The organism is Pseudomonas sp. P7779 (assembly GCF_013386315.1).
GTDB lineage: Bacteria > Pseudomonadota > Gammaproteobacteria > Pseudomonadales > Pseudomonadaceae > Aquipseudomonas.
Genome location: NZ_JACARZ010000062.1, coordinates 1 through 41,166, shown reverse-complemented (window position 1 = coordinate 41,166; position 41,166 = coordinate 1). Strand labels below are relative to the sequence as shown.

Below are 41,166 nucleotides of genomic sequence, written 5' to 3'. Positions count from 1 at the left end.
GCCCAATCCCCGCCCCCGATAATCAAGTATCCCCTTACCACCGCCGAGGCCTTCCCCCATGACGAGCCCATCCACCGACCAGGTCAGCCCCCAAACCCTGCGCAGAGTGATCATCGCCGCCGGCATCGGTAACTTCGTGGAGTGGTTCGACTTCGCCGTCTACGGTTTTCTCGCCACCACCATCGCCCAGCAATTCTTCCCCAGCGGTGACGCCAGCGCGGCGTTGCTGAAGACCTTTGCGGTGTTCGCGGTGGCCTTCGCCTTCCGGCCCCTGGGCGGGATTTTCTTTGGCATGCTCGGCGACCGGATCGGGCGCAAACGCACGCTGGCCATGACGATTTTGCTGATGGCGGGCGCCACCACGCTGATCGGCCTGCTGCCCACCTATGCCGCCATCGGTGTAGCGGCACCGATTCTGTTGTCGTTGATTCGCTGCGCCCAGGGTTTTTCCGCCGGGGGCGAATACGCCGGGGCCTGTGCCTATTTGATGGAGCACGCGCCCAGTGACAAGCGCGCCTGGTATGGCAGTTTTGTGCCGGTGTCGACGTTTTCTGCGTTCGCTGCGGCGGCCGTGGTGGCGTACGCCCTGGAGGCTTCGCTGTCCGCCGAGGCGATGGGCAGCTGGGGCTGGCGCTTGCCGTTCCTGATCGCGGCACCGCTGGGGCTGGTGGGGCTTTACCTGCGCTGGAAGCTGGATGAGACGCCGGCCTTCCAGGCGGTGAAGCAGGAGCACGCGGTAGCGCACTCTCCCCTCAAGGAAACGTTGCGCAACCATGGTGCGGCGATCTGTTGCCTGGGCGCTTTTGTGTCGCTCACGGCGTTGTCGTTCTATATGTTCACCACCTACTTCGCGACGTATCTGCAGGTGGCGGGTGGCTTGAGTCGGGCGGTGGCGTTGCTGGTGTCGCTGATTGCGCTGATTTTCGCGGCGGCGATCTGCCCGCTGGCGGGGTTGTATTCGGATCGGGTGGGGCGTCGGGTCACGGTGATGACGGCGTGTGTGTTGTTGATTGTGGTGGTGTACCCGTCGTTCCTGATGGCCAGTTCCGGGTCGTTCGCGGCATCGGTGGTAGGGGTGATGTTGCTGGCGGTAGGCGCGGTGTTGTGTGGGGTGGTGACGGCGGCGTTGTTGTCGGAGACCTTTCCGACACGCACGCGGTATACGGCTTCGGCGATTACCTACAACATGGCGTACACGATCTTTGGCGGTACGGCGCCGTTGGTGGCGACGTGGTTGATCAGTACCACCGGCAGCAACCTGTCGCCGGCGTTTTATCTGATTGCGGTGGCGGTGCTGGCGTTGGCGGGCGGGTTGGCGTTGCCGGAGACGTCGCGGATCTCGCTGCATGAGGTGGGCGCGGAGGAAAAAGGCGCAGCGCCGGTGTTGTCGCGCTAGGTTCGGCTGGTGTGAACGCAATGCCCAATCCAACAAAGATCAACTGTGGGAACGGGCTTGCTCGCGAATGCGGTCTGTCAGTGAAAAATGTGCTGACTGGCCCACCGCATTCGCGAGCAAGCCCGCTCCCACATTGGTTTTTCTTTGCTTGTTAGATCTCCACTTCCGGACTGAACAGTGTGGGCGTCAGCCGGCGTAACTATTTAGCCACTTCCCCAATCGCCCGCGCCGCCTGAGCCAAGCGCTGCGTGGCGACGCGGATTTCCTCCGAATTGAGCGAGGCGAAGCCCAGGCGCAAGGCATTTTCAGGATGATCAAACGGTGAAAACAGGCGACCGCTGCGCACCACCAGGTCCAGCTCCAGCGCTTTTTCAGCCAGTCGGTCGACGTCGATTGAGTCGGCGAACCTTACCCATAACGCCAGCCCGCCTTCGGGTTCCTGCACAGAGATCTGCTCGCCAAAAGCTTCCAGCAAACAACTGAGCAGGGTCTCCCGACGCCGACGGTATTCCCTGGAAACCCGCCGCAGGTGCTTCTTCAATTCGCCATCGTTGATCAGGTCCGCGAGCATCCGCTGCATCACGGCATCGCCCTGGCCCAGGCTCACCGCCGCCGTACGTTCGAGCACTTCGATGAGGTTCGACGGTGCAACGATGTAGCTGCAACGGAAGGTGCTGCCCAGGGACTTGGACAGCGAGCCGATGTAGATCACATGACGCTGCGCGCTGTCACTGGCCAGAGGCAAATAGGGCCGTCCGGCAAAGTGATACTCGTGGTCGTAGTCTTCCTCGATGATGCAGAAGTCATGCAGCCGGGCCAGTTCCAGGAGCTGCTGGCGACGTCCGGCACGCAGGCTGACGGTGGTAGGAAACTGGTGATGGGGGGTGACGTACATCATCCGTACGTCATGCAGGCGGCACAGCTCGGCGAGTTGGTCGACCCGGCAACCTTCGTCGTCGAGGTCCACGGTGACCAGTTGCGCACCCAACTGGCGGAAAATCTCCCAGGCCGGTGGGTAACTCAGGCGTTCGACCACCACCACATCACCGGGTTTGAGCAGCGCGCTGGCGGTCAGGTACAGCGACATCTGCACGCCTTGGGTCAGGCAAATCTGCGGCGCGCCGACCGTCAAGCCGCGATTGTGGCGCAACATTTCGGCCAGGGCATTGCGCAGGTACTGGCCGCTGCCTTCGCTGCCATGGCGCACGGTGTTGGTGGTAAAGCTGTTGCGCAAGGCATTGCGGTAATAGCGGTGCAGCACGGCTTGCGGCAGCAAGCGATGGTCACAGGCACCATTGTCGAAAAACAGCGCGCCGGGCCGGTGTTGCAGGGCTGTCACCTGTTCGCCCGGGGTGAAATAGGCCGCCGCAGGCACCTCCCGCAATGCCGGGGCGAACGACTTCGGGGCGCGGGTGGCCGGCACCGCGCCTGTCGCCAGCTGCGAACTGACGAAGGTGCCGCGACGTTGAAGGCTGACCAGCCAGCCCTTGGTCACCGCCTCCTCGTAGGCAAGGATCACCGTCTTGCGGTTGACGTCCAGCAGTTGCGCCATCTCCCGCGTGCCGGGCAACAGCGCTCCGGGGCGCAGGCGGCCCTCGACAATCGCGCTCACCAGGCCCTCGACGATCTTTCTGTAGGATGCCTGCGGCTGCTCCCCATCGAGTTTGAGCAAGGGGCGCCATTTGCGAAGCTGGACCATATGAATTATCCAAAACTGGAGGTTCTCCTGGTCCTAGTCTACCGCAACAATCGAGCCTCAATTGCCCCGAGGTGTTTATGCAAAACCGCCATGTCGTTGAATTGTTGCCCTCGGGCAAATCCTTCGAAGCTGCCGATCAATTGCTGCTCGACGCCATGCTGGCCAGCGGTCTCGCCGTACCCTTTTCCTGCCGGCGCGGCGCCTGCGGATCGTGCAAGGTCAAGGTGGTGTCGGGCCAGCACCGGGAAAAGCTGCGCGCACCCGACACCCCTGCCCCTTCTTATCCGCTCGCGGCTGACGAGATGTTGCTGTGCCAGAGCCATGCCTGCAGCGACATGCGCCTGGAAATCCCCGGCTGGTCACTGGACACGCCCGCGCTGGAAGCCAGCGCACAGGTGATCAGCAAACGCGCGTTGAGCGCCGACATCGTCGAGCTGGTGTTGCTGACTGCCCAGCCACTCGAAGTCCGGGCCGGCCAGTACCTCAGGTTTCGCCTCGACGATGGCGACAGCCGCTGTTTCTCCGTGGCCAATCTGCCCGCGCAGGACCAAGGCCGGTTGGTGTTTCATATTCGCCAGGTCAGCGGTGGCCTGTTTTCCGAACGCATCCTGCCGAGCCTGCAAGTGGGCGATGCCGTGAACCTCGAAGGCCCTGTGGGCGCCTGCACCTGGCAACACGACGATGAACGCCCTGTTGTGCTGTTCGCTACCGGGACCGGTTATGCCGGTATCAAGCCCTTGTTGCTGACGGCCCTGGCCCGCCAGGCCGAGGTCACCCTGTATTGGGGTAACTCGGCACCGGCGGACTTCTACGACGTCGAGTTTCTCGAACGGGCCAGCCAGGCCCATCCACGCTTTCTCTGGCATCGGGTTTTGTCGGCAGACGCCCGCGTACAGCAGGTCGCGTTGACACAGCCCCATGACTGGGCCGATAGCCAAATCTACGCCTGCGGCAATAGCACGATGATCAACCAGGCCCGCGAAGCCTGCCTGGCGGCAGGTGCGCAGGCGCATCGTTTTGTCGCCGAAGCCTTCGTCCCCAGCGGTGCATTGACGCCAGCGGAGTCGCTCAACACGCGACACCCGGTGCTGGAAAAAGTCGGCCCGCGCTACTCGCTGGACGGCATGCTCGCCGCCCGCGAGCAAACGGTCAGGGCCCTGGCCGCCATCGCCGATCAATTGAAAGTCGGCATGACCACGGCGCAAGCCCTCGCAATGGCCAGTGAGACATTGCAGGCCATGGGCGCGTCTCACACCTGGCATCCCACCTATATTCGCTTTGGCGAAGACACCGTCCGCACACCCCGCCAAGGCATCGACCTGCTGCGCAAGCTGCGGCCCACCGATATCGCCGTGGTCGACCTTGGCCCGGTGTGGGATGGCTATGAAGGCGACTATGGCGACACCTTCGTATTCGGCGAGCACCCATTGCATGACGCTTGCACGAAGGCCCTGCATGAAGTGTTCGACGAGACCCGCGATGCCTGGCACCGCGGGCTGACCGGGCGCGAGCTGTACGACTTCGCTGAGGGTAGCGCCCTCTCCAAGGGCTGGCGCCTTGAGCGCAACCTGGCCGGACACCGCATCGCCGACTTCCCCCATGCCCTGTTCGGGCAGGACAAGCTGGCTGAAGTCGAGATCGTACCGAGCGAGATGGTCTGGGTGCTGGAGATACAGATCTGCCATCCCACACAACCGGTCGGGGCGTTCTTCGAGGATATTCTGATTGGCGAGGCCAACGGGGGCGTGTAGGGACGGGCCGTACGGTGGACCCGGTGAGTCCAGAGCGGTAACGTTATTCGGGCATTATCACCTCAGCAAAAAGGGAGTTTGCATCATGACCGACGACACAAAAACAAAAGGGCCAGCGTCGTACTTCCCCTCCATCGAAAAAAACTATGGGCAACCCATTAGCCACTGGCTGGATCTGCTCAAGGCCGCCAGTTCCAGGAAGCATATGGAGCTTGTGGCCTTGCTCAAGACTGAACACGGCATGGGCCATGGTCACGCCAATGCGTTGGTTGCGTACTTCTTGGCGGCTGAAAAAGGCAATTGATCCACCTCCCGGCGGGCGGTGAACGTGCCTACCCGCCGGGCGTTGCGGCTGTCTCTTGAAGCGTTCGTTCAAGTCGTCGTAGGTGAGCATTCACAATGAGTTTGTGCGCTGGCCCCACTGGCAGCATGTAGAGGCGCCCATAGGTGTTATGGGTGACAACCGACGAGGTGATCGTGAGTACACGGTCAGCGATTGAAAGGCAGATCATCACATCCAGGTGCCGGTCACGCTCGGTCAGCACCAGCATGTCGGGCGCGCTGCGTTCCACCAGGAAGAAGTCCAGCCGGTCGCCGACCTGCACAGCCTCTCGCAAGGTGCCGGAGAACCCACCGATGCGCTTCACACCAAACAACGAGGAAATGGCATCCCTGATTCGGAAAGCCACCTGCATCAACGGCCCCGGTTCGCCGGTCATGATGTTCCAGGCATCCAGCGCGGTGATTTCAGTAGGCAGCGGGGCTGAACGGGTGTCGTAGTAATCAAGCTCTGACGGTGCACGCAGCGTGTGAACAACATCGGTAGTCGTCAACATTATCTTCCCTGATTGCTCGGTTAGAGCGGCTGACCTACATCAATACGATTCCCGTCCGGGTCTTCGAACACAAACGCCCGCAACCCGTAATCCTGATCCTTGAGGCGCTTGATGATCCTCGCCCCATGCTGCACGCAAGCGGCGTGCAGCCTGTCGACATCGTCCACCATCAGGTGGGCAATCGTGAACGCGGCAGCTGGATGGTTGGGTTGCAAGGTCAAATGCAGCTCGCCCTGGTCGCGCTGCAGAATCATGAAGCCGATCGGGTTTCCATTTTCGAAGGCTTTCGTAAACCCCAGGACCCTGGTGTAAAAATCATGGGCCCTGCCCATGTCCTTTACGGGAAGCGTTACTGCAATTCGTCCGAAACGGACGCCATGATCAACGACTGCGCTCATCGCAGAACCCCAACGTGCAAGCACCATGACACCTGCCAGGCGGTGCTGGTGAGTGTGAAGCGCCTTGCCAAACCTGAAGGAGCAGGACGGTGCCTGCGAGGCAGAGGTTATTTTGCGCAGCTACTGAAGTAAAGAGAGATACGAGGATCGCTGCAGGTCAATGATCAGCAGGCGGTCGTTCACCTACGATTGCTCGGAGTCGGACCTGAGCCCAAAACCAGCAGGATTGATCAAGCGAACTGAAAGGGGGCGAAGCGCATGCGTTTATTTTCGCCCCCTGCCTCTAACACGGTTTCAGAGATGAAACGCCGGCCCCGCCTCTGCACCTTGTGGAGGCGCTTCAACCTTCACCTTCAGCGCAATCAACAGTGCCGCCAACAGCATCAAGATACCTGCCGCGACAAAGACCCCGCCGATACCATTGAAACTGAACATCGCGCCGCCTGCCGCCGCCCCGGCTGCAATCGCCGACTGCACTGAAGCCACCACCATGCCCCCGGCGCTTTCGGCCTGGTCAGGCACTGCCCGCGCCACCCAGTTCGACCAGGCCACCGGCACCCCGCCAAACGCCAGGCCCCAGAGCATCAACAACCACACCTGCCCGGTCACGGTTGCCGGCAACAGCGCCAGAGCGAGCGCCGCAACGCCCACCAGCGCGGGCATCAGCACCAATGTTCCACGCGGCAGACGCACCAGCAGCCAACCAGCCAGCAGCGTGCCGGCAAAGTTCGCAACGCCAAACCCCAGCAACATCAACGCCAGCCCCTCGGCACCCACGCCAGTGGTGCTTTCCAGGAATGGCCGGATATAGGTGAACAGCGCAAAGTGCCCGGTGTGCACCAGCACGCACCCCAACATGCCCACGGCAATGCCCGGGCGCAGCAGCACTTCCAGCACCGTCCTCAAGCGGGCGGTCCTGCAGGGTGCGAGCGGCGGCAGGGTGAACAGCTGGAACACCAGGGTCACGCCGCCCACTGCGGCGGCGGCGAGAAACGCGCTGCGCCAGCCGTACAGCCCACCCAAAAAGCTGCCCAGCGGCACCGCCACGACAGTGCCCACCGCGATGCCGCTGAAGATGATCGACAAGGCACGCGGCAGCAGGGCCGCCGGTACAAGCCGCATCGCCACCGCCGCCGCCATGCTCCAGAAGCCACCCAGGGCGATGCCCAGCAGGACGCGCATCAGCAGCAACACCGTGAGGCTCGACGAGACCGCCACCAGCAGGTTGGAGCAGATCATCAGTGCGCTGAAGCACAACAGCACCACGCGCCGGTCGATCCCGCGGGTCAGGCCCGGTACCAGCAACCCGGCGAACAACGCCACCACCGCCGTGACGGTCACCGCCTGCCCTGCCAAGGCTTCCGAGACGCCGAGTTCGGCCGCCATCGGCGTCAACAAACTGGCCGGCAGGTACTCCGCCGTGAGTAATCCGAACACGCCCATCGCCAACGAAAACACCGCCATCCAGGCCGGTGTCGCGGGCGCTGCATCTGCACCGGTTACGGCGTCACACACACAACTGCTCATCACTGGTCACCCTCCAAAAGTTATCGCGACCGCCAGTCTAGGTACGCAGGGCAGGATGATCTATGATGCAAAATCTTGAATCCTTTACCGAAACCCCGAAAATGATGCCTCCAGAACCGTTCGACGTGTCCTCTGACCTCATCAACGAGCTGTTGCGCGGCATGCGCCTGCGGGGCGTCGAGTACCGCCGTATCCAGGCCGGGCCGGCGTTTGGCCTGGGCTTTGCGGCCAAACCCGGGCATGCGTACTTCCACCTTGTCGCCGCCGGCGGCGTCACCCTGCGTACCGAGGACGGCACGCAGTACGAACTGACGCCGGGCAACGCCGTGTTCATCTCCCACGGGGGCGCCCATCAGTTGCTCTCCAGCCCGGAGGTGCCGGTGCAGGACATCGACAGCTTCAACGCCGCAGCCCTCGGCGATGCGGTGTGTGCCGTGGATGCCCGCGCCGATGCAGGCGTGGCTCAAAGCACCCTGCTCTTCAGCGGCTGCATGGAGTTTGAACTGGGGAGTTTGCACGGCCTTGGCCGCCTGATGCCGGACCTGATGCTGATCGACGCCAAGGGCCAACGTTATCCGGGGCTGATGCCGATCCTGGCGGCCATGGAGCGTGAAGTCAGCAGCGCCCGCATCGGCTTCGCCGGCATTCTGGCGCGCCTGGCGGACGTGGTGGCGGCCATGGTTGTTCGGGGCTGGGTCGAATGTGCCTGCGGGAATGCGTCCGGCCTGGTGGCCGCGCTACGCGACCCGCGCCTGGCCAAGGCCCTGCTGGCGTTGCATCAACAGCCTGGGCGCGACTGGACGGTGGAAGAGCTGGCGGCGCAGTGTCATACCTCGCGCTCGGTGTTCGCCCAACACTTTCAAACCACGATCGGCACGCCACCGTTGCGCTACGCCACCGAACTGCGGATGCGCCTGGCCAGCCAGTGGCTGACGCTGGAGCGGCTGCCCATTGAAACCGTGGCGCAACGCCTTGGCTATAACTCCCAGGCCGCGTTCAGCCGGGCATTCAAGCGCGTCACCGGGCAGCCGCCGGGGGCCAGCCGGCGATCTTGAGCCGCTAGGAAAAGTGCGTGATCAACATTTCTCGCACTGCACTGACCAGCGAAGCCTCGCCCGGACGCGGCGGTAACAGGCTGAACTCGACATCGGGCAACGCCGGAAGCGTTTGAATCGTCCGGCATGCCTCGGCCCCGGCAGGCACGGCCGAGCTGTTCAGGCACGCCACGCCCAGCCCCGCCAGCAGTGCCGATTGCAGGCCCGCCACCCCGGACGCGGAATGCGCAATGACATACGGCACCCCGCGCGCATCCAGCAGGTCGATGGTGAACCGCTGCAAGCTGCAATCCTGGGGAAGTACCACCAACGGCAGCGGCGCCGCGAGTTGGTGCTGTGCGTCGAACCCACTGAGTGCCACCCACCGCAGGGCCTCTCGTCGTACGGGAATGCCTTCGGGAAGGCTGCGACCATCGAGGATGCGCATCGACAGGCCAATGTCGAATTCGCCGCTGTTGGCGCCCTTTTCGATTTGCAGGCTCTTGCGCACCGAAACATGCAACCGAAGCTGCGGATATCGCGTGCGCAAACCCTTCAACATGCCCGCGATGGCGCTCGGCAAAAAATAGTCGGTGATGGCCAGGCGCAGTTCGCCGCTCAAGGTCACGCCGCGCATGTCCTCAAGCACGCAGTCACTCAGCGCGAGCAATTCACGCGCATGTGCCAGCAGGCGCTCTCCGGCAGGTGTGGGGCTCACGCCTTTTTTGCCCCGCTCCAGCAGCGTCACGCCGGTGAAGGTTTCCAGCTTGCGAAGTTGCTCACTGAGCGCGGACTGGGAACGGCACAGCTTGGGCGCGGCCGCCGAAAGGCTGCCGGATTCCAGGATGGTGACGAAGGAGCGCAGTTGCTCAAGGTCAAAGGGGCGCATGTCTAACCTGCGTTTTTTCCGATAGATATCATTATATCTTCCCGTTTTTCAGATCCGAATAATTTTCTTAATCTGGCACCTCACCCTACCCTTACGAGGAATTCGCCATGCCAGGCATCACCCTGAAAATATCCGGAGAACGCAATCCCGAACTGGTCCGCCAGCTCGTCCCGCAGCTCACTGCACTGACCTGTGAAGTGCTCGAGAAACGCCCGGAGCAGACCTTGCTGATTCTCGATTTTGTACCGCATGACCAGTGGTTCATTCATAACCGCTCGCTGGCCGAACATGGGCGCAACGCATTCCGCCTGGAAGTCACCGTGACCGATGAGACCAACACCAAGGCGCAAAAGGCGCGTTTTCATCGTGAGGCCTACACGCTGTTGGCGGAGTTGATCGGCAACCTGCACCCGCACTCCAATGTGCACATCATCGACTGCCGGGCCAGTGCCTACGGCTATGAAGGGGTGACTCAGGAGTACCGCTATCAACACACTTGATAGGCCGGGAAAAAGCCGCGCATGCATGTCGATCAGGTCAATGCGCGGCTCATCAAGTCCGTGAACAGTTGCAGAACCCGTTCATCATCCACGCCCAACAATCGGTCACCCACATAGCATTCGGTCTTGCACCATCCCGGTCCATGAACGACAGCACGCCCAGCCGCGACACCAGGTAACGCCCCGGCAAAAGGACCGTCGACGCGGGCTTTTATGACAAAAATTTCATACAGCTAAACTGTACAGTTTTTCTGCACGCATGCTAACGTCCGGGCATGAACAAACCTTCCATCACCTCCGAAACCCAATCCGCCGCCCTGGCTGCCGAGCTGCGCATCTCCCTGGGCAAGCTGATACGCCGGCTGCGGGAACAAACCCATCCGAACGATTTCACTTCCGCCCAGAAGTCGGTGCTGCTGCGCCTGGACCGAGACGGGCCCAGCACCGTCTCGGCCCTGGCCCGGGCGGAGAGCGTGCGGCCGCAGTCCATGCGCATCACCGTGGCCGGGCTGGAAACGATGAAAGCGATCAGGGGCAAACCCGACCCCAGCGATGGGCGCCAAACCCTGATCGAGCTGACTCCCGGCTTTCGTAAGCACCTGATCGCCAGCCGGGCGGCCAAGGACGATTGGCTGCTGCGGGCGCTGCAGGAGCAACTGTCTGCCGAAGAACAAGCTGAACTCGCGGCAGCGGTAAAGCTGCTGGAGCGCCTCGCCGACTTTTGAGCCACTTCTATCCGTTCGAGGACCTCCCATGGCCGTCACCTTGCTGGATCCCAACACCGCGCTGATCATCGTGGACTTGCAGAAAGGCATCGCCGAATACCCGTTCATCCACCCCATCGGCGGCGTGGTGGAACGCTCCCGTGCACTGCTCGACGCGTTCCGCGAGCGCGGCATGCCGGTGGTGCTGGTCAACGTCACAGGCTTCGCCCCCGGGCGCACCGAGCGGCCACGGCGCAGCGATGTATTTCCACCGGGATGGGCCGACCTGCTGCCCGAACTCGATCAGCAACCCGGCGACATTGGGGTGACCAAACGCACCTGGGGTGCCTTCGCCAGCACTGATCTTGAGGCGCAACTCAAAGCACTCGGCGTGACTCAAGTAGTGATCACCGGCGTTGCTACCGGAACCGGCGTGGAGTCCACCGCGCGCCAGGCCTACGAGGCCGGCTTCAACGTGACCCTGGCCGTCGATGCCATGACCGACGCGAACGCCGAGGCCCATCACTACAGCCTGAACCAGATATTCCCGAAGCTGGGGGAAACCGGCACGGCGCAAGACATCATCGGCTTGCTTGAAACAAGGGGTGCGTGACGATGCAATGGCATGAGCTGGTGTCTTATTTCTTCGGCGGCGTATTGCTCGCCAACGCGCTGCCCCATTGCCTCAGTGGCTTGATGGGCCAGTCCTTCCAGACGCCGTTTGCCAAGCCGCGCGGCCAGGGACGGTCTTCCTCGACGCTGAATGTGCTCTGGGGTTTTCTCAACCTGGTGATCGGCTACGTGCTGGTCTGCCGGGTCGGGGACTTCGACCTCAAAAACACCGCTGATGTGCTCGCCCTCGGGCTCGGGGCCTTGGCCCTGAGTGTTTTCCTGGCGCAGCATTTCGGGCGCTTCAACGGTGGTCATTCCTCAGGGCCGGTGTGAGTTCGATGGGCGTTTTCCGCTCGCTGCGCAGCGTCAACTACCGCATTTGGGCCGCCGGCGCCCTGGTGTCGAATATCGGCACCTGGATGCAACGCACGGCCCAGGACTGGCTGGTGCTGACCCAGCTCACGCCGCATAACGCGTCGGCCGTCGGCATCGTCATGGCGTTGCAGTTCGGGCCGCAATTGCTGTTGCTGCCCTGGACCGGCTTCGCCGCCGATCACTACGACAAGCGCAAGCTGCTGATGGTCACCCAGGGCGTGATGGGCGTGCTGGCGCTGATGCTGGGGGTGTTTACCCTGACCGGCATCGTGCAGCTGTGGCACGTGTATGTGTTCGCGTTTTTGTCCGGCTGCGCCTCGGCCTTCGATGCACCGGTGCGGCAGATATTCGTGGCGGAGCTGGTGGGCGAAGCGGACCTGTCCAATGCCATCGCGCTCAATTCCACCTCGTTCAACATGGCGCGCATGATTGGCCCGGCGGTGGCCGGCGTGACCATCGCATCGGTGGGCACCGGCTGGGCGTTCCTGCTCAATGGCGCGAGTTTTTTCGCGGTGCTGGCCTCGCTGTTTCTGCTGCGGGTTTCCGGCCTGCACACCAGCCTGCGGGCGCTGCGCACCAAGGGCAGCCTGACTGAAGGCCTGCGCTATGTGTGGGCGCGGCCGGACCTGATGGCGATCCTGATCATGCTGTTCTTGATCGGCACCTTCGGCATGAATTTTCCGATCTTCATCTCGACCATGGCCGTCACCGTGTTCCACGCCGATGCCCGCGGCTATGGCCTGCTGACGTCGACCCTGGCCATCGGCACCGTTGCCGGGGCGCTGCTCGCAGCCGGTCGCGAGCGGCCACACTTCAAGGCGTTGTTGATCGGCGCGCTGGTGTTCGGGGTGGGCTGCACGCTGGCGGCGATTGCCCCGAACTATTGGTTGTTCGCCGGGGCGCTGGTGATCATCGGCGTGGGCGCCCTGACCTTCAGCAACACCACCAACAGCCTGATGCAACTCACCACCGAACCTTCCATGCGCGGCCGGGTAATCGCCCTGCGGGTGGGCGTGGCCCTGGGCGGCACACCGATTGGCGCACCGATTGTGGGCTGGGTGGCCGACCATCTTGGCCCGCGCTGGGCGTTGGCGGTCGGCGCGGCCTCGGGCATCCTGGCTGCCGGCGTGGCGGTGTACACCATGACGCGCAAGCTGGATCGGCCTAAAAATATCTGATGGGCAACACAGCTCCCACAGTTGATCTTCGCAGGCTTGCACAGTTGATCGTTCCCACGCTCTGCGTGGGAATACATCCTGTGACGCTCCGCGTCACCATTGCGCAGGACTTGAACCTTGCATCGTCAGCTGGACGCAGAGCGTCCGAGGCGGCATTCCCACGCAGAGCGTAGGAACGATCATCTCGATCCGACAAAATCCTGCGTAGGAGCTGTCGAGCTTCAGCGAGGCTGCGAAGGGGCCCTGTCAGGCAATAAAGATGTCGCCTGCCAGTCCGCCATCGCAGCCTCGCTAAAGCTCGACAGCTCCTACAGTGGATCTCTCGCGTATCATCACCCTCCTCGCTCCTCAAGGACTCCCCATGTCTTCAAGCAAACGCGACAGCGCACGCATCGAACGTCGCCTGGTCGCGACCCTGACCGAAGCCTGTGAGATCGCGAAAGCCGAAATTACCGGCTTCGACTGGCTGACCCACGAAGTCGACTACCAGGCCTTTGCCCAAAGCCTGCTGGTCATCTGGGTATTCTATACCAGGGCGAACCGGGAACTGGCCCTTTCTACCGGACTGGACCTGCGCATGCGCGAGCTGACGGCCACCGCGCTGGAGGATGCCGGGGTGGATCGCCCTTCTTCGCACCGCTACGTGCGCTTCGACTCCGAGGAAGAATGCCACCTGCAGCATGGCGGCAATTGGCGCCTGCGCCTGCTCAAACTGTATGCGGTAAAGGGGTAAAGCCTTGGCTAAAGATATCGAGAACCCGTGCGTCTCAACCTGCCAGCTCAGTGGTGAGCTGTGCGTGAGTTGTGGACGCACCAAGGACGATATTCGCAAATGGAAAAAGATGAAGCGGCCAGAGAAGATGGCCGCTGTGCAGCGCGCAACGTTGCGCTTGAAGACGTTGAAAAAGGGCAAGTGACGCACCCGGTTTCAGGCCGTCAAGTACGCCCGACTGACCCCGTCACCGGCAAATTCCCGAGCAACTTGAGCCCGGTAGTCTTCACAAACGTCGCGTAGTCCATCGGCTTCTCGATACGGGTTTCAGCGTTGGGCAGTACATACGCCCAGGCGCGCTTGGACGACACGTCGTAAACCAGCTTGAACAGGCGGGTCGGCACCCAGACCTTGTTGTCGCCAATGGTGCTGTAGCCCGGGTCAAACAACGGCCCGGTGAACACGAACACATTGCCGTCGGCGCGCTTGGCAAACTTGCGCACGTCCGCCTCGACCTTGCTCCAGATCTTGCGGTTGTTGGTCGGGTCTTGCGGGACCATGTTCGACAGCGCAAAGGACTGGGCCATGGCGTTGGTGCTCGGCGCATCCGCCGCCGGGGATTGATGGCCACGGTCCACGGCCGGGTGTTGGCCACGGTAGTCGCTCAACTCGGCGCGCGCGCCTTTGGGAATACGCGGGTCGGGGTAGAACTGGTTGGTGCGTTCTTCGCCTTTGGCATCCTTCAACTGGCCGGCATTCAGGCGTTCGACCACCACCAGCGGGGTCTTGCTGGTTTGCGAGTACAGCACCGCGAAATTATCGGAACACAGCGCCAGGGGTTTCATGGTGGCCGGCACGGTGGCCGTGTTGATCGGTTGTGCGGCCGGGAACAGGTCGGCGCAACTGTCGAACGATGGCTTTTTCTGTTGGCTTGAATACAGATCCAGGGCCGCGCCCTGGCTGATGGAGCCCGAGCGGGAGGTATGGGATTGAGGTGGTGTGATGAGGTCCAGCAGGCCACGGGCTTGCGCCCCGGTGGAGAGCAAAACAAGGGCCGACAGCCCAACTGCAATTTTGCGTAGGTGCATGGGTTAAATCTTCAAAGTTCGATTGCGGGGCTTATGGACCCATGGATGTGACTTTAGTGCGAAGCAGCGCTGCAAAATACCCTGAACACGGTTTACGTAAGTGACTGATAGGTTTGAAGATAAGCTCGCAGCATGCGGGTCACCTGCTGTTCCAGGCCGGCTTCAAAGGCCGCAGATGCATTGCCTTCAAGCAACGCCCGAACCGGTCCCACCACCGCGCTGAGCGAGATGGCGGCGGTAAGGGATGGGTCTTCAAAACGGGCATCCGACGCCGTCGCCAACATCGCTGCAATCGCGGCCACCACCCGCTTGTTGATCCGCGCCACAAGCTCCGCACCGCCCCGCTCACCTGCGATGGCATACAGGGCTTTGGACGCCGTCGGGTCCATCAGCTTCACGGCGAGAAAAGCCGTGACAAACCCCGATGCCATTTCCGCCACCGTGGTGCCCTGGTGTTGATCGCACGCCTGCTCGACGGTCTCGGCCACCTGCACCAGATGCTTCTCCAATACCGCAGCAAGCAGTGCATCGCGGTTCGGATAGTACTGATAGAGACTGCCCACCGACATGCCCGCCCGCTCGGCCACGCGGGTCGTGGTGCAGCGGACCAGGCCCTGAGCGGTCAAAACCTGAAGGGTTGCCGTGTGCAGCGCTTCCACCGTCGCCGCCGACCGGGCCTGGACCGCTGATTTTCTTGGCTTTAACGACGCTTTGAGAGGGCTCATGGAATGCGAATTCTAAACCTGAAGGATCCTTCATATTATAGGCTTCCTCCCGTCAAGCAAGAGCTCCGACCATGACCACCAGCACATTCAATCTCGGCGATCGCACCGTCAACCGCATCGGCTACGGCGCCATGCAACTGGCCGGCCCAGGCGTGTTTGGCCCGCCCAAGGACCGTGATGCAGCGCTGGCCGTACTGCGCGAGGCCGTCGCTTGCGGCGTGAACCATATCGACACCAGCGACTTCTACGGGCCGCATGTCACCAATCAGATTATTCGTGAGGCACTGCACCCGTATAAAGACGATCTTACGATCGTCACCAAGGTAGGCGCCCGCCGTGGCGACGATGGCGCCTGGTTCAACGCTTCGTCGAAGGCCGAGCTGACCCAGGCCGTGCACGACAACCTGCGCAACCTGGGCCTGGATGTGCTGGACGTGGTGAATGTGCGGGCCATGCACGGCGTGATGGGCACTGCCGAAGGCTCGATCGAAGAACCCCTGAGTGCCATTGCCGAGCTGCAACAACAGGGCCTGATACGCCATATCGGCATCAGCAACGTTACCCCGACGCAGGTCGCCGAGGCGCGAAAAATCGTGCGCTTCGTGTGCGTCCAGAACCTGTACAACATCGCCCACCAACACGATAACGCGATGCTCGACGAATTGGCCCGGGACGGCATTGCCTATGTGCCATTCTTCCCGCTGGGCGGGTTCTCGCCAGTGCAGTCAGCGGTGTTGTCGAACGTCGCACAGCGCCTCGGCGTCACCCCGATGCAACTGGCCCTGGCATGGCTGCTGCGCCGTTCCCCGAATATCCTGCTGATCCCGGGAACGTCCTCGGTCACCCATCTACGGGAAAACATCGCGGTGGGCGAGCTGGATCTTTCGGACGAGGTACTCGCAGAGCTGAACACCCTCGCAGGCTGACCCTCACGCCAGCAGTTCTGCGATCCACCGCGCCTGCTGGGCGACCTCTTGCACCTTGTCCTCGGGCACCGCTTGCCGCGCCTGGGCGAAGTCGCTCAGGGTCTGCTGTTTGTGGCGCAGGATGCGCTGCCACTTGAGCAGGAATTCCGGGCTGCGGGTCTGCATTTGCAGCGGGCCGAAGTACAGTTCTTCGGCGGTGTAGGTCACAGGCCCGGCGTGCTCGGCAACGATGATTTCGTAGAAGAATCGGTTCTCCCGCAGCAGCTCTTCGCACACGATGCGGTAGCCGTTCTCCATCAACCATTGGCGCAACGGTTGCTCGCCGCCGTTGGGCTGCAGCACCAGGCGCTCCCGGCCGTTGAGGCGCGCCTTGTCGCTGTCGAGGATGTCGCGGATGGTCTCGCCGCCCATGCCGCAGATGCTGATCGCGGTGATCCCGTCTCCCGGCTCGATCGCCGCCAGGCCACTGGCCAGGCGTACGGTGATGTGTTGCTCCAGCTCGTTCTCGCGCACCGTGCGCTCGGCTGCGCGAAACGGCGTCAGGGCCACCTCGCCCGCCACCGCCGCCACGATGGCGCCGCGGCGCATCAATGCCACCGGCAGGTAGCCGTGGTCGGAGCCGATATCCGCCAGGCGCGCCCCGGCGGGGACGTGCGTCGCCACGCGCTCAAGGCGCATGGACAATGTGTGTTCGTTCAACTGCCGTTCCTTTTCGGTAATACCCTGGCCATTGTATTGCGGGTTCATCAAAGAGGAACGTCACTTTGGTGAGCGCCGTCAATCAGTGGCCGCCAGCCTCACCAGTTCCTTGCGCAACAGCGAACGATCCAGCACCGCCATCCCAGCCTGCCAGTCGATGGAAAGCAACTGGCTCAGTTTTTCCTGGCTGACCTTGGGCTCAGCCAGGAAATAACTTCTGCACTCGCGGATACTGATGAGATTCACCAGCCAGTCCTCCCCCTGCGCCGCCAGCCAATCAGCGATGGTCGAGCGATGCTTTCGGATCAGCGCACCGGCATCCCACACCGTCATCTGCGCAAAAACCTGCGGCAGGTTGCTGTCGGCTTTCAGCCACTTCAGGTCACCCGCCAACGCGCCTGCAAGGTCTGACTCGATAGTGGCCTGGCACTCGGAGAAATACCGCTCAGGCCAGTCTGCCGCGAGTTTCGCCAGCAGCGCGAGGGTTTCATAAGCCCGAACATCCTCCGCGGATGTCAACTGCCCGGTAAAATTCAGGGTATTGTCCAGGATTGCCGTGGCCAGCAGCGCGGCACTGTGCTCACTGATCAGCGGCAACAAACCGGCCGCTTCCCAACGCAGGAAAACCTGCGTCGCTGCTGCACCGATCAAACGGATGTCTGCGGCACTTCCCAGCCTCTGCGCCCAATAGGTTTCAAACCCCGGGTGATGGTCAATCACCTCCACCACCTGATCGAGCACGACCACCGGGTCGAAGTGGTGGAAGTCCGAGATATCCACCATCACAAACTCATCGCCGGGCCCGGGTCGGTAGTCATCCAGTGACGATCGCCAGCCGAGCACGGTCCTGGAGATGCTGGCATTCAGTGGAGCACTGCTGACGGCACGCGCCTCGATTCCCTGACGATTCAACAACTCGGCATACGCAATGCAGCAGGCGTATGCATCGATGTCCAGATACGCCGAGCCGGAGGTGACTACCCTCATCGGAAAAACTCCATGATTTCATATTTTTGGCAGGCAAATTTCACACGCCTTTATGACGAAAACATGACTAAATGGACAGAACAACCTTGGAGATTCGAGCAATGACGTCATTTCGCGTTCGCGAGCTGAGCAGTACGGACACTGAAGCATTGCTGGCCTTCGAAGCCCGTAACCGTGACTGGTTCGAGTCGCATATCGAGGCGCGCGACCCATCGTTTTACTCGGTGCAGGGCGTCGCCGAGCATATTGACGGTTATCTATCAGGCCTGGCCACCGGCACATGGCACCCGTTCGTGATCGAAGACGCCAACGGCGAAATCGTCGGTCGCGCCAACCTGAAAAGCATCGACTCGCCAAAGGGCTCTGCCGAAGTCGGCTACCGCGTGGGTGAGCGCTCGTGCGGGCAAGGGCTGGCAACCCTGGCGCTGAACCATCTGATCCACAAGGCACAGGCGCGCTGGGCACTCAAGCAATTGGTGGCGTACGTGTACCCGGAGAATGTGGGCTCACAAAAAGTCCTGACCCGCTGCGGTTTCGTGCCCGACCAGCCCGCACCGGACGGCAAGCCCCAGGGCGAAAACCGCTTTGTCCTGACATTCCAGGCCTGAAGAGCCGACCCGCCGGCGAACCTTTACCCGGTAAACACCGTCCGAGCTAGGGCATTGATGCTTACCGCTCGCCGCGAGGTTTCCGTTTGAAAGCTGCCATCATCAAAAAATACCGCCTGATCATCAAGACCATGGGCTATGTAGGCTGGGCGCTGTTCTGGCTGCTGCTCTGGGATATCGCCGTCACCGTGGACTTCATGCTGTTCCTCAACAGCAAGATCAACCTGCCGCTGATGCCGCTCACCCTGCTCGGCTCGGCGCTGGTGGTGCTGATCAGTTTCCGCAACAGCAGCGCCTACAACCGCTGGTGGGAGGCACGCACGTTGTGGGGGGCGATGGTCAACAATTCCCGCAGCTTCGCCCGGCAAGTGCTGACGCTGCTGGATGACCCGGACAATGAGGTCAACCCGATAAAGGCGACCTTGCTGCGCCGTCACGTGGCGTATGTTAACTGCCTGGCGGCGCACTTGCGGGGCCAGCCTTGCCCGGAAGAAATCCGCGCCTTCCTGCCGGCCGACGAGTTCGCCCGCAGCACCAGTACCAATAACTTTTCCAACGACATCATCAACGGCTCCGCAGCCCTGCTGGCCCAGGAATACAAGGCCGGGCGCCTGGACAGCATTCGCCTGGCGCGGCTGGAGTCGACCCTGGTGGATTTGTCCAACAGCCAGGGCGGCATGGAGCGCATCGCCAATACGCCGCTGCCCTACCCTTACGTGTATTTCCCACGGCTGTTCATCTCGCTGTTCTGCCTGATCGTGCCGGTGGGCCTGGTGGAATCCCTGGGCTGGTTCACCCCGCTGGCGTCCACGGTGGTGGGCTTCATGCTGCTGGCCATCGAACGCATCGGCACCGATTTGCAAAGCCCGTTCCGCGACAGCGAGCACCAGATCCAGATGGAAGCCCTTTGCGAAACCATCGAGAAAAACCTGCAGTCGATGCAGCGTGATTCCCTGGGGGGCGAGCGGATCAGTTAATCCTTGCCGGGCCGTTAACAAAAAAATCCAGCCAGTGGTGAATTATTCAGTGTCCGCATGTATCTGACCCATTAAGCGCATGCCACCAAAACAGTGGCATCGAAATGGACCTGCGGCTGAGTATTCCCATGAAATCACGCAAGAAAACCGTCAATCCGATTGGATTGGATGACATCACCATCGTCGACGACGCCAAGATGCGCAAGGCGATCACCGCCGCTGCGCTGGGCAATGCCATGGAGTGGTTCGACTTCGGGGTGTATGGCTTTGTCGCCTATGTGCTGGGCAAGGTGTTCTTCCCCGAAGCGTCTCCCAGCGTACAAATGATCGCGGCCCTGGCGACCTTCTCGGTGCCGTTCCTGATTCGCCCGCTGGGCGGCCTGTTCTTTGGCCGGCTGGGGGACAAATACGGCCGGCAAAAGGTCCTGGCGGCGACCATCGTGATCATGTCCCTGAGCACCTTCGCCATCGGGCTGATCCCCTCCTATGACTCGATCGGCATCTGGGCGCCGATCCTGTTGCTGCTGGCCAAGATGGCCCAGGGCTTCTCGGTGGGCGGTGAGTACACCGGTGCCTCGATCTTCGTCGCCGAATACGCCCCGGACCGCAAGCGCGGCTTCCTCGGCAGTTGGCTGGACTTCGGCTCCATCGCCGGCTTCGTGCTCGGCGCGGGTGTGGTGGTGCTGATTTCGGCGGTAATCGGCGAAGACGCCTTCCAGTCCTGGGGCTGGCGCCTGCCGTTCTTCCTCGCCCTGCCGCTGGGCATGATCGGGCTCTACTTGCGTCATGCCCTGGAAGAAACACCGGCCTTTCAACAGCACGTGGAGCAACTCGAACAAGGTGACCGCGAAGGCCTGGCGGGCGGCCCGAAAGTCTCGTTCAAGGAAGTCGCCACCAAGCACTGGCGCAGCCTGATGACCTGTGTCGGCGTGGTGGTGGTGACCAACGTCACGTACTACATGCTGCTCACCTACATGCCGAGCTACCTGTCGCACAACCTGCACTACAGCGAAAACCACGGCGTGTTGATCATCATCGCGATCATGGTCGGCATGTTGTTCGTGCAGCCGATGATTGGCTTTGTCAGCGACAAGATCGGGCGCAAACCCTTCATTCTGTTCGGCAGCATCGCGCTGTTCTTCCTCGCCATTCCGGCGTTCATGCTGATCAACAGCGGCAAGCTCGGGCTGATTTTCTCGGGGCTGCTGATCATTGCGGTGGTGCTCAACTTCTTTATCGGCGTGATGGCGTCCACCCTGCCGGCGATGTTCCCTACCCACATCCGCTACAGCGCGCTGGCCAGCGCCTTCAACATCTCGATCCTGATTGCTGGCCTCACGCCAACCGCCATGGCCTGGCTGGTGGAGACCACCAACAACCTGTACATGCCGGCCTATTACCTGATGGTATTCGCCGTACTGGGGCTTTTCACCGCCCTGACCATGAAGGAAACCGCCAACAAACCCCTGCGCGGCGCGGCACCGGCGGCGTCGGATATCGAGGAAGCCAAGGAGCTGCTGCAGGAGCACGAAGACAATATCGAGCAGAAGATCGAAGATATCGACGCGCAAATCGCCGAGCTGGAAGCCAAGCGCGAAAACCTGGTGCAGCAACATCCACGTATCAACTGACGCAACATATTTGGAAACGAATAGCGGGTGAACTAACGCGCAAGCAGCACGCTCCTTCCTTAAGCGCAGTCAGCGCGGCCCTGATGAGCCTCATCAGGGCCGCTCAACGATAAGGAGCCGCCCGTGACCGACACCACCACCCTCACCTACCGCTGCACGCCTGGCCCGCTTCATGCGACCTTGCTGGCCGGTACCGTCCCGCTGTTTCTCGGCGCCCTGCTGAGCGACATTGCCTACTACCAGACCTACCAGATCCAATGGAGCAACTTCGCCGCCTGGCTGATCGCCGGCGCTCTGCTGTTCTGCGGGCTGGCGGGGTTGTTTGCACTGGTCAACCTGCTGCGTGCCGACCGCAAGGCCGGGCGCCCCACGGTGTACTTCCTGCTGTTGCTGGTGACCTGGGCGCTGGGCCTGGTAAATGCCTTTGAACATGCGAAGGATGCCTGGGCCGTGATGCCTTCGGGCCTGGTGCTGTCTGCCGTCGTGACCCTGCTGGCCTGCGTGACCACGTGGGTCGGGCTGACCAACCTGCGCTCGGGAGATGCCCAATGAAGCCTTCCAGCACGCTGACCGTTTTAAGCATGGCGATGTTGTTGAGCGCCTGCGGTGGCGAAGCCGACAGCACTCAGGCTCGCGGCCCCGACCCCAAGCTGCCGGAACCCCAGCGCGGCCTGTTGCCCAGCATGAAGATCGCCGAACCGGTGGCCTGGGCCGAGCAGAAACCTACGGTGCCCGAGGGTTTCAGCATCACGGCCATCGCCACCGACCTGCGGATCCCGCGCCAGACCCTGGTGCTGCCCAACGGCGACATTCTCGTCGCCGAAGGCCGGGGCGGCAGCGCAGCGAAACTCAAGCCCAAGGATGTGATCGCCAGCGTGATCAAGGCCGAGGGCAACACCAAGGTCAAGGGCGGCAATCGCCTGACCCTGCTGCGCGATGCCGACGGTGACGGCACCTACGAGTTGAAAACCGTATTCGCCGAAAACCTCAACGCGCCCTACGGCCTGGCCTTTGCCGACGGCAAGCTGTACGTGGCGAACCAGGATGCGCTGGTGCGCTTCGACTACGAAGACGGCCAGACCAAGGCCGGTGGCCCGCCCACCACCGTCACCGAGCTGCCCGCCGCGATCAATCACCACTGGACCAAATCCCTGGCGATCAGCCCCGACGGCCGCTCGCTGTATGTGGGCATCGGGTCCAACAGCAACATCACCGAACGCGGCATGGAGGTCGAGATCGACCGGGCGATGGTCTGGCAGATCGACGCCGCCACCGGTGCCCACAAGCCTTATGCAACCGGCTTGCGCAACCCGACGGCATTGACCATTCAACCGGGCTCCGGGCAGGTGTGGGCGGTGGTCAACGAGCGGGATGAACTGGGGCCGGACCTGGTGCCGGATTACCTGACCTCGGTGCGCGAAGGCGAGTTCTACGGCTGGCCCTACAGCTATTGGGGCCAGAACGTCGACACCCGCGCCCAACCGCAGAACCCGGCCAAGGTCGCCGCCGCGATCAAGCCGGATTACAGCCTGGGTTCCCACGTTGCCGCGCTGGGCGTCGATTTTTCCATCCCGGCCATGGGCGAGAAATATGCCGACGGCGTCTTCGTCGGCGAGCACGGCAGCTGGAACCGGGACAATCCGGTGGGCTACAAGGTGATCTTCGTGCCGTTCAGCAATGGCCGGCCTGCCGGTGAGCCGCTGGACTTCGCCACGGGTTTCCGCGGGGACGATGGCAAGACTCGCGGGCGGCCGGTGGGGGTCACTGTTGATCCGAAGGGTGCGCTGATCATTGCCGATGACCTGGCCAACACGGTGTGGAGGGTGACGCGCAATAAATAAAGCCTGAAGCGGCCGATGTGGTTGCCTTCCTGTGGAGCGCGGCGGTACCTTCGCCGCACTCACGAACAGGAAGGTAACCGCAATGCCAGACACCACCGACAACGGCTTCTATGATCGCGCGGACGCGCACATCGAGCTGTCCAACGAGCAGTTCAGGGCGTTCGCCGACCTGGGCAAAGTCAGCGCCTCGATGATGTTCGGCACCACACGCTTCAATGCCTGGGTCAGCGCACGCAGCTTTAAATCCGGCGAAGAAATGGCCCAGGCCCGTGAGGCGATGCTGAAGTATTTCTGTGATCAGTACCGGATGATGCTTGAAGATAATCTTGATGATCACATCAACAATTTCAGCAAGTACATGCTCGTTAAGGGCAGTTGAACCCGCCCGCACAGGGCGGTGTGTCGACCTGTGATACCCGGCGCTCAAATTGCAACGAAGTGGCCCGCGGCGACCTCGCGGTAACTGATCGGCGGAGCCTTGTAGCCCACCTCGTAAATCCTGCTGGGCACGCTCTCCTCCATCAGGCTGAACGGCTTTCTGGGCACGTTCAGGTCCGCCGAGGGCACCGCGCTCAGCAACCTTTGGGTGTAAGGGTGCTGAGGCTGCTCGAACACTGACTGGCGTGGCCCGATCTCAACGATGCGTCCGTGGTACATCACCCCCACCCGGTGGCTGACCCGCTCGACCACCGCCAGGTCATGGGAAATAAACAGGAATGAAATGCCCATCTCGCGCTGCAGGTCCTGCAGGAGATTAATCACCTGGGCTTGAATGGACACGTCCAGCGCCGAGACGGCTTCATCGGCGATGATCAGCTTCGGAGACAGAGTCAGCGCCCGCGCGATGCAGATCCGCTGTCGCTGCCCACCCGAGAACTCGTGCGGATAGCGTTGTGCATGCTCCGCCGACAGCCCCACCTTCTCCAGCAATATTCGCACCTGCTTTCGTGCTTGCGCGCCATGTGCAATGCCATGAACATGCAGCGGCTCCAGCAGGCTGTTCTCGATCGTGAGACGCGGGTTCAGGGATGCATAGGGATCCTGGAAGACCATCTGGATATCGCGGCGCAGCGAGTTCATATCGCTCTTGTTCAACGTCGTAAGGTTCTTGCCACCGAAAACGATATTCCCGCCCTGTATCGGCATCAGCCCGGCAATCGCACGAGCGCTGGTGGATTTCCCGCACCCGGACTCGCCCACCAGGGCCAGCGTTTCACCTGAGTAGATATCAAAGTCGATGCCTTCGACGGCATGCACACGGCGCCGGACCTTCCCGAGGAGACCACCTTTGAGGTCGTATCGAATGGACAACGACTCGACTCTGAGCACCGGCGGACTCTGGTAGTCCGGGGCCACGCCAGGCGCAGGTTCTGCACCCGCTGCGACGTCATCATCGATCAAGGCAAATTTTGCGGGAAGTTGAGTGCCACGCATTGAGCCGATTTTTGGAACAGCCGCCAGCAATGCCCGGGTGTAGGGCTGCCTGGGCTCCTGCAGCACTGCCCTTGCCGGACCTTGCTCAACGGTCTCGCCTTTCTTCATCACCATCACATGGTCTGCGACTTCCGCCACCACGCCCATATCGTGGGTGATAAAGATCACACCCATGGCCAGGCTATCTTGCAGCTCCTTGATAATCCGCAGGATCTGCGCCTGCACCGTCACATCCAACGCTGTGGTCGGCTCGTCGGCGATCAGCAGTGTGGGCTCGCAGACCAGCGACATCGCAATCATGATCCGTTGGCGCATGCCGCCGGAAAGCTCATGGGGAAACCGGTTCATGACCTGCTTCGCATCCGGAATACGCACCAGGTCCAGCATGCGTAATGCCTGGGCTTCGGCTTGCGCACGGCTGCACCGCTGATGCAGCAAGATGCCTTCGATGAGTTGCGCGCTGATCTTGAAGACCGGATTCAGCGAAGTCATGGGCTCCTGAAAGATCATCGACATGGACGAGCCCCGCAGTGTGCGCATGACAGACTCGGGCGCCGCCACCAGGTCGACAATCTGGTTATTCCTGGTTTGCAGCTCCATCGAGCCCGAAAGCACCCGTCCGCCGGCGCGCTTGATCAGGCCCATCATCGCCATTGAGGTGACGGATTTGCCGGAGCCGGACTCACCCACGATCGCCAGCGTCTGACCGCGCATCACCTCGAAGGACACATCGCGCACCACCGGCGTCTCGCGCCCTCTGGTGCCGAAGCCGACACTCAGGTTTTTCACCCGGGCTACCAAATTCTCGTTCATGGGGCGCTCCTTTAATCGACGATCGCCGAGATGGCCGCGTCAAGGTCGGCACGGGATTGATCGACCTTGCGCCGGCTCTGCGCAACCCACTCACGGTCCTGCTCCAGTTCGTTCTGGGCGATCGACAATAATCGCCGGACCTCGTCCGGGCCGACGCCGCCCGCGGAAGTGCGGGTCTCGACAAAACGGCGCGGGTTCAAAGCATCGCGGACCTGGGCATCCGAGTAGCCCAGGGTTGAGCCGACAGTTTCCACGCTGGCTTGATCCAGTGCGGCGCCGGTCACCCCGGCAGGAGCCACGCCCTCGTACAGACAGTTACGCACCAGGCGGGCCACGATGTGGTGGACCTGGCGGAAAGAGATGCCCCGGTCCCGAACGATCACATCGGCGAGGTTGCTGGCGGTGCACCAACTCCCGGAGAGCAGGGCTGTCATCCGGTCCTCATGCACCACCAGGGTTTCAATGATGCCGGTAAACAGGTCCAGCATGCCTTCGGTGGTGGCCAGCGCATCATGGATCAACGGCAGGTCGCGCATCGCCTGGTCGCCGGTACCTTCGGACCGGAAAGTGGCCAGGGCCGTGCTGAGCCAGGTCACCGATCCACCTGCAGCTTTCTTGATGGTTTCCAAGCCGCTGGGGTTTTTCTTCTGCGGGAAAATACTGCTGGTGCCGCAATAGCCGTCGTGGCTTTCCACCGTTCCAAATTCGACGCTCGACCAGATATGCAGGTCGGTTGCCAGGTCGTTCAGGTCGGCCATGACAAAGGACAATGCGCCAATCGTCTCTGCTGCGTACCATGCTTCGCGGCCCAGCTTGGAGTTTTCTACCAGGCTGTCGAACCCCAACAGGTGCGTGGTGCGCCCACGGTCCAGCGGCCAGGACGTGCCGGCCAGGCCGACGGCACCAAGGGGGTTGCGATTGACCCGGGTGTAAGCGTGCATCAAGCGGCTGAAGCTGTCGTGCAGCCTCGACGTAAAACTCAAAAGGTAGTGGCCGAACACCCAGGGCTGGGCATGCTGCATATGGGTGTAGCCGGGCATGATGGTGCCCGAATGCGTGGAGGCCTTCTGAATCAACGCCACCTGGAACTCATTGATACGGTCCAGCACCGCCAGGATGCGCTTGCGGTCGTACAGGCGGCGTACCGTTGCCCCTTGGTCTATCCGGCTGCGGCCGGTGTGCATCTGCCCGGCCGAGTCTTCGCCGATCCGGGAGAAAAGGTACGATTCAACCTGAAGCAGGAAGCTGCCTTTCTTTACATCAAACGGGAAGTCGGCGGGAACCATGTCCCGAATCAACCGCAGCTCCGCGAGGATGGCTTGCCCGACCGACACAGAAAGAATCTGCTGTTCAACCAGCATCACGGTGTGCGCCAGGTCCACTTCGACAAACTCGTGAAACTGACGTTTCTCGGTCTCAAGTGCCGGAATATCATGGTACTTGACCATGCGTTCAGCGGGAGGAGCACTCAGGCGAGCGTCGGTTAACAGTGTTTCGTTGGCATGTAAATTCGACATTTAAATCACCGCTCAATAAGTTCTACATTCGTCAAATCGATGGTCCCTTCATAATCGACATCCAGGCCATTCAACGCTTTACGCACACCAATTATTTGCTCCTGGTCAAACAGCGGCAGATTGTCCGGGTCTTGTTCCCATAGAATCTGCTGAATCTGGCCGTAATAGGACATGCGTGTTTTTTCATCCAGTTCACGCGAGGCCAACTGAAGTAATTTGTCTACCTGAGGGTTGCTGTAACCCGTGAGATTCTGCGGGTCGCCGTTGGACAACTTTCGACGCAAACGAATATCCGCGTCAGATATGCCCGTTCCCAGTAACCACATGTTTGCGTCATTGCTACCTTTGCCCGTGCCCTTGCCCGGCTCGGGGCGATACAAGTTCTTTTGATACGTTGCCCATTCCCATACCTTAAACTCGGTCTTCAGCCCCACGGCGTTAAGATAGCCTTGGACAACTTCCGAGACCTGGCGATCTTTGGTATAGCGTCCCGCCGGGGTCCATATAACTACGGTGCCTGGATAACCGCCTGGATATACCTCGTTAATTATTTTTCTTGCCGCATCAGGGTCGTACTTCACCGGAGGGAATTCACGTCGGGCTTGCGTACCCTCCGGAAATGGGCCAGTGGGTACTTTTCCATATCCCAACAACACTTTGTCGACCAATGCCTGGCGATCAATCGCCATACTCACCGCCCTCCGTATGCGCGGGTCATCAAAGGGCGGTTTGGTCAGGTTCATTTCAAAGAACACCTGGAATGTGCTGGGTACCCGCAGCAAGGTGGATTTATTCAGTTCCTTTAATTCAATAGCCGCCTCGGGCGATAAATTTGCCGCGATATCCGCATTGTTCGTTCGCAGCTCTATGACTCGGGAAGAATCTTCCCTGACCGGACGGAACACGATGGTTTCCGGTTTTGCCGTTGTTCCATAAAAAGCGTTGTTCTTATGAATAACGGCCTGGTCGTTGGGTATCCAACTATCAAATACGTAGGGCCCGGTACCGACGGGATGGTGCCCATAAGCCCGTCCATATTTAACGACAGCGGCCGGACTGCTGATTGACGAAGATTCTTTTGCCAGTAACTCCAACATTGTGGGTGACGGATTTTTTGTGGTGATGCGTAACTCATTCGGCGCTAGCGCATCCACCGAAGCTATATCCGCATAGTAGGACCGGTGCGGAGAACCGAGCTTGGGGTTCATGATTCGGTCCAGGTTAAACTTCACCGCTGCAGCATCAAACGCCGTGCCGTCATGAAAGGTAATTCCCGGTTTCAGGATAAAAATCCATTGCCGTCCATCCTCGGACCTTGACCATGACTGCGCCAAATCAGCTACAAACGTGTTATGCCCGTGACCGTCCCATGCGACCAACCGATTAAACAGGTGATTAATCACGTTATAGGAAGGCACACTGCGCGAAATCGCTGGGTCCAGGGTATCGATATCAGCGCCTTGAACGAATGTCAGCTTCTTCAGGTCTTTGGCGTTGGCAACAAACGATAGGCCCGCCGACAGTCCAAGGATGCCGACAACAGCGAAACTCCGTATCAATACTTCCAGGCAATTCAGACGCCGCATAATCTTTCTCGCTTGATAATTCTGGTGGACACACAGGGCGTGTTTAACCGCGCCGAACTCATTTATGCGTTACGTGATTTCGGGTCGATGTAGTCTCGCAACGCATCCCCCACAATGTTGAAACTCAATATGGTCAAAACCAGTGCAAATCCGGGCGCAATCAATACGTAGGGATGGGTGGTCAATAACGGCCGCGACTCGGCAATCATCGAGCCCCACTCCGGGGTGGGCGGCGGCGGGCCAAGCCCCAGAAAGCTGAGCCCGGAACCAATGAGGATTGCTTCAGCCAGCGAGACGGTGGCCTGGATAATGACCAGCGAACCGATATTCGGCAGGATATGTATCAGCAGCAGCCGCAGATCGCTGACGCCAATCGACTTGGAGGCCAATACAAACTCGCGGTTTCTCAATGCCATGACCGGCCCGGCAAAGAAACGCACGTAAATCGGGATCGTTGAAATGGCGATGGCCAGTGTCAGGCTTACTATGCTGTTGCCCGCCACCGTGATGACCAGAATGGCAACCAGTGTCCGGGGAAATGCAATCATCGAGTCCATGACCCGCATCACCACCCCGGCGATGGCGCCGTTGTAATAGCCACACGCCGCACCTAAAGCGATGCCAATGACCATCGCAATGCTGACACTTGAAACTGCGACGGTGAGCGTAATTCGTGCCCCCCACACGACTCGACCCAACAAGTCACGGCCCAATTGGTCCGTGCCGAGCCAGGAACTTGCACCGGGCTCGACAAGGGACGTTGATAAGTTGATCTTGGTGACCGAATCCCAATCAAACAACAAAGGGGCAGCTATCGCCGCAGCAACCATCACCAGGATCACGATCAATGAAGCAAACGCGAACCAGCGCTTATTGGAAATAAGGAAACTGACAAAGCCCAACCGATATTTTTTCGGAAGTTTCATATCGGCCTCAGTTGTAAGTGACGCGAGGGTCGAGGACGCCATAAACCAAATCCACCATTAAGTTGATAATTACCACCACCGCGGCAAACACAAGAACTGTGCCTTGGACGACATAAATATCCCGAGCCATGATTGCATCAATCAAGAGCCGCCCCATTCCCGGCCAGGCAAATACTGTCTCGACAATAACCGCGCCACCCAGTAACCGGCCGAAGTCCATACCGAATACTGTCACCAATGGAATGGCCGCATTGGAAAGTGCATGCTTGAGTACTACCTTGTAACTCGGTACACCTTTCGCATAGGCAGTACGAATATAATCTTCCCTCAGCACATCCATCATGGTGGATCGGGCCAGCCGTGAAAAAGTTGCAACATACGGCAAACCAAGTGTCAAGGCCGGTAATATCAGGTGTTGCAGCCCGCCTCTGCCGGTCGGCGGCAACCATCCGAGGTTGGCTGAAAAGATCAGCATCAATATCAGTCCCAGAAAGAAGCCAGGCATTGATATGCCCAGAACTGCAACGGTGGTCAGCGAACTATCAAGGAAGCCTCTGGGCTTCAAAGCGGCCGCAATACCGAGGGGAACGCCAATGATGACGGCAAGCAACATTCCGGCAGCGGTCAGTTCAATCGTGGCGGGAAGAGTTCTGGCTATACCTTCGAGCACGGGCGTGAATGTCTGGAATGACTCGCCAAAATCACCCACGACAACTTTCCTGACATAAATAAGGTATTGATTGATTAGCGGCTTATCCAATCCGTAGTTTTGCCTTATTTGCGCAACATCTTCCGCTGTTGCATCCGGACCTGCTGCCAGCTGCGCAGGATCTCCCGGAATAAAGTGCATGACCAGGAAGACCACAATGGAGACTCCCAGCAGCATCGGAAGCAGAAGTAACAACCTGCGGACGGTATAATTCAGCACGCGCTATCCTCTTTTTTATTTTTACTTAAGCGGCACCCGATATTAATAACGGGAACTGCTTTTCTTTGGTAAAACCACGCAACTAAATCATCGCGCCGTTACATGCTTATAGCAAACCGGTAACAGGTTGGACGCACATAACAAAATGTTATACGCTCGCAAAAATGCGCCCTCCAACATTCGATCGAGAGCCACAATGAAACTCAATCCTCGCCAATTGGAAGCTTTCAGGGCGGTCATGCTCACCGGAAGCATGACTATCGCCGCCGAGGCACTTCAGGTCAGTCAACCGGCCATCAGCCGGCTCATCCGCGACCTCGAAATTGTCCTTTCCCTTCGACTGTTTCGCCGTGAAGGCAATCGCCTCATTCCCGGGGCGGAAGCACAGGTGTTGTACGCGGAGGTGGACAAGTTTTATCAAGGCATAGAACGCATCGAGCGGGTTGCAGAGGACCTTGTGACGCTGCGCACCGGCACATTGAGGATCAGTTCAATGAGCACGCTGGGGCTCAGTGTGGTGGCTGAGGGGGTATGCCGATTCGCGCGAAAGCACCCCGAGGTCAGAACCTCGTTGGATGTGCGCAACTCGGTGGGCATCCTGGAACTGACGTCTGCCAACCAGATCGATATTGGTTTTGTGCAGATTCCTTCAGGGGAATATCCCGGGATCCAGGTGATCAACCTGCCACCCATCAGCGCGGTGTGCGTGATGCCGGCCAACGATATGTTGGCCACCAAAGACGTGGTGACCCTGGAGGATTTGCACGGGCGACGCCTGATTACCCTGAACGCCAACAATCCTTTGCAGCGACGCATCACATCAGCCATGGAGGCTCGGGGTGTTGCAGGCGTCTCCAGCGTTGAAACCACCGCCGCGCACTCCGCCTGCGGAATGGTGTCCGGGGGGCTCGGCATCACCGTGTGTGATCCATTCACCGCCTCCTACTCGAAATACCCGGGCCTTACGTTCAGACCGCTGGACCAGGACATACCCTTCGAGGTTTCGATGGTATTTCCGGGTCACCAGCAGCGCTCCAAGCTCGCCTCGGATTTCATGCAGGTCATGGAAGGTATCTTCAGGTCGGAGTTTATTTCCATGATTCCCCGTGAAGCGTACTAATCGCGAGTCACTTCAGTTCGGTTGAGTAATTCAGCGGCACCCATTGCCACGCGGCGCCCTGACCACGCAAATGCCCCAGGCCGGGAAACGAGAGGTGCGCCGCGCCGACCAGCGCGCCCTCTTTCGCAGCCAGGCTGAACACGGTCTCGCGGGCCGTGGTGGCGGCTTTCTTGTCCGTATCAAACTCGATAGTCACCGACGGGTCGGCAAACTGCACGGCACCGGCGTGGATCAGATCACCGGCGACAATCATCTTCTGGCCTTTGCTCTCAACCAGGTAGCTGGTGTGCCCCAGGGTATGGCCATAGCTGGACAGCGCCTTGAACCCCGGCAGGATCTCCCCGCTGCCCTGGAAAGGCTGGAACTTTCCAAGCGCGATATACGGGTTCAAGGAAGCCATTGCACCCTTCGCGAACTCGGGTACGAAGCTGTTGGCGTCGGCCGAGGCAGGCTCCAGCCTCGCCGGCGAGAGCCAGTAATCGGCGTCACGCTTGTCGGCGTGTACCGTGGCGTTCGGAAACACCATCACCCCTTCGGCAACCAGCCCACCCACGTGGTCCGGGTGCATGTGCGTGAGAAGGATGTCATCGACCTGCTCCGGCTTGTAGCCGGCTGCCTGCAGGTTGGCCGCGAGCTTGCCCAGGGTCGACCCGAAGAGCGCACCAGCGCCGGTATCGATCAGGATGAGCCGAGTGCCGGTATTGACGAGATACGCGTTCGTCGAGGTCTCGGTGGGCACCCCGAGGAACGCCTTGCGCAGTGCGGTAGTGGTCTTGGCAGCCGGCTCATTCAGCAATTTGTCGAACGGTGCATCGATGGTGCCGTCACTCAGCGCGGTGACCTCGAAATCTCCAAGCATCGTGCGATAGTAACCAGGGGCCTGGGTTTTGACTTGGGGCGCGGCGGCAACTGCCACCGCCGGTGCCGCGATGGCTCCCAGTGCCAGGGCAGCAGCAAGGGCCGTGTAATTCAACACGCGGGTAAATGTCAGCTTGGTCATGGTGCAGCTCTCCAGTTGGAATCGGCGGCATCCTATTCAAGCGTTTTTTATAGTTGAAATCGAAACTCCGCATGCCAGGTATGTGTGGCGTAGATACCTGCCAGGGCCTGATGTCGTCAGGAAAGCACGCAGAGCTTGAGTTGTTCGCGCAACCAGAGATGTGCCAGGTCCTTGTCGAACCGTGGATGCCAGGCAGAGAACAAACTGAAGTCGCGCACCTCGAGGGGCAGAGCAAGGGCCGCCAGCGAGCGCTCATAACGGCTCAGGAAACGGGACGGAAGCACACTTACACAGTCGCTGTTCTGCAGCAGCAATGGAACGATGCTGTAGTAAGGCACCGACACCGCGACACGGCGCGCACGCCCCTTCTGCGCGAGCACATCATCAATAAAACCGTGAAAGCTGTTCACGGCACCCGACACCACCACATGCTCCAGGCCCAGGTATTCCTCCAGCGTTGGTGGCGCGGATCCGCGAGGGTGATCGGCGCGCTGGGCCATCTTGAATTCTTCCTGCAGCAGCAACTCGTGCGACAGGTTCCCGATACGGCTGTGTGATACCAGCGCGACGTCAATCTCGCCGCTTTCCAACTGATCGCCAAGCAACACCTGGTCGATCGCACGTATCGAAACCCGGATGCCCCCAGGACTCGCAGCCTGCACAAGCTGCACCAGCCGGGGCGCGACGATCGCAGCGGCGTTATCGTTCGCGCCAATCACAAAGGTCCGGTCCGACTTGGCAGGATCAAAGCATGGAAGGTCACCGACCACCGTCCCCAGTACCTGCAACGCCTGGCGCAACGGCTGACGCAAATGTTCGGCACGTGCTGTCAGCACCATGCCTTTTCCGGACTGAGCAGGCATCAATAAAGGGTCGCCGAACAGGTCACGCAACCGCGACAACTGCGCGGATAACGCCGACTGCGTCAGGTTGAGCTTCGCCGCCGCCCGCGTGACGTTCCTCTCCTCAAGCAAGACGCTGAGGGAAGTCAGGAGCGCGAGGTTGTGTCCAGTCAGGTTCATCGGGTTGATCCACTGCCATCTCTCAAGGTGACGTTAATGTAATCAGATACTGCCCCGACGTCACAGGCCTCCCTTGGCCATCCACCAACGCATATTGCTGCTGGTAATAGCGGTCTCCCCGGCCACTGTCGGCGACCAGCTTCACGTTCACGGCGCTGTGGTCGAGGGCCGTGACCGAGCCCACCGGTTGCACACTGCGCACGCTGATGGCGCTGCCGCGTGCGGACGTAGGGCAATTGTTGAGTTTCATCCCGTTGGCCACGGCGAGCGGTGTGCAAGACGCTTCGACGATGCTGCCGTGAAACGAGATGACTCCCTGCCCCACCGGGCTCGCGGCCATGCAGGCACCGGACAGGCTGAACAACAGGCCAACATGGATTGCAGACATTCTCTTGATGCGCATGCCGATACTCCCGGGGGTGATAAAGCCTATGCCCCGGGATATCGGCCGAGCAGCAGGATATTTTAAGATTTGTCTGATGTTAGAAGCGGTTTTTCCAAAGACTTTGGAAATATCAGTGCCCGCCAACCACAGGTTTACCGTGGGCCCGGTGCCCCGGCTTGAAGCCATGGAGTCGCGCGCACCACACAATCGCGAAGCCCACCGCCAGCAACACCAACATTGCCCAGGGGAAAGACGCCACGCCCCAGGTATCCAGCAACACGCCACCCACCACGCCGCTTCCGGCAATCGCGCTGTTCCAGGCCACCACGTTCAGCGACAGTGCCACGTCCGCTCCATCGCCTGCCGCATCCGCCAGTGCGGTTTGCAGCAACGTCGCAGCGCCGCCAAAACTCAAGCCCCAGACCGCCACGCCGAGGTAAATAACGCCCGGCACTTGCGCGAGAAAACCGAACGCCAGGCACGTCGCCGCAAAGCCCGCCAGGCTGACCAGCACCGTCTTGCGCAACGCCACATCCACCAACCGGGCAGTGACCCAAATCCCGAGCAGCGCCGCTATACCAAACACCAACAACACCAGATCCACACGGTCCACCAAGCCCGCCGGGGCCACAAACGGCGCGATGTAGGTATAGAGAATGTTATGGGCGAGCATCCATGAGATCACCACCGCCAGCACTGGCCGCACACCCGGCGTGGTCAGCACCTTGCGCAACGGCATGCGCTGATGGGCCGACTGGCCGGGATAATCCGGCACTTTCACCAGTACCCAGACAATCAACACCAGGGTCAGTGCCGACATGATCCCGAACGTGGTGCGCCAGCCCACCAGCCCACCCAGCCAGGTGCCCAGCGGTACGCCAAGTGACAGGGCAATCGGCGTTCCTACCATGGCCAGCGCCAACGCCTTGCCCTGCTGATGTGGCTCAACCATGCGCCGCGCATAGCCGGCCAACAAACTCCAGGCCAGCCCCGCTGCCATCCCCGCAAGGAATCGCGCCAGCAGCGTCAGCCCGTAGTGGGACGACAGCGCGGTGATCGAATTGAACAGCAGAAAACCGACGATGGTCAGCAGCAGCACATTGCGCCGCCGCCAGCCGCGAGTCGCGATGGTCAGCGGGATCACCGCCAGCACCGAGCCCAGCGCATACGCGGTGACCATCTGCCCGGCCATGGACGCTGAAACTCCCAGCCCATCGCTGATCAGCGGCAACAGGCCCGCCGGCAGGGTTTCGGTGACGATGCAGATGAAACCGGTCATGGCCAGGGCGAGCAAGGCGCCGACGGGCAAGCGGTCGGGAACGGCGTCTGCCGATAAGGTGGTTGAGGGGGTCACAGGGAAACTCCTTGAGCGAGAGGACTTAAATACCGATCGATATAAATGTTGGGCGACCCACGCAGCGTTGTCAACGACTTATGTATCGACTAGTATTTATCTCATCACCCGAGAGGATTTCCACATGGCACAGATGGGCCGCCCCCGCACCTTCGACCGCGATCAGGCCGTGGAACAGGCCATGCACCTGTTCTGGCAGCACGGTTACGACGCGACGTCCCTGAGCCAGTTGAAAGCCGGATTGGGCGGCGGCATCTCCGCGCCGAGTTTCTACGCGGCGTTCGGCTCCAAGGACGCGCTGTTCCAGGAGTGCGTGCAGCGTTATCTGGCGACGTTCGCCCAGGTCACCGAATGCCTCTGGGATGACAGCCTGCCACCGCGCCAGGCCATCGAGACGGCGTTGCGCCAATCGGCACGCATGCAGTGTGAAGAGGGGCATCCCAAAGGCTGCATGGTAGCCCTGGGCGTGATGAGCGCGCCCTCCCCCGAGAACGCACAAGTCACCCATGGGCTGACCCATTCGCGAGAGCGCACACGGGCGGGCATCGTGCATTGTGTCGAGCGCGGCATCCGCGCAGGCCAGTTACCGGCCGAGACCAATGCACGTGCCATGGCCACGGTCTACGACAGTTTTCTGCAAGGCGTGTCGATCCTGGCCCGGGATGGCGTCGACGCTGATGCCATCGATACTGCCATTGGCCAACTGATGCTGACCTGGGACTTATCCGCCGCTACAGCGCCGCCCATTCGGCGCGATGCTCCAGCAGAAAATCCACAAACGCCCGCACCCGATGGGGCACATAGCGGCCATGGGGATACAGCAAGGTAAACGGCCGTGAGCGCCCGCCGTAAGGCTGCAAGACCTCCACCAGGCTGCCGTTGGCCAATTCCTCCTCGACGATGAACTTGTAGGTCTGGAATAACCCCGCGCCGTGCTTGGCCAGGGTTACGCCACCCAGCACGTCGTCAGAGCAGCTGTAGCCTGCTTCCCCGGCAAATTCCCGCTCCTTGCCATCCACCTGGAACAGCCAGGAAATGCGCCGCCCGTTGCTCGGCAATTCGTACTGGATGCACTCATGGTTCGGCAAATCCTCCAGGGCCTGGGGCGTGCCGGCACGCTTCAGGTATGACGGCGTCGCGACCACCACCAGCCTGGCGTCTTCCAGCAACCGCGCAATCAGCGTCGAGTCCGGCTGGGCCCGCACGCGAATGGCCAGGTCATAACCTTCGGCGACGAAATCGATGTTGCGGTTGCTGATGTGGATATCCACGCTGACTTGCGGGTATAGCGCACGGAATTTCGGCAGCAGCGGCAGGATCCGGTGATGGCCGTAGGTGGTCGGGATGCTGATGCGCAACAGCCCGGACGGCACCGATTGCGCGCCCATCATTTCCTGCTGGGCTTCCACCAGTTGCGTCAGCGCCTGGCGGCATTGCTCGAAAAATGTCCGGCCGCCATCGGTCAGGCGGATGCTGCGGGTGGTGCGCACAAACAGCCGGGAGCCCAGGCGCTCTTCCAACCGCGAGATACTGCGGCTCACCGCCGCCGGGGTCACGCCTGCCACCTGGGCGGCGGCGGTAAAGCTGCTGGCCTCGGCGGCCAGGCAGAACAGCTCGATGCTGCCCAGCTGCAAATCTTCGAAATGGCGTTTCATGATGGATTACACCGGATAGGTCTTTAAGGACTCGCTCACTGCTTCGAAAAACTAAAACAACAACCGCGAAAAATCACAACACTGCACCGCCAACTGCGCCACATTCTGGTTCAAGCCAAACTGCCGATCCCCGCGATGCAACGCCACATACCCAACCCTCGGTAGTGCCGGTTCCGTCACCAGCGCGCGCAGCTCCCCGCGCTCGATCAAATGCGACAAACACCCCTTGGGCAAATAACTCACCCCCACCCCCGACAGCGCCAGCCCGACCTGCACCAACAGGTTATGACTGGTCAACTTGCGCGGCATCTGCACAGCATGCGCTGCCAACCAGCGCTCATAAATCAGCCCCGTCCCCGAGTGCGACCCCTGGGTCAACACCGTATACCCGGCCAATGCCTCAAGCCCCACCGGATCAGCCTCGCTGACCAACCCCGGTGCGCACATCCAGGCGTTTTCCACACTGCCCAGCGGCGTACTCAGGAAGCGCGAATCACTGTAGGCATCAGGCACGATCACCAGGTCCAGCTCATCACTCTCCAGTTTGCGAAACAGCTCACTGCTCAACTCCACCGACGGCTCGATCTGCACCTTGGGATAGGCCTCGCGCAACGCCTCCACCAGCGCCGGCAACCAGGTGAAAGCCGTCAATTCCGTCACCCCCAGGCGAAACCTGCGCACCAGCACTTCACGGGTGCTGACCCGCTCCAGCATGTAGTCACGACGCTCCAGCAGGTCCTTGGCGTAGTCGAGCAACTCGGCGCCCTTTTCCGTCAACCGCGCATTGCGTTTGCTGCGGTCGAAAATCTCCACATCGAAGGTTTCTTCCAACTCCTGGATGCGCTTGGAAATCGCCGACTGCGACATGTTCAGCTTGTTCGCCGCGGCCTCGAAACTGCCCAGCTCGGCAATCCAGTACAACGCGTCGATTTGCTTGAACGTGATCATCGGCCACCTCCCATGAGAAAAATCGATCCTATCAGATAATAAAATATCGCTAAAACTGTATGTTCATCACTCCTAAGATCTAGCCACAGACCCATAAGATCAATCGGAGTTACAGCCATGTCCTTGCCCGGTTCCCGCATCCTCCCCAACCCGCCGCTGGCTTCTGCCGAAGTGCTCGAAGCCTTCACTCACGTGGTCACCCCGCACATCAGCGACAACCTCGGCCGGCACATCGGCGCCCGTGGGCTGAACCGCTACAACCGCACCGGCAAGCTGGTGGGCACCGCGCTCACGGTGAAAACCCGCCCCGGCGACAACCTGCTGATCTACAAGGCCTTGAGCATGCTGGAGCCGGGCCACGTGCTGGTGGTGGACGCCCAGGGCGATACCAACAACGCGGTGATCGGCGAACTGGTCAAGCTCTACGCCCAGCAACGCGGCTGCGTGGGGTTTGTGATTGACGGGGCGATTCGCGATGTCGCGAGCTTCGAGGACACCCCTTGCTACGCCCGCAGCGTGGTGCATTGCGGCCCCTACAAGACCGGCCCGGGCGAGGTGAATGTGCCGGTGTCCATCGGCGGCATGCTGATCAACCCGGGGGATGTGCTGGTGGGTGACGAAGACGGCCTGGTCGCCTTCTCCCAGGCCGACGCCGCCGAAGTGCTGCGTAAGGCCGCGCAACACGCGGCCCACGAAGAGCAAGTCAAAGCCGAAATCGCCAGCGGTGCGGTGCGCCAGAGCTGGATCGACAAGGTGTTGCAACAGGCCGGCCTGGCAGGCTGAGGGGAGTCATCATGAGCACTGCCTTTCTGTCCGACCGGGTGCTGGGCATCGCGCCCTCCCCGAGCATCGCCGCCAATGCACTGGTCAGCGAACTGCGCGCCCAGGGCCGGGACATCGTCAACTTCACCGTGGGCGAGCCGGACTTCGATACACCCGCGCATATCCTCGAAGCAGCCAGCGCCGCGATGCACCGTGGCGACACCCACTACACCGCCACCAGCGGCACCCTCGCCCTGCGCCAGGCGATCTGCCTCAAGCTCAAGCGCGATAACCAGCTGGACTATGGGCTGGACGAAGTGATTGCCGGGTGCGGTGGCAAGCACATCATTTATCACGCCCTGGCGGCGACCCTGAATCGCGGCGACGAAGTCATCGTGCACACGCCGTATTGGGTGTCGTACCCGGACATCGCACGGCTGAATGACGCGACGCCGGTGATCATTCCCGGCGACGAGTCACTGGGGTTCAAACTGTCGCCTCAGGCCCTGGAACAAGCGATCACCCCGCGCAGTAAATGGGTGATCCTCAACAGCCCGAACAACCCCAGCGGCGCGGTGTACAACGAGGCCGAACTGCTGGCCCTGGCCGCGGTGCTGCGGCGCCATCCCCATGTGCTGATCATGGCGGACGAGATCTACGAGCATTTCGTCTACGACGATGCCCGCCACGTTTCCCTGACCCGACTCGCACCGGACCTGAAGCCGCGCACGCTGATCGTCAACGGCGCCTCCAAGGGCTACGCCATGACCGGCTGGCGCCTGGGTTTCGGTGCCGGTCCGGCCTGGTTGATCGCGGCCATTGCCAAGCTGCTCTCGCAAACCACCACCTGTCCCAGTTCCCTCAGCCAGGCTGCCGCAGTTGCCGCCTTCGCCGGCGACCAGGCGCCCATCGCCGGGATGCGCGAGGTGTACCAGCAACGCCGCGAACGCATGCTGGGCCTGCTCGAAGACATTCCCGGCGTGAGCTTCACGCCACCGGATGGCGCGTTCTACGTGTTCGCCAACGTCGCCGGGCTGATGGGCAAGACCACCGCCCAGGGCGAGCGGATCGACAGTGACACCCAACTGGCCGAGCACCTGCTGCGGGAACACGGCCTGGCCACCGTAAGCGGCGCGGCGTACGGCATGTCGCCGTATATCCGACTGTCTTTCGCCAGCTCGCTTGACGTGATTGAAGAAGGTTGCCGTCGCCTGAATGAAGCGTGCCATCGATTGCGCTGACGGATTCCCGCCCCACCCGGCGGCCAGGGATGGCCGCTCATTGACTGCCTAGAACAACACTCATAATCATTGATATAAATGAGGCATTCCCATGCACAAGCCCCGCATCGCGCTGGTCTGGCAAATCCTGATCGGCTTGCTCGCCGGCATCGCCATCGGCGCCCTGCTGCACCGTTTTCCCGAATCCCGGCCGTGGCTGGTGGACAACCTGCTGCAACCGGCGGGCGATATCTTTATCAAGCTGATGAAGATGATCGTCGTGCCCATCGTGTTTGCCTGCATGGTGGTGGGCATTGCCGGGCACGGTGACGGTAAATCCCTGGGACGCATCGGGGCCAAGTCCCTGGGCTATTTCTTCTGCATCACCACCCTGGCGATCATCGTCGGGCTGGTGATGGGCAACCTGCTCAAGCCGGGTGCCGGTACCGAACTGGCCAGCCTGCAAGCGAGTGCCGTGACCTTGCCCACCAGCAGCGCCGGCGGTGGCCACAGCCTGGGGCAGATCATTGTCGGGATCATTCCGGACAACGTCATCAACGCCATGGCCCAGGGCAGCCTGCTGTCGGTGCTGTTCTTCGCGGTGATGTTTGGCCTCGGGGTATCGCGCTTGCCGGCCGAGCGCAAGGACCCGGTGATTGCCCTGCTGCGCGGGGTGTCGGAGGCGATGTTCAAGGTCACGTCGATGATCATGGCCTATTCGCCCATCGGCGTGTTCGGGATGATCGCGGTGACCGTGGCCAACTTCGGTTTCAGCTCGCTGTTGCCGTTGGCCAAGCTGATCCTGGTCAGCTACGTGTCGATTGCATTCTTCGTGCTGGTGGTGCTCAACCTGGTGGCGCGGCTGTGGGGGATCAACCTGTTTGCGTTGATGCGACATATCAAGGATGAACTGATCCTGGCGTTCTCCACCGCCAGTTCGGCGGCGGTGATGCCGCAACTGATGAAGAAACTCGAAACCTACGGCGTGCCGCCTTCACTGGTGAGCTTTGTGGTGCCGGTGGGGTATTCGTTCAACCTGGACGGTGCGTCGCTGTTCCTGGGGATCGGCACGCTGTTTGTGGCGCAGCTGTATGGCATCGACCTGAGCCTTGGCGACCAGGCCCTGCTGGTGGTGACCATGGTACTGACATCCAAGGGCGCGGCCGGGGTGCCAGGGTTCATGTTCGTGATTCTGTCGGCGACCCTGGCGAGTGCGGGCTTGCCGTTGGAGGGCATCGCCTTCATCGCCGGGGTGTATCGCCTGATGGAAATGCCGACCACCGCGTTGAACGTGCTGGGCAATGCCCTGGCACCGCTGGTGATTGCCAAGTGGGAACGCCGTGAAGACACCGCTGAAACCTGTGGCGAGGGGGCTTGTCCCCCGTTGGGCTGCGCAGCAGCCC

The 41,166-nt window shown here is 61.0% G+C and carries 43 protein-coding genes; 23 read left to right on the top strand and 20 right to left on the bottom strand.

Going from position 1 to position 41,166, the window contains the following annotated elements; all coding sequences use genetic code 11:
- Positions 1–58: 58 nt before the first annotated feature.
- Entirely contained in the window at positions 59–1,396 is a 1,338-nt protein-coding gene (locus HX869_RS18485) for an MFS transporter (protein WP_102368499.1), read from the top strand.
- A gap of 199 nt (positions 1,397–1,595) precedes the next feature.
- On the opposite strand, the gene HX869_RS18480 is transcribed toward HX869_RS18485, so the two are convergent.
- Entirely contained in the window at positions 1,596–3,095 is a 1,500-nt protein-coding gene (locus tag HX869_RS18480; protein WP_178903461.1) for a PLP-dependent aminotransferase family protein, read from the bottom strand.
- A 77-nt stretch (positions 3,096–3,172) separates the two neighbouring features.
- On the opposite strand from HX869_RS18480, the gene HX869_RS18475 reads away from it, so the two are divergent.
- Positions 3,173–4,846 carry a M24 family metallopeptidase gene (locus HX869_RS18475; protein ID WP_178903460.1) on the top strand — a complete coding sequence of 558 codons (1,674 nt, stop codon included), beginning with the start codon at positions 3,173–3,175 and terminating at the stop codon, positions 4,844–4,846.
- A gap of 85 nt (positions 4,847–4,931) precedes the next feature.
- Complete coding sequence (locus tag HX869_RS18470) at positions 4,932–5,150, top strand: DUF4287 domain-containing protein (RefSeq protein WP_003214516.1); 219 nt, start codon at positions 4,932–4,934, stop codon at positions 5,148–5,150.
- A 28-nt stretch (positions 5,151–5,178) separates the two neighbouring features.
- Here HX869_RS18470 and HX869_RS18465 read toward each other — a convergent pair whose 3' ends face one another.
- From HX869_RS18465 to HX869_RS18455, 3 genes are all read right to left on the bottom strand, one after another.
- On the bottom strand, positions 5,179–5,682 hold the full coding sequence (locus HX869_RS18465) for a DUF2867 domain-containing protein (protein WP_102368493.1): 504 nt from the start codon (positions 5,680–5,682) through the stop codon (positions 5,179–5,181).
- A 20-nt stretch (positions 5,683–5,702) separates the two neighbouring features.
- Complete coding sequence (locus HX869_RS18460) at positions 5,703–6,080, bottom strand: glyoxalase/bleomycin resistance/extradiol dioxygenase family protein (RefSeq protein ID WP_008438853.1); 378 nt, start codon at positions 6,078–6,080, stop codon at positions 5,703–5,705.
- Positions 6,081–6,374: 294 nt separating this feature from the next.
- Positions 6,375–7,607, bottom strand: a complete 1,233-nt coding sequence (locus tag HX869_RS18455; protein ID WP_178903459.1) for an MFS transporter — start codon at positions 7,605–7,607, stop codon at positions 6,375–6,377.
- Positions 7,608–7,672: 65 nt separating this feature from the next.
- On the opposite strand from HX869_RS18455, the gene HX869_RS18450 reads away from it, so the two are divergent.
- Positions 7,673–8,662: an AraC family transcriptional regulator gene (locus tag HX869_RS18450; protein ID WP_008438855.1), complete on the top strand. Its 990-nt coding sequence runs from the start codon at positions 7,673–7,675 to the stop codon at positions 8,660–8,662.
- A 4-nt stretch (positions 8,663–8,666) separates the two neighbouring features.
- Here HX869_RS18450 and HX869_RS18445 read toward each other — a convergent pair whose 3' ends face one another.
- Positions 8,667–9,530, bottom strand: a complete 864-nt coding sequence (locus tag HX869_RS18445; RefSeq protein ID WP_003214521.1) for a LysR family transcriptional regulator — start codon at positions 9,528–9,530, stop codon at positions 8,667–8,669.
- 107 nt (positions 9,531–9,637) lie between these two features.
- Between HX869_RS18445 and HX869_RS18440 the strand changes: the two genes are divergently transcribed.
- The 7 genes from HX869_RS18440 (at position 9,638) to HX869_RS18410 (ending at position 13,816) form a co-directional block, all read left to right on the top strand.
- Positions 9,638–10,030, top strand: a complete 393-nt coding sequence (locus HX869_RS18440) for a tautomerase family protein (RefSeq protein WP_003214522.1) — start codon at positions 9,638–9,640, stop codon at positions 10,028–10,030.
- A gap of 275 nt (positions 10,031–10,305) precedes the next feature.
- Entirely contained in the window at positions 10,306–10,755 is a 450-nt protein-coding gene (locus tag HX869_RS18435) for a MarR family winged helix-turn-helix transcriptional regulator (protein WP_003214523.1), read from the top strand.
- 28 nt (positions 10,756–10,783) lie between these two features.
- Complete coding sequence (locus tag HX869_RS18430) at positions 10,784–11,347, top strand: isochorismatase family protein (RefSeq protein ID WP_178903458.1); 564 nt, start codon at positions 10,784–10,786, stop codon at positions 11,345–11,347.
- 2 nt (positions 11,348–11,349) lie between these two features.
- Positions 11,350–11,679 (top strand): hypothetical protein, encoded by a 330-nt coding sequence (locus HX869_RS18425; protein WP_008438861.1) that lies wholly within the window; start codon positions 11,350–11,352, stop codon positions 11,677–11,679.
- Positions 11,680–11,684: 5 nt separating this feature from the next.
- On the top strand, positions 11,685–12,899 hold the full coding sequence (locus HX869_RS18420; RefSeq protein ID WP_178903457.1) for an MFS transporter: 1,215 nt from the start codon (positions 11,685–11,687) through the stop codon (positions 12,897–12,899).
- Between the two features lie 361 nt (positions 12,900–13,260).
- Positions 13,261–13,632, top strand: coding sequence for a hypothetical protein (locus HX869_RS18415; protein ID WP_178903456.1), 372 nt, complete (start codon positions 13,261–13,263; stop codon positions 13,630–13,632).
- Between the two features lie 4 nt (positions 13,633–13,636).
- Entirely contained in the window at positions 13,637–13,816 is a 180-nt protein-coding gene (locus tag HX869_RS18410; RefSeq protein WP_003207939.1) for a DUF1289 domain-containing protein, read from the top strand.
- A 19-nt stretch (positions 13,817–13,835) separates the two neighbouring features.
- Here the strand turns inward: HX869_RS18410 and HX869_RS18405 are convergent, their stop codons facing one another.
- Positions 13,836–14,699: a DNA/RNA non-specific endonuclease gene (locus tag HX869_RS18405; protein WP_008433300.1), complete on the bottom strand. Its 864-nt coding sequence runs from the start codon at positions 14,697–14,699 to the stop codon at positions 13,836–13,838.
- Between the two features lie 92 nt (positions 14,700–14,791).
- A complete protein-coding gene (locus tag HX869_RS18400; RefSeq protein ID WP_023659027.1) occupies positions 14,792–15,424 on the bottom strand; it encodes a TetR/AcrR family transcriptional regulator in 633 nt (210 codons plus the stop codon).
- Between the two features lie 71 nt (positions 15,425–15,495).
- Between HX869_RS18400 and HX869_RS18395 the strand changes: the two genes are divergently transcribed.
- Positions 15,496–16,350, top strand: coding sequence for an aldo/keto reductase family oxidoreductase (locus HX869_RS18395; protein ID WP_008433296.1), 855 nt, complete (start codon positions 15,496–15,498; stop codon positions 16,348–16,350).
- Positions 16,351–16,353: 3 nt separating this feature from the next.
- Here the strand turns inward: HX869_RS18395 and HX869_RS18390 are convergent, their stop codons facing one another.
- Both HX869_RS18390 and HX869_RS18385 read right to left on the bottom strand, forming a co-directional pair.
- Positions 16,354–17,049 (bottom strand): tRNA (adenine(22)-N(1))-methyltransferase TrmK, encoded by a 696-nt coding sequence (locus tag HX869_RS18390; RefSeq protein WP_178903462.1) that lies wholly within the window; start codon positions 17,047–17,049, stop codon positions 16,354–16,356.
- A gap of 78 nt (positions 17,050–17,127) precedes the next feature.
- Entirely contained in the window at positions 17,128–18,036 is a 909-nt protein-coding gene (locus HX869_RS18385; protein ID WP_178903455.1) for a bifunctional oligoribonuclease/PAP phosphatase NrnA, read from the bottom strand.
- 101 nt (positions 18,037–18,137) lie between these two features.
- Between HX869_RS18385 and HX869_RS18380 the strand changes: the two genes are divergently transcribed.
- The 6 genes from HX869_RS18380 (at position 18,138) to HX869_RS18355 (ending at position 23,472) form a co-directional block, all read left to right on the top strand.
- Positions 18,138–18,644, top strand: a complete 507-nt coding sequence (locus HX869_RS18380) for a GNAT family N-acetyltransferase (RefSeq protein WP_178903454.1) — start codon at positions 18,138–18,140, stop codon at positions 18,642–18,644.
- Between the two features lie 86 nt (positions 18,645–18,730).
- Positions 18,731–19,621: a bestrophin family protein gene (locus tag HX869_RS18375; RefSeq protein ID WP_087692921.1), complete on the top strand. Its 891-nt coding sequence runs from the start codon at positions 18,731–18,733 to the stop codon at positions 19,619–19,621.
- Positions 19,622–19,749: 128 nt separating this feature from the next.
- Positions 19,750–21,252: a glycine betaine/L-proline transporter ProP gene (gene proP / locus HX869_RS18370; protein ID WP_003207926.1), complete on the top strand. Its 1,503-nt coding sequence runs from the start codon at positions 19,750–19,752 to the stop codon at positions 21,250–21,252.
- A gap of 123 nt (positions 21,253–21,375) precedes the next feature.
- Positions 21,376–21,804, top strand: a complete 429-nt coding sequence (locus tag HX869_RS18365; protein ID WP_178903453.1) for a DUF2231 domain-containing protein — start codon at positions 21,376–21,378, stop codon at positions 21,802–21,804.
- Positions 21,801–23,093: a sorbosone dehydrogenase family protein gene (locus HX869_RS18360; RefSeq protein ID WP_102605055.1), complete on the top strand. Its 1,293-nt coding sequence runs from the start codon at positions 21,801–21,803 to the stop codon at positions 23,091–23,093. The genes HX869_RS18365 and HX869_RS18360 overlap by 4 nt, the downstream gene beginning before the upstream one ends.
- Positions 23,094–23,175: 82 nt before the next feature.
- On the top strand, positions 23,176–23,472 hold the full coding sequence (locus tag HX869_RS18355) for a DUF3144 domain-containing protein (protein ID WP_003207921.1): 297 nt from the start codon (positions 23,176–23,178) through the stop codon (positions 23,470–23,472).
- 44 nt (positions 23,473–23,516) lie between these two features.
- Here the strand turns inward: HX869_RS18355 and HX869_RS18350 are convergent, their stop codons facing one another.
- The 5 genes from HX869_RS18350 to HX869_RS18330 all read right to left on the bottom strand — a co-directional run bounded on the left by HX869_RS18350 (position 23,517) and on the right by HX869_RS18330 (position 30,297).
- Positions 23,517–25,340, bottom strand: a complete 1,824-nt coding sequence (locus tag HX869_RS18350) for an ABC transporter ATP-binding protein (protein ID WP_008433281.1) — start codon at positions 25,338–25,340, stop codon at positions 23,517–23,519.
- 11 nt (positions 25,341–25,351) lie between these two features.
- Positions 25,352–26,857: an argininosuccinate lyase gene (argH, locus tag HX869_RS18345; RefSeq protein ID WP_023659030.1), complete on the bottom strand. Its 1,506-nt coding sequence runs from the start codon at positions 26,855–26,857 to the stop codon at positions 25,352–25,354.
- A gap of 5 nt (positions 26,858–26,862) precedes the next feature.
- A complete protein-coding gene (locus HX869_RS18340) occupies positions 26,863–28,443 on the bottom strand; it encodes an ABC transporter substrate-binding protein (RefSeq protein WP_178903452.1) in 1,581 nt (526 codons plus the stop codon).
- Between the two features lie 62 nt (positions 28,444–28,505).
- Complete coding sequence (locus HX869_RS18335; protein ID WP_008433279.1) at positions 28,506–29,369, bottom strand: ABC transporter permease; 864 nt, start codon at positions 29,367–29,369, stop codon at positions 28,506–28,508.
- Positions 29,370–29,376: 7 nt separating this feature from the next.
- A complete protein-coding gene (locus HX869_RS18330; RefSeq protein WP_003207915.1) occupies positions 29,377–30,297 on the bottom strand; it encodes an ABC transporter permease in 921 nt (306 codons plus the stop codon).
- Between the two features lie 196 nt (positions 30,298–30,493).
- Here HX869_RS18330 and HX869_RS18325 point away from each other — a divergent pair, with 196 nt between their 5' ends.
- The gene (locus HX869_RS18325) at positions 30,494–31,417 is read left to right on the top strand and encodes a LysR substrate-binding domain-containing protein (protein WP_087692926.1); all 924 of its coding nucleotides are present in this window, start codon (positions 30,494–30,496) and stop codon (positions 31,415–31,417) included.
- Between the two features lie 7 nt (positions 31,418–31,424).
- Here HX869_RS18325 and HX869_RS18320 read toward each other — a convergent pair whose 3' ends face one another.
- The 4 genes from HX869_RS18320 to HX869_RS18305 form a co-directional block, all read right to left on the bottom strand.
- Entirely contained in the window at positions 31,425–32,417 is a 993-nt protein-coding gene (locus tag HX869_RS18320; protein ID WP_178903451.1) for an MBL fold metallo-hydrolase, read from the bottom strand.
- A 116-nt stretch (positions 32,418–32,533) separates the two neighbouring features.
- Positions 32,534–33,439, bottom strand: a complete 906-nt coding sequence (locus HX869_RS18315) for a LysR family transcriptional regulator (RefSeq protein WP_003207910.1) — start codon at positions 33,437–33,439, stop codon at positions 32,534–32,536.
- A 22-nt stretch (positions 33,440–33,461) separates the two neighbouring features.
- Complete coding sequence (locus tag HX869_RS18310) at positions 33,462–33,842, bottom strand: type 1 fimbrial protein (RefSeq protein ID WP_003207908.1); 381 nt, start codon at positions 33,840–33,842, stop codon at positions 33,462–33,464.
- 112 nt (positions 33,843–33,954) lie between these two features.
- Positions 33,955–35,178, bottom strand: a complete 1,224-nt coding sequence (locus tag HX869_RS18305; RefSeq protein WP_003207907.1) for an MFS transporter — start codon at positions 35,176–35,178, stop codon at positions 33,955–33,957.
- Positions 35,179–35,302: 124 nt separating this feature from the next.
- Here HX869_RS18305 and HX869_RS18300 point away from each other — a divergent pair, with 124 nt between their 5' ends.
- Positions 35,303–36,007, top strand: coding sequence for a TetR/AcrR family transcriptional regulator (locus HX869_RS18300; protein WP_087692927.1), 705 nt, complete (start codon positions 35,303–35,305; stop codon positions 36,005–36,007).
- On the opposite strand, the gene HX869_RS18295 is transcribed toward HX869_RS18300, so the two are convergent.
- Both HX869_RS18295 and HX869_RS18290 read right to left on the bottom strand, forming a co-directional pair.
- A complete protein-coding gene (locus HX869_RS18295) occupies positions 35,910–36,833 on the bottom strand; it encodes a LysR family transcriptional regulator (protein ID WP_008433275.1) in 924 nt (307 codons plus the stop codon). The genes HX869_RS18300 and HX869_RS18295 overlap by 98 nt on opposite strands.
- A 51-nt stretch (positions 36,834–36,884) precedes the next feature.
- Positions 36,885–37,781: a LysR family transcriptional regulator gene (locus tag HX869_RS18290; RefSeq protein ID WP_008433274.1), complete on the bottom strand. Its 897-nt coding sequence runs from the start codon at positions 37,779–37,781 to the stop codon at positions 36,885–36,887.
- Between the two features lie 117 nt (positions 37,782–37,898).
- Here HX869_RS18290 and HX869_RS18285 point away from each other — a divergent pair, with 117 nt between their 5' ends.
- The 3 genes from HX869_RS18285 to HX869_RS18275 all read left to right on the top strand — a co-directional run.
- Positions 37,899–38,564 carry an RraA family protein gene (locus tag HX869_RS18285; protein WP_134326042.1) on the top strand — a complete coding sequence of 222 codons (666 nt, stop codon included), beginning with the start codon at positions 37,899–37,901 and terminating at the stop codon, positions 38,562–38,564.
- An 11-nt stretch (positions 38,565–38,575) separates the two neighbouring features.
- On the top strand, positions 38,576–39,784 hold the full coding sequence (locus tag HX869_RS18280; protein WP_178903450.1) for a pyridoxal phosphate-dependent aminotransferase: 1,209 nt from the start codon (positions 38,576–38,578) through the stop codon (positions 39,782–39,784).
- Positions 39,785–39,875: 91 nt separating this feature from the next.
- Positions 39,876–41,166: cation:dicarboxylate symporter family transporter (locus HX869_RS18275; RefSeq protein WP_178903449.1), on the top strand; the 1,291-nt coding region annotated here is incomplete at its 3' end.

Excerpts from the sequence above, each read along its gene's own strand:
- HX869_RS18485 (WP_102368499.1), top strand. The coding sequence starts at position 59 with ATGACGAGCCCATCCACCGACCAGGTCAGCCCCCAAACCCTGCGCAGA.
- HX869_RS18480 (WP_178903461.1), bottom strand. The coding sequence starts at position 3,095 with ATGGTCCAGCTTCGCAAATGGCGCCCCTTGCTCAAACTCGATGGGGAG.
- HX869_RS18475 (WP_178903460.1), top strand. The coding sequence starts at position 3,173 with ATGCAAAACCGCCATGTCGTTGAATTGTTGCCCTCGGGCAAATCCTTC.
- HX869_RS18470 (WP_003214516.1), top strand. The coding sequence starts at position 4,932 with ATGACCGACGACACAAAAACAAAAGGGCCAGCGTCGTACTTCCCCTCC.
- HX869_RS18465 (WP_102368493.1), bottom strand. The coding sequence starts at position 5,682 with ATGTTGACGACTACCGATGTTGTTCACACGCTGCGTGCACCGTCAGAG.
- HX869_RS18460 (WP_008438853.1), bottom strand. The coding sequence starts at position 6,080 with ATGAGCGCAGTCGTTGATCATGGCGTCCGTTTCGGACGAATTGCAGTA.
- HX869_RS18455 (WP_178903459.1), bottom strand. The coding sequence starts at position 7,607 with ATGAGCAGTTGTGTGTGTGACGCCGTAACCGGTGCAGATGCAGCGCCC.
- HX869_RS18450 (WP_008438855.1), top strand. The coding sequence starts at position 7,673 with ATGCAAAATCTTGAATCCTTTACCGAAACCCCGAAAATGATGCCTCCA.
- HX869_RS18445 (WP_003214521.1), bottom strand. The coding sequence starts at position 9,530 with ATGCGCCCCTTTGACCTTGAGCAACTGCGCTCCTTCGTCACCATCCTG.
- HX869_RS18440 (WP_003214522.1), top strand. The coding sequence starts at position 9,638 with ATGCCAGGCATCACCCTGAAAATATCCGGAGAACGCAATCCCGAACTG.
- HX869_RS18435 (WP_003214523.1), top strand. The coding sequence starts at position 10,306 with ATGAACAAACCTTCCATCACCTCCGAAACCCAATCCGCCGCCCTGGCT.
- HX869_RS18430 (WP_178903458.1), top strand. The coding sequence starts at position 10,784 with ATGGCCGTCACCTTGCTGGATCCCAACACCGCGCTGATCATCGTGGAC.
- HX869_RS18425 (WP_008438861.1), top strand. The coding sequence starts at position 11,350 with ATGCAATGGCATGAGCTGGTGTCTTATTTCTTCGGCGGCGTATTGCTC.
- HX869_RS18420 (WP_178903457.1), top strand. The coding sequence starts at position 11,685 with ATGGGCGTTTTCCGCTCGCTGCGCAGCGTCAACTACCGCATTTGGGCC.
- HX869_RS18415 (WP_178903456.1), top strand. The coding sequence starts at position 13,261 with ATGTCTTCAAGCAAACGCGACAGCGCACGCATCGAACGTCGCCTGGTC.
- HX869_RS18405 (WP_008433300.1), bottom strand. The coding sequence starts at position 14,699 with ATGCACCTACGCAAAATTGCAGTTGGGCTGTCGGCCCTTGTTTTGCTC.
- HX869_RS18400 (WP_023659027.1), bottom strand. The coding sequence starts at position 15,424 with ATGAGCCCTCTCAAAGCGTCGTTAAAGCCAAGAAAATCAGCGGTCCAG.
- HX869_RS18395 (WP_008433296.1), top strand. The coding sequence starts at position 15,496 with ATGACCACCAGCACATTCAATCTCGGCGATCGCACCGTCAACCGCATC.
- HX869_RS18385 (WP_178903455.1), bottom strand. The coding sequence starts at position 18,036 with ATGAGGGTAGTCACCTCCGGCTCGGCGTATCTGGACATCGATGCATAC.
- HX869_RS18380 (WP_178903454.1), top strand. The coding sequence starts at position 18,138 with ATGACGTCATTTCGCGTTCGCGAGCTGAGCAGTACGGACACTGAAGCA.
- proP (WP_003207926.1), top strand. The coding sequence starts at position 19,750 with ATGAAATCACGCAAGAAAACCGTCAATCCGATTGGATTGGATGACATC.
- HX869_RS18360 (WP_102605055.1), top strand. The coding sequence starts at position 21,801 with ATGAAGCCTTCCAGCACGCTGACCGTTTTAAGCATGGCGATGTTGTTG.
- HX869_RS18355 (WP_003207921.1), top strand. The coding sequence starts at position 23,176 with ATGCCAGACACCACCGACAACGGCTTCTATGATCGCGCGGACGCGCAC.
- HX869_RS18350 (WP_008433281.1), bottom strand. The coding sequence starts at position 25,340 with ATGAACGAGAATTTGGTAGCCCGGGTGAAAAACCTGAGTGTCGGCTTC.
- argH (WP_023659030.1), bottom strand. The coding sequence starts at position 26,857 with ATGTCGAATTTACATGCCAACGAAACACTGTTAACCGACGCTCGCCTG.
- HX869_RS18340 (WP_178903452.1), bottom strand. The coding sequence starts at position 28,443 with ATGCGGCGTCTGAATTGCCTGGAAGTATTGATACGGAGTTTCGCTGTT.
- HX869_RS18335 (WP_008433279.1), bottom strand. The coding sequence starts at position 29,369 with ATGAAACTTCCGAAAAAATATCGGTTGGGCTTTGTCAGTTTCCTTATT.
- HX869_RS18325 (WP_087692926.1), top strand. The coding sequence starts at position 30,494 with ATGAAACTCAATCCTCGCCAATTGGAAGCTTTCAGGGCGGTCATGCTC.
- HX869_RS18320 (WP_178903451.1), bottom strand. The coding sequence starts at position 32,417 with ATGACCAAGCTGACATTTACCCGCGTGTTGAATTACACGGCCCTTGCT.
- HX869_RS18315 (WP_003207910.1), bottom strand. The coding sequence starts at position 33,439 with ATGAACCTGACTGGACACAACCTCGCGCTCCTGACTTCCCTCAGCGTC.
- HX869_RS18310 (WP_003207908.1), bottom strand. The coding sequence starts at position 33,842 with ATGCGCATCAAGAGAATGTCTGCAATCCATGTTGGCCTGTTGTTCAGC.
- HX869_RS18300 (WP_087692927.1), top strand. The coding sequence starts at position 35,303 with ATGGCACAGATGGGCCGCCCCCGCACCTTCGACCGCGATCAGGCCGTG.
- HX869_RS18295 (WP_008433275.1), bottom strand. The coding sequence starts at position 36,833 with ATGAAACGCCATTTCGAAGATTTGCAGCTGGGCAGCATCGAGCTGTTC.
- HX869_RS18290 (WP_008433274.1), bottom strand. The coding sequence starts at position 37,781 with ATGATCACGTTCAAGCAAATCGACGCGTTGTACTGGATTGCCGAGCTG.
- HX869_RS18285 (WP_134326042.1), top strand. The coding sequence starts at position 37,899 with ATGTCCTTGCCCGGTTCCCGCATCCTCCCCAACCCGCCGCTGGCTTCT.
- HX869_RS18280 (WP_178903450.1), top strand. The coding sequence starts at position 38,576 with ATGAGCACTGCCTTTCTGTCCGACCGGGTGCTGGGCATCGCGCCCTCC.